Annotated in this window: 53 protein-coding genes (1 of these 53 running past the window's edge); 38 read left to right on the top strand and 15 right to left on the bottom strand. The window is 43.7% G+C overall.

All coding sequences use genetic code 11. The features are described from left to right. The 11 genes from moaA to ACED53_RS01255 form a co-directional block, all read left to right on the top strand. Nucleotides 1–931, top strand: partial view of a GTP 3',8-cyclase MoaA gene (moaA, locus tag ACED53_RS01305; protein ID WP_009848642.1) — the 3' portion only. The gene continues 59 nt to the left of window position 1, outside the view; 931 of the gene's 990 nt are visible here — the last part of the coding sequence; its start codon lies off the left edge, out of view; the stop codon is at nucleotides 929–931. A gap of 90 nt (nucleotides 932–1,021) precedes the next feature. Next, a complete protein-coding gene (gene moaB / locus ACED53_RS01300) occupies nucleotides 1,022–1,534 on the top strand; it encodes a molybdenum cofactor biosynthesis protein B (protein WP_017099954.1) in 513 nt (170 codons plus the stop codon). A gap of 12 nt (nucleotides 1,535–1,546) precedes the next feature. Beyond that, nucleotides 1,547–2,026 carry a cyclic pyranopterin monophosphate synthase MoaC gene (moaC, locus tag ACED53_RS01295; RefSeq protein ID WP_004734026.1) on the top strand — a complete coding sequence of 160 codons (480 nt, stop codon included), beginning with the start codon at nucleotides 1,547–1,549 and terminating at the stop codon, nucleotides 2,024–2,026. Further along, nucleotides 2,023–2,268 carry a molybdopterin synthase sulfur carrier subunit gene (gene moaD / locus ACED53_RS01290; protein WP_017085813.1) on the top strand — a complete coding sequence of 82 codons (246 nt, stop codon included), beginning with the start codon at nucleotides 2,023–2,025 and terminating at the stop codon, nucleotides 2,266–2,268. The genes moaC and moaD overlap by 4 nt, the downstream gene beginning before the upstream one ends. A gap of 2 nt (nucleotides 2,269–2,270) precedes the next feature. Then, complete coding sequence (gene moaE / locus ACED53_RS01285; RefSeq protein ID WP_017078101.1) at nucleotides 2,271–2,744, top strand: molybdopterin synthase catalytic subunit MoaE; 474 nt, start codon at nucleotides 2,271–2,273, stop codon at nucleotides 2,742–2,744. 663 nt (nucleotides 2,745–3,407) lie between these two features. Further along, nucleotides 3,408–5,039: an ABC transporter substrate-binding protein gene (locus tag ACED53_RS01280; protein WP_017101197.1), complete on the top strand. Its 1,632-nt coding sequence runs from the start codon at nucleotides 3,408–3,410 to the stop codon at nucleotides 5,037–5,039. A 116-nt stretch (nucleotides 5,040–5,155) separates the two neighbouring features. After that, nucleotides 5,156–6,076, top strand: coding sequence for an oligopeptide ABC transporter permease OppB (oppB, locus tag ACED53_RS01275; protein ID WP_004734022.1), 921 nt, complete (start codon nucleotides 5,156–5,158; stop codon nucleotides 6,074–6,076). A gap of 15 nt (nucleotides 6,077–6,091) precedes the next feature. Continuing rightward, nucleotides 6,092–6,994, top strand: coding sequence for an oligopeptide ABC transporter permease OppC (gene oppC / locus ACED53_RS01270; protein ID WP_004734021.1), 903 nt, complete (start codon nucleotides 6,092–6,094; stop codon nucleotides 6,992–6,994). 42 nt (nucleotides 6,995–7,036) lie between these two features. Continuing rightward, a complete protein-coding gene (locus ACED53_RS01265) occupies nucleotides 7,037–8,008 on the top strand; it encodes an ABC transporter ATP-binding protein (RefSeq protein ID WP_017078105.1) in 972 nt (323 codons plus the stop codon). After that, a complete protein-coding gene (gene oppF / locus ACED53_RS01260; RefSeq protein WP_029224063.1) occupies nucleotides 8,005–8,991 on the top strand; it encodes a murein tripeptide/oligopeptide ABC transporter ATP binding protein OppF in 987 nt (328 codons plus the stop codon). Before ACED53_RS01265 ends, oppF begins: the two co-directional genes overlap by 4 nt. 193 nt (nucleotides 8,992–9,184) lie before the next feature. Further along, nucleotides 9,185–10,123, top strand: coding sequence for a glutathione S-transferase family protein (locus tag ACED53_RS01255; protein ID WP_029225516.1), 939 nt, complete (start codon nucleotides 9,185–9,187; stop codon nucleotides 10,121–10,123). 93 nt (nucleotides 10,124–10,216) lie between these two features. On the opposite strand, the gene pta is transcribed toward ACED53_RS01255, so the two are convergent. Together pta and ACED53_RS01245 are read right to left on the bottom strand one after the other, a co-directional pair. Then, nucleotides 10,217–12,382: a phosphate acetyltransferase gene (gene pta / locus ACED53_RS01250; RefSeq protein WP_029225515.1), complete on the bottom strand. Its 2,166-nt coding sequence runs from the start codon at nucleotides 12,380–12,382 to the stop codon at nucleotides 10,217–10,219. Between the two features lie 146 nt (nucleotides 12,383–12,528). Further along, nucleotides 12,529–13,725 carry an acetate kinase gene (locus tag ACED53_RS01245; RefSeq protein WP_017101194.1) on the bottom strand — a complete coding sequence of 399 codons (1,197 nt, stop codon included), beginning with the start codon at nucleotides 13,723–13,725 and terminating at the stop codon, nucleotides 12,529–12,531. A gap of 341 nt (nucleotides 13,726–14,066) precedes the next feature. Here ACED53_RS01245 and yfbV point away from each other — a divergent pair, with 341 nt between their 5' ends. From yfbV to ACED53_RS01230, 3 genes are all read left to right on the top strand, one after another. Beyond that, on the top strand, nucleotides 14,067–14,519 hold the full coding sequence (gene yfbV / locus ACED53_RS01240; RefSeq protein ID WP_017099049.1) for a terminus macrodomain insulation protein YfbV: 453 nt from the start codon (nucleotides 14,067–14,069) through the stop codon (nucleotides 14,517–14,519). Nucleotides 14,520–14,828: 309 nt separating this feature from the next. After that, nucleotides 14,829–15,794 (top strand): ABC transporter substrate binding protein, encoded by a 966-nt coding sequence (locus ACED53_RS01235; RefSeq protein WP_017099048.1) that lies wholly within the window; start codon nucleotides 14,829–14,831, stop codon nucleotides 15,792–15,794. A 251-nt stretch (nucleotides 15,795–16,045) separates the two neighbouring features. Then, the gene (locus tag ACED53_RS01230) at nucleotides 16,046–17,512 is read left to right on the top strand and encodes a sensor domain-containing diguanylate cyclase (protein ID WP_017101193.1); all 1,467 of its coding nucleotides are present in this window, start codon (nucleotides 16,046–16,048) and stop codon (nucleotides 17,510–17,512) included. A 43-nt stretch (nucleotides 17,513–17,555) separates the two neighbouring features. On the opposite strand, the gene dusC is transcribed toward ACED53_RS01230, so the two are convergent. Together dusC and ACED53_RS01220 are read right to left on the bottom strand one after the other, a co-directional pair. Continuing rightward, nucleotides 17,556–18,512, bottom strand: coding sequence for a tRNA dihydrouridine(16) synthase DusC (dusC, locus tag ACED53_RS01225; protein WP_017099046.1), 957 nt, complete (start codon nucleotides 18,510–18,512; stop codon nucleotides 17,556–17,558). A gap of 70 nt (nucleotides 18,513–18,582) precedes the next feature. After that, nucleotides 18,583–19,125, bottom strand: a complete 543-nt coding sequence (locus ACED53_RS01220) for a prepilin-type N-terminal cleavage/methylation domain-containing protein (protein ID WP_009848626.1) — start codon at nucleotides 19,123–19,125, stop codon at nucleotides 18,583–18,585. Between the two features lie 219 nt (nucleotides 19,126–19,344). Here ACED53_RS01220 and ACED53_RS01215 point away from each other — a divergent pair, with 219 nt between their 5' ends. Beyond that, nucleotides 19,345–19,965: an SEC-C metal-binding domain-containing protein gene (locus tag ACED53_RS01215; RefSeq protein WP_017101192.1), complete on the top strand. Its 621-nt coding sequence runs from the start codon at nucleotides 19,345–19,347 to the stop codon at nucleotides 19,963–19,965. 73 nt (nucleotides 19,966–20,038) lie between these two features. On the opposite strand, the gene dsbB is transcribed toward ACED53_RS01215, so the two are convergent. Beyond that, the gene (dsbB, locus tag ACED53_RS01210; protein ID WP_017101191.1) at nucleotides 20,039–20,563 is read right to left on the bottom strand and encodes a disulfide bond formation protein DsbB; all 525 of its coding nucleotides are present in this window, start codon (nucleotides 20,561–20,563) and stop codon (nucleotides 20,039–20,041) included. A 131-nt stretch (nucleotides 20,564–20,694) separates the two neighbouring features. Continuing rightward, on the bottom strand, nucleotides 20,695–22,287 hold the full coding sequence (gene nhaB / locus ACED53_RS01205; RefSeq protein ID WP_017101190.1) for a Na(+)/H(+) antiporter NhaB: 1,593 nt from the start codon (nucleotides 22,285–22,287) through the stop codon (nucleotides 20,695–20,697). Between the two features lie 641 nt (nucleotides 22,288–22,928). Here nhaB and fadR point away from each other — a divergent pair. Beyond that, on the top strand, nucleotides 22,929–23,768 hold the full coding sequence (fadR, locus tag ACED53_RS01200; protein WP_009848622.1) for a fatty acid metabolism transcriptional regulator FadR: 840 nt from the start codon (nucleotides 22,929–22,931) through the stop codon (nucleotides 23,766–23,768). A gap of 141 nt (nucleotides 23,769–23,909) precedes the next feature. On the opposite strand, the gene ACED53_RS01195 is transcribed toward fadR, so the two are convergent. Further along, on the bottom strand, nucleotides 23,910–24,389 hold the full coding sequence (locus ACED53_RS01195; protein ID WP_017099465.1) for a DUF1456 family protein: 480 nt from the start codon (nucleotides 24,387–24,389) through the stop codon (nucleotides 23,910–23,912). A 220-nt stretch (nucleotides 24,390–24,609) separates the two neighbouring features. Continuing rightward, nucleotides 24,610–26,670 (bottom strand): methionine--tRNA ligase, encoded by a 2,061-nt coding sequence (gene metG, locus ACED53_RS01190; protein WP_017099464.1) that lies wholly within the window; start codon nucleotides 26,668–26,670, stop codon nucleotides 24,610–24,612. 158 nt (nucleotides 26,671–26,828) lie between these two features. On the opposite strand from metG, the gene apbC reads away from it, so the two are divergent. From apbC to ACED53_RS01175, 3 genes are all read left to right on the top strand, one after another. Then, nucleotides 26,829–27,905, top strand: a complete 1,077-nt coding sequence (gene apbC / locus ACED53_RS01185) for an iron-sulfur cluster carrier protein ApbC (protein ID WP_017099463.1) — start codon at nucleotides 26,829–26,831, stop codon at nucleotides 27,903–27,905. A gap of 256 nt (nucleotides 27,906–28,161) precedes the next feature. Continuing rightward, nucleotides 28,162–28,803, top strand: coding sequence for a uridine kinase (gene udk / locus ACED53_RS01180; RefSeq protein ID WP_004734002.1), 642 nt, complete (start codon nucleotides 28,162–28,164; stop codon nucleotides 28,801–28,803). Nucleotides 28,804–28,909: 106 nt separating this feature from the next. Beyond that, nucleotides 28,910–31,072: an AsmA family protein gene (locus tag ACED53_RS01175; RefSeq protein ID WP_017099462.1), complete on the top strand. Its 2,163-nt coding sequence runs from the start codon at nucleotides 28,910–28,912 to the stop codon at nucleotides 31,070–31,072. Nucleotides 31,073–31,299: 227 nt separating this feature from the next. Here the strand turns inward: ACED53_RS01175 and cobO are convergent, their stop codons facing one another. Then, nucleotides 31,300–31,905: a cob(I)yrinic acid a,c-diamide adenosyltransferase gene (gene cobO, locus ACED53_RS01170; RefSeq protein WP_029224060.1), complete on the bottom strand. Its 606-nt coding sequence runs from the start codon at nucleotides 31,903–31,905 to the stop codon at nucleotides 31,300–31,302. Nucleotides 31,906–31,989: 84 nt separating this feature from the next. On the opposite strand from cobO, the gene ACED53_RS01165 reads away from it, so the two are divergent. Continuing rightward, nucleotides 31,990–32,439, top strand: a complete 450-nt coding sequence (locus ACED53_RS01165; RefSeq protein ID WP_012603561.1) for a low molecular weight protein-tyrosine-phosphatase — start codon at nucleotides 31,990–31,992, stop codon at nucleotides 32,437–32,439. A 110-nt stretch (nucleotides 32,440–32,549) separates the two neighbouring features. On the opposite strand, the gene ACED53_RS01160 is transcribed toward ACED53_RS01165, so the two are convergent. Further along, entirely contained in the window at nucleotides 32,550–34,097 is a 1,548-nt protein-coding gene (locus tag ACED53_RS01160; RefSeq protein WP_009848614.1) for a SulP family inorganic anion transporter, read from the bottom strand. Between the two features lie 261 nt (nucleotides 34,098–34,358). Then, a complete protein-coding gene (rne, locus tag ACED53_RS01155) occupies nucleotides 34,359–37,463 on the bottom strand; it encodes a ribonuclease E (RefSeq protein ID WP_017099460.1) in 3,105 nt (1,034 codons plus the stop codon). Nucleotides 37,464–38,081: 618 nt separating this feature from the next. Here rne and rluC point away from each other — a divergent pair. Further along, the gene (rluC, locus tag ACED53_RS01150) at nucleotides 38,082–39,026 is read left to right on the top strand and encodes a 23S rRNA pseudouridine(955/2504/2580) synthase RluC (RefSeq protein ID WP_012603563.1); all 945 of its coding nucleotides are present in this window, start codon (nucleotides 38,082–38,084) and stop codon (nucleotides 39,024–39,026) included. Nucleotides 39,027–39,279: 253 nt separating this feature from the next. On the opposite strand, the gene ACED53_RS01145 is transcribed toward rluC, so the two are convergent. Then, complete coding sequence (locus ACED53_RS01145; RefSeq protein ID WP_017099037.1) at nucleotides 39,280–39,861, bottom strand: nucleoside triphosphate pyrophosphatase; 582 nt, start codon at nucleotides 39,859–39,861, stop codon at nucleotides 39,280–39,282. A 149-nt stretch (nucleotides 39,862–40,010) separates the two neighbouring features. Between ACED53_RS01145 and yceD the strand changes: the two genes are divergently transcribed. From yceD to ACED53_RS01070, 15 genes are all read left to right on the top strand, one after another. Next, nucleotides 40,011–40,538 carry a 23S rRNA accumulation protein YceD gene (gene yceD / locus ACED53_RS01140; RefSeq protein WP_004733994.1) on the top strand — a complete coding sequence of 176 codons (528 nt, stop codon included), beginning with the start codon at nucleotides 40,011–40,013 and terminating at the stop codon, nucleotides 40,536–40,538. Nucleotides 40,539–40,582: 44 nt separating this feature from the next. Beyond that, complete coding sequence (gene rpmF, locus ACED53_RS01135; RefSeq protein ID WP_004737376.1) at nucleotides 40,583–40,753, top strand: 50S ribosomal protein L32; 171 nt, start codon at nucleotides 40,583–40,585, stop codon at nucleotides 40,751–40,753. 9 nt (nucleotides 40,754–40,762) lie between these two features. Then, nucleotides 40,763–41,788, top strand: coding sequence for a phosphate acyltransferase PlsX (plsX, locus tag ACED53_RS01130; protein WP_012603565.1), 1,026 nt, complete (start codon nucleotides 40,763–40,765; stop codon nucleotides 41,786–41,788). A 5-nt stretch (nucleotides 41,789–41,793) separates the two neighbouring features. Further along, a complete protein-coding gene (locus ACED53_RS01125; RefSeq protein ID WP_010437276.1) occupies nucleotides 41,794–42,744 on the top strand; it encodes a beta-ketoacyl-ACP synthase III in 951 nt (316 codons plus the stop codon). Nucleotides 42,745–42,824: 80 nt separating this feature from the next. Continuing rightward, entirely contained in the window at nucleotides 42,825–43,748 is a 924-nt protein-coding gene (fabD, locus tag ACED53_RS01120) for an ACP S-malonyltransferase (RefSeq protein WP_012603567.1), read from the top strand. Nucleotides 43,749–43,773: 25 nt separating this feature from the next. After that, nucleotides 43,774–44,508 (top strand): 3-oxoacyl-ACP reductase FabG, encoded by a 735-nt coding sequence (gene fabG, locus ACED53_RS01115; RefSeq protein ID WP_029222897.1) that lies wholly within the window; start codon nucleotides 43,774–43,776, stop codon nucleotides 44,506–44,508. A 166-nt stretch (nucleotides 44,509–44,674) separates the two neighbouring features. Beyond that, complete coding sequence (gene acpP, locus ACED53_RS01110) at nucleotides 44,675–44,908, top strand: acyl carrier protein (protein WP_012603569.1); 234 nt, start codon at nucleotides 44,675–44,677, stop codon at nucleotides 44,906–44,908. A gap of 93 nt (nucleotides 44,909–45,001) precedes the next feature. Further along, a complete protein-coding gene (gene fabF, locus ACED53_RS01105; RefSeq protein WP_004736554.1) occupies nucleotides 45,002–46,246 on the top strand; it encodes a beta-ketoacyl-ACP synthase II in 1,245 nt (414 codons plus the stop codon). 103 nt (nucleotides 46,247–46,349) lie between these two features. After that, the gene (gene pabC, locus ACED53_RS01100; RefSeq protein WP_017099459.1) at nucleotides 46,350–47,228 is read left to right on the top strand and encodes an aminodeoxychorismate lyase; all 879 of its coding nucleotides are present in this window, start codon (nucleotides 46,350–46,352) and stop codon (nucleotides 47,226–47,228) included. After that, complete coding sequence (gene mltG, locus ACED53_RS01095; RefSeq protein WP_012603571.1) at nucleotides 47,225–48,241, top strand: endolytic transglycosylase MltG; 1,017 nt, start codon at nucleotides 47,225–47,227, stop codon at nucleotides 48,239–48,241. The genes pabC and mltG overlap by 4 nt, the downstream gene beginning before the upstream one ends. A gap of 10 nt (nucleotides 48,242–48,251) precedes the next feature. Further along, a complete protein-coding gene (gene tmk, locus ACED53_RS01090) occupies nucleotides 48,252–48,884 on the top strand; it encodes a dTMP kinase (RefSeq protein ID WP_017099458.1) in 633 nt (210 codons plus the stop codon). A gap of 6 nt (nucleotides 48,885–48,890) precedes the next feature. Further along, nucleotides 48,891–49,856 carry a DNA polymerase III subunit delta' gene (locus ACED53_RS01085; RefSeq protein ID WP_017099457.1) on the top strand — a complete coding sequence of 322 codons (966 nt, stop codon included), beginning with the start codon at nucleotides 48,891–48,893 and terminating at the stop codon, nucleotides 49,854–49,856. Then, entirely contained in the window at nucleotides 49,847–50,614 is a 768-nt protein-coding gene (locus tag ACED53_RS01080; RefSeq protein ID WP_017099456.1) for a TatD family hydrolase, read from the top strand. The genes ACED53_RS01085 and ACED53_RS01080 overlap by 10 nt, the downstream gene beginning before the upstream one ends. 444 nt (nucleotides 50,615–51,058) lie before the next feature. Beyond that, complete coding sequence (gene ptsG, locus ACED53_RS01075; RefSeq protein ID WP_009848984.1) at nucleotides 51,059–52,489, top strand: PTS glucose transporter subunit IIBC; 1,431 nt, start codon at nucleotides 51,059–51,061, stop codon at nucleotides 52,487–52,489. 391 nt (nucleotides 52,490–52,880) lie between these two features. Then, complete coding sequence (locus ACED53_RS01070; RefSeq protein ID WP_017100270.1) at nucleotides 52,881–53,285, top strand: hypothetical protein; 405 nt, start codon at nucleotides 52,881–52,883, stop codon at nucleotides 53,283–53,285. 58 nt (nucleotides 53,286–53,343) lie between these two features. Here the strand turns inward: ACED53_RS01070 and ACED53_RS01065 are convergent, their stop codons facing one another. The 3 genes from ACED53_RS01065 to ACED53_RS01055 all read right to left on the bottom strand — a co-directional run bounded on the left by ACED53_RS01065 (nucleotide 53,344) and on the right by ACED53_RS01055 (nucleotide 55,996). Beyond that, a complete protein-coding gene (locus ACED53_RS01065) occupies nucleotides 53,344–53,442 on the bottom strand; it encodes a methionine/alanine import family NSS transporter small subunit (protein WP_009848986.1) in 99 nt (32 codons plus the stop codon). Between the two features lie 2 nt (nucleotides 53,443–53,444). Continuing rightward, on the bottom strand, nucleotides 53,445–54,905 hold the full coding sequence (locus tag ACED53_RS01060; protein ID WP_009848987.1) for a sodium-dependent transporter: 1,461 nt from the start codon (nucleotides 54,903–54,905) through the stop codon (nucleotides 53,445–53,447). A 497-nt stretch (nucleotides 54,906–55,402) separates the two neighbouring features. Continuing rightward, nucleotides 55,403–55,996: a hypothetical protein gene (locus tag ACED53_RS01055; RefSeq protein ID WP_029223909.1), complete on the bottom strand. Its 594-nt coding sequence runs from the start codon at nucleotides 55,994–55,996 to the stop codon at nucleotides 55,403–55,405. 145 nt (nucleotides 55,997–56,141) lie between these two features. Between ACED53_RS01055 and ACED53_RS01050 the strand changes: the two genes are divergently transcribed. Further along, a complete protein-coding gene (locus ACED53_RS01050) occupies nucleotides 56,142–56,231 on the top strand; it encodes a YnhF family membrane protein (RefSeq protein ID WP_102248935.1) in 90 nt (29 codons plus the stop codon). Between the two features lie 41 nt (nucleotides 56,232–56,272). Next, nucleotides 56,273–57,475, top strand: coding sequence for a patatin family protein (locus tag ACED53_RS01045; RefSeq protein ID WP_017100269.1), 1,203 nt, complete (start codon nucleotides 56,273–56,275; stop codon nucleotides 57,473–57,475). The last annotated feature ends 196 nt before the right edge of the window (nucleotides 57,476–57,671 follow it).

Genomic DNA, 57,671 nt, shown 5'->3' with positions numbered 1-57,671 from the left:
TACAGACGTCTGTAACTTTAAATGTACTTACTGCTTGCCAGATGGTTATAAACCGTCAGGGCAAAAAAACTCGTCTTTTTTAAGTGTTCCTGAGATCAAACGCGTTGTTAAAGCGTTTGCAGATTGTGGTACCTCAAAGATCCGCATTACTGGCGGAGAGCCGAGTCTGCGTAAAGACTTTCCTGAAATCATACATACCGTTGCTTCTACTCCAGGCATCGAAAAAGTAGCCACCACAACCAATGGCTACCGCATGGAGAAACAAGTAGGGCAATGGCGTGATGCTGGTTTAACCCATATAAACGTGAGCGTGGATAGCTTAGATTCGCGAATGTTCCATCAGATCACTGGTGAGAATAAGTTTACAGAGGTTATGCGAGGCATTGATAAAGCGTTTGAGGTTGGCTTTGAACAAGTCAAAGTCAACGTCGTATTGATGAAAGACCTCAACAGTCAGGAATTACCAGCCTTCCTTAATTGGATCAAAGACAAACCTATTCAATTACGTTTTATCGAGCTGATGAAAACCGGCGAGATGGACGAGTTGTTCGATAAACACCACGTGTCTGGCGTTGCGATCCGCAACCAGCTTATTGCTAACGGTTGGCTGTTAAAAGTCAAAGCTGTTAACGATGGCCCCGCGCAAGTGTTTGTCCACCCAGACTACAAGGGTGAAATCGGTTTGATCATGCCTTACGAGAAAGACTTTTGTGAGAGTTGTAACCGACTGCGTGTTTCTGCGACTGGTAAACTTCACCTATGTCTGTTTGGCGACCACGGTGTTGAACTGAGAGATCTGATTCAAGAAGATCAACAAGAGCAAGAGCTCATTGATCGAATTCAGGCTCAGCTTCAAACCAAGTCCGTTAGCCACTTCTTACACGATGGCAACAGCGGCATGACTCCAAACTTGGCGTCAATCGGCGGTTAATCCGCTACATACTCTAAAGCATTTTATCGCTCAGCTTCTTTAAGCTGGGCGAATAAGTCTAATCATTAAAAAATTTATATAGGTGAACAAATGGGTCACGCAGAAAGCAAATTTCAAGCAGCAAACATCGCAGTACTAACCGTTTCAGATACTCGTACAGAAGAAAATGACACGTCAGGTGGTTACCTAGCTGAGCATGCTAAAGAAGCAGGCCACAACGTGGTTGATAAGCAAATCGTTATCGATGACATGTACAAGATCCGTGCGATCGTATCTAAGTGGATTGCTGACGAAAGCGTTCAAGCGATTATGATCACTGGCGGTACGGGTTTTACATCTCGTGACAGTACACCTGAAGCACTTAAACCAATATTCGACAAAGAAGTAGAAGGCTTTGGTGAGCTTTTCCGCCAAGTGTCTTACGAAGAGATTGGTACATCGACGATTCAATCTCGTGCGATTGCGGGTTTTGCTAACCACACAGTAATCTTTGCGATGCCAGGTTCTACAGGTGCTTGCCGCACAGGTTGGACTAAGATCATCAAGCAACAGATGGATGCGAGTCACCGTCCTTGTAACTTCATGCCACATCTTTCTGTATAAGGTGGATTGAGCATGAGCCAATTTACACATATTAACGCGTCTGGCGAAGCGAACATGGTCGATGTGTCGGCTAAAGCAGAGACAGTACGTGAGGCGAGAGCAGAGGCTTTCGTTCAAATGTCAGCAGAAACGCTAGAGCTGATTGTTTCTGGCAGCCACCATAAAGGTGATGTTTTCGCAACGGCACGTATTGCTGGTATCCAAGCAGCGAAGAAGACGTGGGACTTGATTCCACTGTGTCACCCTTTGCTACTGACTAAAGTAGAAGTACAACTTGAAGCCATTGAGTCTGAAAACAAGGTTCGTATCGAATCGGTATGTAAGCTTGCTGGTAAGACAGGCGTAGAAATGGAAGCGCTAACGGCTGCTTCTGTTGCTGCACTGACGATTTACGATATGTGTAAAGCTGTTCAGAAAGACATTGTTATCGAGAACGTACGTCTGCTAGAGAAGACAGGTGGTAAATCAGGTCACTTCAAGGTGGAATCATGATTACGGTACTTTTCTTTGCACAAACTCGTGAACTTGTCGGTGTTGATAGCCTAGAGGTCGATGCGCAATACAATACTATTGAAGCGATTCGTAGCCACCTTGTAACACAAGAAGGCAAATGGGATATCGCATTGGAAGAGGGCAAGCTGCTGGCAGCACTCAACCAATCAATTGTACCTTTGACGACTGAAGTGAAAGACGGCGACGAAGTGGCTTTCTTCCCACCAGTTACTGGAGGTTAACCATGAATGACTCTCGAGTTATTGATCCAAGAGTATTAGTGACTGCTGAAGACTTTTCTGTGGGTGACGAATACGATTATCTAGCTCAAGGTACGGCTGCGGGAGCGGTTGTGACGTTTGTAGGTAAAGTTCGCGACATGAACCTTGGCGACAACGTGATTGGTTTGTCTCTAGAACATTATCCGGGTATGACAGAGAAGTCTCTGAGTGAGATCTGTGACCAAGCTGAAGCGCGCTGGCCTATCCAGAAGATGCGAGTGATTCACCGCGTTGGTGACCTAGATATCGGTGACCAGATTGTTTACGTTGGTGTATCCAGTGCACATCGTGGCGCTGCCTTCGAAGCGTGTGAGTTTGTTATGGACTTTCTGAAAACCAAAGCGCCGTTTTGGAAAAAAGAACGTACTACTGAGGCGACTCGTTGGGTTGACTCTCGAGACTCCGACGCGAAAGCAGCGGAGCGTTGGGAGAAATAATCCACTCCCTAGCGTGTTTCGCTCTTAACGTGAAAGTGTATTTCAGGTTGGGACGTAGATAGTAAGAAAGCCGACGTTTGACGTCGGTTTTTTTGTGCGTGCTACAAAGTGATTTATAAATAAAAGGTTCTTTAATAAATGGTTAAGCAGTCAAGTTGCATATGAATTCAACGCGTGATTTAGTCTGTCTTGGTGCATTTCCAAATCTGTTTTGGTGCAGTGCTTTATGCTGTTTTGTATAAAGTGATAATCCTCACAAATAGTGCAGTCTATTTAGGGGATATGTGATGTGCAATTAGATTTCATGTGGCATTAATGTTAATTTGCTGACAGTGTTCTAGCATAAGATGCTAAATAAAAGTATCAATTCAGATACATCAACACTAAAGGCTGTTTTTTAATTAATTCCTATGTGTAATTAACTATTCATTAGGTTTTTATTAGAGATTTACACTGTGACCTTGAGTAATTCGGAGAATTATCCGATTTTTTGCGACTTGTTTATGGCAAATTACTTCAATGGTTGATAGTGTGTGCCTCAATCTTTGTAAGGTTTTAGATTTTTATGCTTAAATTTTTAGCTAAATAAATCTAAATCACTGCCGTTCAGTGAACTTAGCAAAGAAGTCATGGATGCAATACGTAAAACTTGGAGTTTATTAAATGTACAAGAATAAAATCACTCAGGCCCTTCTTCTAGGTGCTGGTTTGGCAGTGGCTGCCACTTCTACTCTTTCTATCGCTGCTGAAGTTCCAGCAGGCACAGAACTAGCAAAAGTTCAGGAACTTGTTCGCGGTAACGGTACTGAAGTTGCGACTATCGACCCACACAAATCTCAAGGTGTACCAGAATCTCACGTAATTCGTGATCTTCTAGAAGGTCTAGTGAACCAAGATGGCGAAGGTAATACAATCCCAGGTGTAGCCGAAAGCTGGGAAACGACGGACAACAAAACATTCACTTTCCACCTACGTAAAGATGCAAAATGGTCTAACGGCGATCCTGTAACAGCTGAAGATTTCGTTTACAGCTGGCAACGTGCAGTCGATCCTGCCACTGCTTCTCCATATGCTTGGTACATGGAATATACCAAGATGGTGAATGCGAAAGACATCGTAGCGGGTAAGAAAGATAAGAGTGAGCTAGGCGTTAAAGCTGTAGATGCAAACACGCTTGTTGTTGAACTAGATACAGCGGTACCATATTTCGTAATGATGATGGGCCACACAACAATGAAGCCGGTACATCAGGCGACTGTTGAAAAATTCGGTGACCAATGGACTAAGCCGGGTAACTTTGTAGGTAACGGTGCATTTGCTGTCGATAAATGGGTTGTTAATGAACGCCTAGTACTAAAGCGTAACGATCAATACTGGAACAATGATAAAACTGTTCTTAATAAAGTAACGTTCCTACCAATCGAAAACCAAGTTGCGGAAATGAACCGTTTCCTATCTGGTGAAATCGACTTTACAAATGAACTTCCAACTGAGCACTTCAAGCGCCTTAAGAAAGAGTATGCTGAAGATGTATCTGTAGCGGGTAACCTATGTACTTACTACTACATCTTTAACACTAAGAAAGCACCATTTGATGATGTTCGTGTACGTAAAGCAATTTCTTACGCAATTGACCGCAATATCGTAAGTGACGCAATCTTAGCGCAAGGTCAAAAACCAGCTTACTTCCTAACACCTGAAATTACAGCTGGCTTTAACCCTGAACTTCCTGCTTACGGCAAGATGTCTCAAAAAGAACGTAATGAAGAAGCTGCACGCCTTCTTGAAGAAGCGGGTTACGGCAAAGACAACCCACTAAACTTCAACCTACTTTACAACACGTCTGAAAACCATAAGAAGATTGCTGTAGCGTTGGGTTCTATGTGGAAGAAAACACTGGGTCTTAAAGTAACGCTTGAAAACCAAGAGTGGAAAACTTACCTATCTTCTAAAGATTCAGGTGATTTCGAAGTAGCACGTGCTGGTTGGTGTGGTGACTACAACGAAGCGTCGTCATTCCTAACGCTAATGAAGAGTAACAACACTACCGGTGGTGTTCACTACGATAGCGCTGAGTACGACCAAATCATTAATAAAGCACTTAACTCTACATCAGCAGAAGAGCGTGAAGCACTTTACCTAGAAGCTGAGGCGTTAATGGCTAAAGACATGCCTATCGCACCTATCTACCAATACGTGAAATCACGTCTACTAAATCCGCACGTTGGTGGCTTCCCTACTAACAACGCGGAAGATAAGATCTTCTCGAAAGACTTATACATCAAAGCTCAATAATAAGAGCTTAGATTCTAAAAAGTTAATATAACTGTAACGATACAGACACTACATGCGCAGGGCGCGCATGTAGCGTCTTTCTAATTTTAATTGTCACAGACTGAAAGAGTGAGTTTATGCTTAAATTCATTATGAAAAGGATATTTGAAGCGATTCCAACCATGTTGGTGTTGATCACTATATCTTTCTTTCTCATGCGTTTCGCACCGGGTAACCCGTTTTCAAGCGAGCGTCCATTACCGCCAGAAGTTATGGCTAACATCGAAGCTAAATATGGCTTAGATAAACCTGTATTTGAACAGTACACCACGTACTTGACCAACATCCTTCAGGGTGATTTTGGTCCATCTTTTAAATACCAAGATTACACAGTAAATGAGCTGATCGCGGTTGCGCTTCCAGTATCTGCGAAGGTAGGTTTTGTTGCCTTTATCTTCACATTATTGATGGGGGTAACGGTCGGAACCATTGCCGCCTTGAAGCACAACACCTGGATCGACTACACCATAATGTCGACCGCCATGCTCGGGGTGGTGATGCCATCCTTCGTGTTGGCTCCAGCGCTTATCTACCTATTCTCTCTACACTGGCATATATTTCCAGCAGGTGGTTGGCACGGTGGTACGTACATGTACATCGTCCTACCCGTTATCGCGATGTCTCTTTTATACGTAGCAACCTTTGCTCGTATCACTCGCGGTAGCATGATTGAAACCCTAAACAGTAACTTTATCCGTACAGCTCGAGCTAAAGGTCTAAGTTACCGTTATATCGTTCTTAAACATGCGCTTAAGCCAGCAATGCTACCTGTTGTTTCATACATGGGGCCTGCGTTTGTAGGTATCATTACAGGTTCAGTTGTTGTTGAAACCATCTTCGGCCTACCGGGTATTGGTAAGCTGTTTGTTAATGCCGCGTTTAACCGTGATTATTCGTTAGTAATGGGTGTAACCATTTTGATTGGTTTCCTATTCATCTTGTTCAACGCAATCGTTGATATTTTACTAGCGCTTATTGACCCGAAAATTCGCTACTAGCAGGGACGCATGGTTATGTTGAAGAAAAAAGAAAACTTAGAAGCGATCGAAAAATTCTCTGAGAGTTTGGAAATTGAAGGTCGTAGCTTGTGGCAGGATGCGCGTATTCGTTTTATGCGCAACAAAGCCGCAATGATCAGTCTGTTCATTCTAATTGTTATGGTGCTATCGGTAATCTTCTTACCTATGTTGGCACAGCATGCTTACGATGATACTGACTGGTACGCAATGCACGTAGGCCCAAATGCTGATCACTGGTTTGGTACCGACAGTTTAGGCCGTGACCTATACGTTCGTACGATGATTGGTGGCCGTATTTCTCTTATGGTTGGTGTGATGGGTGCATTCGTAGCGGTACTGATAGGTACGCTTTACGGTGCGGCTTCAGGCTTCATTGGCGGTCGCACTGACCGAGTGATGATGCGTATCCTAGAGATCCTATACGCAGTGCCATTCATGTTCCTAGTTATCGTACTGGTGACATTCTTTGGTCGTAATATCGTACTTATCTTCGTTGCTATCGGTGCGATTGCTTGGCTCGATATGGCGCGTATTGTACGTGGCCAAACGTTGAGTTTACGTAGTAAAGAGTTCATTGAGGCTGCGCACGTATGTGGTGTCAGTAAATGGAAAATCATTACACGTCATATCGTACCGAACGTATTGGGTATTGTTGCGGTTTACTCAACGCTCCTTATTCCAAGCATGATCCTTACTGAATCATTCTTATCTTTCCTTGGTCTTGGTGTTCAAGAGCCTATGACAAGTTGGGGCGCGCTGTTACAAGAAGGCTCGCAAACAATGGAAGTTGCTATTTGGCAACTGGCATTCCCAGCGGCATTCATGGTAGTTACGCTGTTCTGCTTTAACTACGTAGGTGATGGTCTGCGCGACGCGCTTGATCCAAAAGACAGATAAAGAAATAGCAATTAAAAGCTATAAAAGATTAAGGAAGCAATAATGAGCTTATTAGATGTCAAAGATCTGCGCGTCGAATTTACCACGCAAGATGGTATCGTAACCGCAGTAAACGACCTGAACTTCTCACTCAATCAAGGCGAAACGCTGGGTATTGTTGGTGAGTCGGGTTCGGGTAAATCTCAAACGGTATTTGCACTGATGGGACTGCTGGCTAAGAACGGCATCATCTCAGGCAGTGCAAAGTTTGAAGGTAATGAGATTCTCAATCTACCAGAGAAAGCACTGAACAAAGTCCGTGCTGAACAGATCGCGATGATCTTCCAAGATCCAATGACGTCACTGAATCCTTACATGAAAGTATGTGATCAGTTGATGGAAGTGCTTATGCTGCATAAAGGCATGGGCAAAGCGGAAGCGTTCGAAGAATCAGTACGTATGCTGGAAGCGGTTAAAATCCCTGAGGCACGTAAACGTATTACCATGTATCCACACGAATTTTCTGGCGGTATGCGTCAACGTGTGATGATTGCAATGGCTTTGCTATGTCGTCCAAAACTACTGATTGCTGATGAACCAACAACGGCGTTGGATGTAACCATTCAAGCGCAAATCATGGAATTGCTGAACGAGCTTAAAGATGAGTTCAATACAGCAATCATCATGATCACCCATGATTTGGGTGTCGTTGCCGGTTCTTGTGACAAAGTTCTAGTGATGTACGCTGGCCGTACCATGGAATACGGCACAGTAGATGAAATCTTCTACGAGCCTAGCCACCCTTATGCGGAAGGCCTGCTTAAAGCAATTCCTCGTTTGGATACCGAAGGTGAAATTCTGCCGACGATTCCAGGTAACCCACCTAACTTACTTCGCCTGCCAACAGGTTGTCCTTACCAAGATCGTTGTCATCGAGTAATGGACCGTTGTAAGCAAGAAGCACCGATTTTGCAGCCATTTGCAAAAGATCGTCAGCGTGCTTGTTTTTCTGATTGGGAGACTTGGACAAAATGAGTAAAGAATTACTATTAGATATTAAAAACCTTAAGGTTCACTTTAGCATTGCGGCTAAGTCTGCTTGGCCTTGGGCGAAACCATCAAACCTTAAAGCCGTTGATGGTGTGGATGTTCATCTTTACGAAGGTGAGACTCTGGGGGTAGTAGGGGAGTCTGGCTGTGGTAAATCAACATTTGCGCGCGCAATTATTGGTTTAGTGGAGGCAACTGAAGGCGAAGTTATGTGGTTAGGTCAAGACCTGACTAAGATGCAGGAAGTGAAGCGTCGTGAGACTCGTAAAGAGATTCAGATGATCTTCCAAGACCCACTAGCATCGCTTAACCCACGTATGTCAGTTGGAGACATCATTGCTGAACCTCTACAAACTTTCTATCCAGAGCTTTCTAAACAGGACGTGAAAGATCGAGTTAAAGAGATGATGGCAAAGGTTGGTTTACTACCAAACGTAATCAACCGTTACCCACATGAATTCTCTGGTGGCCAGTGTCAACGTATCGGTATCGCACGTGCACTTATCTTGAAGCCTAAGATGATCATCTGTGATGAGCCGGTTTCTGCTCTGGATGTCTCTATCCAAGCTCAAGTAGTAAACCTTCTTATGGAACTACAGAAAGAGTTAGGTTTGTCTTTGGTATTCATCGCGCACGATTTGTCGGTTGTGAAACACATCTCTGACCGTGTATTGGTGATGTACTTAGGTAATGCTGTTGAACTAGGTGAATCAGATGCCTTGTTCTCAGATCCTAAACACCCATATACCAAAGCATTGATGTCTGCAGTTCCAATTCCAGACCCTCGCTTAGAGCGCAGCAAAACGATTCAGATGTTGGAAGGTGATTTACCATCGCCAATCAACCCACCATCAGGTTGTGTGTTCCGTACTCGTTGCCCTGAAGCAACTGAGGCCTGCGCGCAAACCAAGCCAACCATTCAAGGCGATGACGTACACGCAGTATCTTGCTTGCACGTACAAGTCTAGAACCCGTTTGATACGGTTCAGCCTGTGACAGGCTTAAGCGCAACTTTTTATAGGTTGCGCTTTTTTTATGCTTACGTATTCGAGCACCTTCACCTTCATCAAATTATTTGAACAACTAAGCCAACTTCTTCTAGTTTTGAAAAAGTTGGCTTTTTTTATAATAGAGAAAAGTTTGGATGACAGAGGTTTGGATATGGGTAAGTTAGTTGAAGGTGTTTGGCATGACGTTTGGTATGACACCAAAGAAAGCGGTGGCAAGTTTGTTCGCGAAGATGCAGGCTTTCGTCACTGGATAGAGAACAAAGCCGGTGCACAATTTCAGCCGGAAAGCGGTCGTTATCACTTATACGTATCATTGGCTTGCCCCTGGGCGCACCGAACTTTAATCTTCCGTGAACTTAAAGATCTAACCGATCATATTGACGTGACGGTAGTCTGCCCTGACATGATGAGTGAAGGGTGGCAAATGGGGCTACCTGAACCTCTATTCGGCCATACTCGTATGCATCAAATTTACACTCAAGCCAAACCTGATTACTCAGGTCGAGTGACGGTTCCAGTATTATGGGACAAGAAAACCAATACCATCGTGAGTAACGAGTCCTCTGAAATTATCCGCATGTTCAACTCAGAATTTAATGAGTTAACAGGCAACACGGATGATTACTATCCGTGGGAATTGGCTAAGAAGGTTGATGAGTGGAACGAGTATATCTATCCAAGCATCAATAACGGCGTTTATCGTACTGGCTTTGCAACGACACAAGAAGCTTATGAAGAAGCGTATGACGCGTTATTTGAGGCGTTAGACAAAGTAGATGCACATCTTAGTGAACATCGTTATCTAGCGGGTAACGAGATTACAGAGGCAGATTGGCGCTTGTTTACCACTCTGGTTCGATTCGATGCGGTGTATGTTGGTCACTTTAAGTGTAACAAGCAGCGAATTTCAGACTACGTCCATATTCAGGGCTACTTAAAAGAGCTCTATCAGGTCGAAGGCATTAAAGAGACGACCGATTTTTATCACATCAAGCGCCACTATTATTACAGCCATACAGGTATAAACCCAACCCAAGTTGTGCCGAAAGGACCTGCGCTAGACTTAGAATCAGTCCATGGGCGAGGTTAGATTAATCTTAAGAGCATCAAGTAACCTTAAGCGTTAGATATAAAAAAACCCTAGATAAGAATCTAGGGTTTTTTGCTTTCTACAAAAGAAAAATTAGTTAATTACTTTTTCTTCAGCTTGAGCTGCTTGGTCTGCTTGGATAGCCGTTAGAGCCACTGTGTAAACGATGTCGTCTACTAGAGCGCCACGAGACAAGTCATTTACTGGCTTGCGCATACCTTGAAGCATTGGACCGATAGACACTAGATCTGCTGAACGCTGTACCGCTTTGTAAGTCGTGTTACCCGTGTTTAGGTCTGGGAATACGAATACTGTCGCTTTACCTGCAACTGGAGAGTTAGGCGCTTTAGAAGCGGCTACGTTTTCCATGATTGCTGCGTCGTACTGAAGAGGACCGTCGATCACTAGATCAGGACGTTTCGCTTGAGCAAGTTTGGTTGCTTCACGCACTTTATCTACGTCTGCACCTTTACCAGATTCACCAGTAGAGTAAGAGATCATAGCAACGCGTGGATCGATACCGAATGCCGCAGCAGAATCTGCAGATTGGATAGCGATTTCAGCAAGCTGTTCAGCTGTTGGATCTGGGTTGATCGCACAGTCACCGTATACAAGCACTTGATCAGGCAGAAGCATGAAGAAGATTGAAGATACGATAGAAGCATCAGGAGCAGTCTTGATGATCTGGAACGGAGGAACGATTGTGTTCGCCGTTGTGTGAACAGCACCAGAAACTAGGCCGTCAACTTCACCAGCTTCAAGCATCATAGTGCCTAGGAATACTGAATCTTCTAGCTTCTCACGAGCAACAACTTCAGTCATACCCTTAGCGCCACGAAGTTCTACTAGACGAGCTACGTAGTTTTCGCGAACTGAAGCAGAATCGATGATCTCAACGCCAGCGCCTAGCTCAACACCTTGCTGTGCAGCAACGCGACGGATTTCTTCAGGGTTACCAAGAAGTACACATGTTGCGATACCGCGTTCAGCACAGATAGATGCAGCTTTAACAGTACGTGGCTCATCACCTTCAGGAAGAACGATGCGCTTAGCCGCTTTACGAGCGAATTCTGTTAACTGGTAACGGAATGCTGGTGGGCTTAGACGGCGAATACCTTGAGTGCCTTCAGATAGAGAATCAATCCAAGGGCCATCAATGTGGCTTGCAACGTGATCGTTAACGAACTCGATACGCTCTTTATCGTCTGCAGGTACTTCTAGGTTGAAGCTCTGTAGGTTAAGAGACGTCTGCCAAGTATTACCTTGCGCCTTAAAGATCGGTAGACCTGAAGCGAATGCAGGTGCACAAAGGTTAGCAATACTTTCTGGAATGTCGTAACCGCCAGTCAGTAGGATTGCGCCAATCTCAACACCGTTTTTCGCAGCAAGAGCCGCAGCAACGATAACGTCAGGACGGTCTGCAGAAGTTACTAGCAGTGAACCTGGTTTGAAGTGCTCAATCATGTGCGGTAGAGAACGTGCACAGAAAGTGATGCTCTTAATACGACGAGTTGAGATTTCACCTTCGTTAACGATTTCAGCGTTAAGGTGCTTAGCCATATCAACCGCACGAGTTGCGATTAGGTCGATGCTCCATGGCACACAGCCAAGAACACGGATAGGGCTAGAGTTGAAGATTTGCATTACTTCAAGGTTCGCTTGCTGAGCGCTGTCTGCATCATCAAAGATTTCAGATAGGTCAGGGCGAGTACGACCAGCTTCATCAACAGGAGCGTTAAGCTTGTTGATGATTACGCCTTTGATATTCTTGTTCTTAGTACCGCCGAAGTTAGAACATGCTACTTCGATACGCTCTTTAAGTTGCGTAGGGTTGTCAGTACCAGGAGTCGCAACGAATACGATCTCTGCGCCAAGCGTTTTTGCGATTTCTGCGTTCACTTGGTTTGCAAACGGGTGCTTACGAGTAGGGACTAGGCCCTCGATTAGCGTTACTTCAGCGTCTTTGTTGATTTTGTTGTATTGCTCAACAACAGATTCAAGAAGCTCATCCGTTTTCTCGCTACCGATCAAAGCTTCAGCTTTTGTCATTGCGATTGGCTCACCAATCTTAATGTCGCTGTTCGCGCTGATGATAGTAGAGGTTAAATCTGGCTGGTTACCACCGCTACGAGGTTGAGCGATTGGCTTGTAGAAAGAAACACTTACGCCCTTACGCTCCATAGCGCGAAGAACACCCATGCTAACACTAGTAAGACCAACACCAGCGCTTGTAGGGATAAGCATAATAGTACGTGACATTGACGAACACCTTTGACTATTGGAAATAAAAAAGCTCAACCGCTATTCCCACCGATAAACATATTGGGGTAGGAATAGAAGTTGAGCCCCATTTTCTTGATATGAAAAACTGACTAGCTTCGAGTGAAGCTAGTCAGGAAAATCAATTAAAGACCTGCTAGTTTCGCAGTGTCTTCAGCAATTACTAGCTCTTCGTTAGTCGAGATAACCATTGCAGGGATACGGCTGTTAGCTGTAGTGATAGTACCTTCGCCGCCGAAACGAGCTTTAAGGTTAGCTTCACCGTCAACTTCGATGCCGAAGATGCCTAGGCGGTTAAGAACCATTTCACGGATTGGGCCAGAGTTCTCGCCGATGCCGCCAGTGAAAGTGATTGCGTCTAGACGACCTTCTAGAGTTGCAGTGTAACCAGCAACGTACTTAGCTAGACGGTGACAGAATACGTCCATTGCACGAGTAGCTTCTTCTTTCTCGCCGTAGTTGTCTTCAACGAAACGACAGTCAGAAGTTACTTGAGTTAGACCTTGTAGGCCAGACTCTTTAGTGAACATTGTGTTGATTTCATCAACGCTCATGCCAAGTTTGTCATGTAGGTGGAACATAACAGCAGGGTCAAGGTCGCCACAGCGAGTACCCATTACAAGACCTTCAAGAGGAGTAAGGCCCATAGAAGTATCTACAGATTGGCCATTCTTGACTGCACAAACAGATGCGCCGTTACCTAGGTGACAGTTAATGATGTTAACTTCTTCAATAGGTTTGTCTAGAAGCGTGGCACACTCACGAGTAATAAATAGGTGAGATGTACCATGTGCACCGTAACGACGAATACCGTGATCTGTGTATAGGTTGTATGGAAGCGCGTATAGGTAAGCTTCTTCTGGCATTGTCGTGTGGAAAGCAGTATCAAATACAGCAACGTTTTTTAGTGCTGGGAATGATTTTTGAGCTGCTTTAATACCGATAAGGTGCGCAGGGTTGTGAAGAGGAGCGAAAGTCGCTGCATCTTCGATACCTTTAATTACTTCATCAGTGATTAGTGCTGATGAAGTAAAGTTTTCACCACCATGCACAACACGGTGACCGATTGCTGCAAGGTTTTCAGAAAGTTCTGGCTTAGAAGCAAGAATAGTTTCTACCATGAAGGCTAGTGCTTCTTCGTGTGCTGCGCCATTACCTAGTTGAGCTTCGTGTTTACCATCAAGTTTCCACTTGATACGAGCTTCAGGAAGATGCAGACATTCTGCAAGACCTGTTAGATGCTCGTCACCAGATACTGCGTCAACTACAGCAAATTTAAGAGAAGAACTACCACAGTTTAAAACTAAAACTAGCTTAGACATTAATGACTACCTGTTTATTTTTCTGATCGAAATCAGTTAAGGATGAAAATTAATCTCAAGAATAGTCGAAGCACATAGGCTTGCGTACTAACCTTGGTCAAAAAAACGTTAATTTCCGTATAAAGTGAAAGCGCTCTTTATCAAAAAGAGGCTTGTGCATTCCTTGCAGAAGTCTTCTCAAAGTTGCTTAAATTGTAAATAAGGGCAACAATGAGATTGAGGCCTGCAAATAATAGCGATATTGTGCAAATATAACAAAAAAATTTGAAAGAATATTATTTTTCGTCAATTTTTTGTGTTTTTAGTTGATGATTTCAACTTTTTTTTAATGGGAGACTCATATGAGCAATAGAGTTGGTTTAGCTAGTAGTTTAAAAGATGGCCAAAAGTACATGGATCTCTGGCCCGTCCGAAAAGAGTTAAACGCGATCTTCCCAGAACAGCGCATTATTAAAGCGACCCGTTTTGGCGTGAAAGTGATGCCTGCGATTGCTGCTATTAGTGTTCTTACACAAATGGTCTTTAATAATTACCAAGCGATGCCACAAGCTGTGGTCATGGCTTTGTTTGCAATCAGCTTACCGCTTCAAGGCATGTGGTGGTTAGGTAATCGCTCAAACACACAACTTCCACCTGCGCTAGTCTCGTGGTATCGCGAACTTCATGAGAAGATCACTGAAACGGGTTTTGCGTTAGAGCCAATGAAGTCGCGCCCTCGTTATAAAGAATTGGCGATCATTTTAAATCGCGCATTTCGTCAGCTAGATAAATCCTCAATGGAACGTTGGTTCTAATGAGTTTCAACTCTCCTCTTGTCTGAGAGCAACTATTCTTCATTGATGGTTTGTTCTCAGGTTTGACTTTAATATTTTCACTTCGTTTTTATTCATCTCGCTCCCCCTCATTCCTTTTTTCTCTTACTACTCATGTAGTTTCTTACTTTTCAAATTCTGCCTTTCACTATTTCACGCATTTTTCGAGCCTTGTTGTGTTTTTGTTAAATATCACTTCAAGTCATCAATGGTTACAGGTAATAATATCAATAGTGATGTTGTTCTCTTTGAGCGAGCAATAATGAGCAGAGCTTGATTCAGGGAGCGATAATGAGTTCTGTAAAAAAGGTATTGGCAGCGGTCGTAAGTTGCCTGTTGTTGCTATGGACAAGCAATGTCATGGCGAACGTTGCCAAAGTTTCGGTTTCACAAGTTGTTGACCATCCAGATCTGAATGCAACACGTCTAGGACTTCTTGAAGGATTGAGAGCAAAAGGTTACGAACCGGGTAAAAATTTAGAGTTTTCTTATGAAATGGCTGGTGGCAATCCCGTTCAGGCAGCAAAAATAGCCAGAGAGTTAGTTAGTGAGAACCCTCATGTATTAGTTGGCATCGCGACACCGACCTCTCAAGCGTTGGTTTCAGCGACTCGAACGATCCCGATTGTGTTCACCGCGGTGACAGACCCTATCGGAGCAAGACTTGTTAAACAATTGGAGCAGCCGGGACGAAATGTCACGGGCCTTTCTGACTTATCACCTATTTCCCAACATGTATCTCTTATTAAAGAGCTACTCCCCAATGCAGTTTCAGTCGGTGTGGTTTATAACCCAGCAGAGGCAAATGCTGTTGCTTTAGTAGGGCTGTTAAAGCAGTCTACACGAGACTTTGGCTTTACTTTGCATACTGCTAAAGCGTTGACTATCGATGATGTAGAAGAAAAAACAGCATCCGTGGCTAAAAAATCTGATGTTATCTACGCGCTAACCGATAACACGGTGGCAAGTGGTATTGAAGGACTTATAAATGCAGCAAACCAAGCTGGCACACCCGTGGTTGCAGGAGCAACGTCTTATGTTGGCAAGGGAGCAATAGCTGGGTTAGGTCTAGATTACTATGACGTTGGGGTGCAGACCGCTGATTATGTGGCCGCTATTTTGGACGGACAAAAACCAGGGAAGTTGAGTGTTAAAACGGCTCAAAGCTCTCAGTTGGTAGTTAACCTAGATGCCGCTCGTATGCTTGGTTTGACGCTACCTAAGTCTGTGGTTGATCGTGCGATAGTCAGTCGTTAATAGGTATTTACATCAAAAAAATCATGTTTGATAAGTCACTTTGTTAACAGGGACTTAAACCATCATAATGAACAACATTAGTCGACTCTCACCATTAGCTGCGATCTATTTTATTCATTTTTAAGTAGTTATTTACCCGATAGGTGCATCGTTAATACCAACTTACATTATTTTACATCGAGAGGGCTGTCGATTAATGTCATAATATTAATGGAACTAATGAAAATAACTGAGCGCTAAGAGCACATTCTATGAAAGTAAATAGGCACTTTAGCCTTACCTTTGTCTTCGGCTTTCCCGCTGTGATCGCGACCATGTTACTTGGGCTGATAGGAAAAAATTATTTTGATGCGGTTGAAAAAGACATCAGCAGTGAGTTTCAGCGTATTGAAGAAGTGTTTAAACGAACGACCAAAATTGTTACCGCTCTAGATTACAGCTTCTCTAATTACTACAAATCAGGAAACCCTCTTTTCCTTGATCACAATAAGCAAGTGGTTGATGGTCTTTGCCGAATTTGGCCCATTGACGTATTACTTCTTGCTGACGGAAAAACCGCAGATATCCCCTCTGTCGATATCGACTATATGTTGGTTGGTCAAGAACCCCTTTGTAATGAAACCAGTGATAGCTATAAAAGTGCGTCAGAAAAAATTGCTCTCGCGCCAATTCTTTCATTTTTGTCCCAGCTTGATGAATATCACAACGGCGTACACTTTATTGATACTCGTGGGTATGTGATCTCTTCGCCAGAAGACTTTGCTAAAGAGCTAGGGAAAGAACTACTTTCGACCATAAAAAGCCGCCCGTATTGGCAAAGAACCGCCAACAATCCAGAACAATTGACTTTAACGGCTCCTGCGTATCGATTTGACTCTCTTGACCGTATGATAAGCATGACGATTCCGGTGTTTCATAAGGGGATACATCAAGGAATGCTTTCTGTTGAGATTGACGCCAGTAAATTGCTTGCGAGTTCGAATGAGCACTTAGCCGGTAGAATCGATATTATTGATACCACCTTGGTTAATCCGGTTGATAGCGCTACTTTCTATCGCGCGATACAACTGGAAGGAGTCACCTCTCATCACGCGATGTACTACGAATTAGATTTTGCCAAAGAGGTAGAGCACTTTTTTGTCTACGAGAAAGACAGTCTGATTGTCGCTATCATCGTATATCTATTCTCTGTAACGCTCTTTTTCTTCGTTAACTCCAATATTGAACGTGGTTACTTCAAAGAGCTAGCAGCTAAAGATCCGATGACCGGGCTGCTAAATCGCAGAGGATTGGAAGCTTTTTGGCGCAGTGTGGAGCATGACCAGTTATTCGCCTTGACTGTATTTGACATTGATAATTTCAAGTTGATTAATGATACCTTTGGGCATGACAAAGGGGATGATGTTATTCGCTACATGTCCCGCCAGATAAGTAATAGCATTCGAAGTAGTGATGTAGCAGCAAGGTTTGGTGGTGAAGAGTTTGTCGTTTATCTTAAAGGTGATGATCGTGAAACGTTAATGAGGACATTAGAGCGTGTTAAAAATGCTGTCTGTGCAAACTCAGCTAACATTGTACCTAATGGTTTTACTGTCTCTGGTGGTGTTTGTATTACTGAAGCTGAGCATAATAACCTAAGCTTTGAAGAGATATTCAAACACGCGGATGAAAAGTTGTACGTGGCTAAGACGACAGGTAAAGACCGCATCGTATTTTAACCACGCTATTGAACTTCTATGTTAGAGAAGAAGGGGAACTAACTCACACAGTTTGGCGATGTTCCTCTTGATAACGCTGAAGGCGCTCCACAATAGGTGGCGCTTTCTTGAAAGTGCGAATTTCTTTAAATAGTTCGTTCGCTTCAGGGTAGCCTTTACTTAGATAAACAAACCACTGCTTCACTCTATTGGGGTAGTACATGCCTTTGTCCCCTTTTATTTGAAACTCTGAATAGCGTAGCAAAAGTTCGATGACTTTATTCCACGGCATTTTTGGGTGGTTGTGCTTAACGACGTTGCCAAGATTTGGAATGTTGAAAGCGCCACGACAGACCATCAATGAATCGACGCCAGTGGCTTCTATGCAATCTTGACCATCTTGATAGTTCCAGATTTCCCCATTAGCAATCAAAGGTAGAGACGTTTTTTCTCTTATTTGATTGATGTAATCCCATTTAATTTCGCTGGCTTTATAGCCGCCAACTTTGGTTCTTGCATGCACAGTGAGTTCGTCTGCCTTTGCTTGTTCGATAGCGTCGACAATTTCAAAGCACTCTTCCGGGTGCTCCCAACCCAATCGAATTTTTGCAGATACGGGAATGTGTGCTGGCACCGCATCTCGACAAGACTTCACCACTTGATAGATGAGTTCTGGTTCTTTTAGCAGTGACGCACCGCCATTACTTTTGTTTACCGCTTTTGCAGGGCAACCAAAATTAAGATCAATGCCTTTAGCGCCTAAACTAGCAGCTTGAAAAGCATTCTCGGCCATCCAATTTGGGTGTTGTCCTAGAAGCTGGAGATGGATTGGAACACCAGCCATGGTTTGAGAGCCTTGATGCAATTCAGGGCAAATACGGTGAAAAACATGCGGAGGAAGAAGTTGATCAACTACGCGCACAAATTCCGTCACACAGAGATCGTAATCATTGATCTCTGTGAGAATTTCACGCATTAGATGGTCTAAAACGCCCTCCATAGGGCCAAGTATTACTCGCATTTGCTTTACCGAAACTGAATGGATCGAAAATTAAGACGCGTGATTGTACGGGCAAGTTAAAAGCTTGTCACTATGAGCTAGGTGAATCTGACGTAACAGTTATTTCACCGGTTAGAGGGAAGTAGTTGAGCCTTGGTAAATCTTCGCCTAGCGAGTAACCATCAGTGTAGTAGTAATAGCAGCTTGGATCTGATGTATACCAAGCAACGATCGGTTCTTCTGAAGGGAATACTGAGCTACCGTGATCTCTAACGGTGAGGTCAGTATTCATGAGCGCCCGCCAAAGCCTTGCGCAGTCACTCCCTCTAATTGCAGTCCCCGAATTAATCGGTAGTTGATCAACAGCGATTGGAAAACCAGTCGATGAAGGATAAACGCTGCCTTCACCATAATCGACATCTTGATTAAAATCAGGCTCTCCATCAACAAGCCACTGTGAGTGGTAAAGGTTAACCGCAGTTCGAAAAGAAGAAAAAGCACCTTGAGCTATAGCTTCATGGCTATCGCGTTGGTAATTTAGAAAGCGAGGAGCTGCGGTAACGGCAAGTATGCCTAAAATAACGACGACAGAGACCAGCTCTATCAAAGTAAAACCATTTTGGTGTTGTTTCATAATGTATTCTATATGTAACTAAATATTTCAGTGACTCTTTTTACACTTCAAACTTAAATTTTCAAAATGAAATAAGTTTAGTTTGCTGAATTGAACTAAAGATAATGTTTGCGTGGCTACTGGTAGGTGTAATTAATCATAGAGCTATACGAATAATTACTAATTGTTAGCCTTGTGGGTATAATGGAGACAACAGAATTGACCGACTAGTGAAGTAATATGAAGTATCAATTATTGAGTCTTCCTGACTCAATTAACGACGTAACAGCCCAGTTTGTAGAAGGTGCTATATTTGCATCTAACCTTGCAACTAAACCTCTTGACCCAGAGGCTTGGTTACCTATAGCTATTCCTGAAACTGGTCAGGACTTTGTTCCTCAAGTCACCGAGCAAATTAATCGCCAACATAACCTCATTCAGCGAAGTGAATATTTGCTTACAGAAGTGCTTGATGCAGATAACTTTGCTGAACAGCTAGCCGATTTTTCTGAAGGTTTTATGATGGTCTGGCCGACGATTGAAGAACAGTGGCAGGAAACGTCAATCGCAGATGGCACATTACGCATGCTACAAGCAATGTTAACAACATTCATGCTGGCGATTGATGAAGAACAGACAATCGAGCAAATGAAAGCGGCTGGATTAGAAACCCCGCCAACTTTGAATGATCTCGTCGGGCAAGTCGATTTGATGGTGACAGAAGTTGCGCTAGCAGCGGATGAAGCGATGCTCGGAAATAAATCTCAAAGTGTGAATCCGTTTAAGGGCATCGGCCGAAATGATGTTTGCCCGTGTGAAAGTGGTAAAAAGTTTAAACAGTGCTGTGGTAAAAAAGCTTAATTGCATTGTTTATAGATAATAAAAAGTCGACGTAATGTCGACTTTTTCGTTTCTTAACATGATGAGCTAATTGTTAGTCATTCTTTGATTTAACGAATTGAGAGATCACTACAAAACTGAAAGCAACCAAGTTACCCGCGAAGATAATCACTAGCCATTGAGGCATTGAAAGTTCTAAGAACTGCCATACTACCTTGCTGCAGTCGCCGTAGGCCTCAAACATCCACGGAGCCCATTGGTTTAGAGGTGCCCAGGTAGGGAAGGTCACGAACAGGTCACAGGTAGCGAAAGGAGACGGGTTAAACTGGTAGTCAACGTGCTCTAAAGCAAGCATCAACCCTTTATACGCACCTAACCCCCAACCAAGTAGACCTAGCCAACGTGATATCGGATTATGCGGGGCAATAGCACCAATCATTGCTGCGATGCCGATAGCGAGCATAGCAACGCGCTCGTAGATACACATTACACAAGGGCCAAGCATCATCACGTGCTGAAAGAAAAGAGCACATGCTTCAAAAAAGACAATAAAAGCCAGCAGTAAAAGCCAAGATAAACGTCCCTTAGAGAAGTCTTTGAGCATTGCAAAAAAGTTCACGAATTTAATCCTGTCAATAAAATAAAAAAGCCCTGATTACTCAGAGCTTTTTATCTTGGATAAGTTTCCTAATCAACTAATATTTTTGATTAGTTAGATGTACCTATTGTGTTTAGCGATAGAAATCCGGGTTAGTGGCCACCGGAGATAACTGGAGCTACCACTTCACCCGTACGGTGAATGATCCAACCTGCATCATAGAACCATGCTGTCATCGGTTCTACGAAGAACACAATACCGGCAAGGCCAACAAGTGCTAATGCGAGAGTATATGGCAAAGCCATGATGACCATGCGGCCGTAAGACAGTCGAATTAACGGAGCAAGTGCTGACGTTAATAGGAATAGGAATGCAGCTTGGCCGTTTGGCGTAGCAACAGAAGGTAGGTTGGTACCTGTGTTGATAGCAACAGCAAGCAGATCAAATTGGTCGCGAGTGATGACGCCTTCAACCAGAGCTGTTTTAACTTCGTTGATGTAAACCGTACCGACGAATACGTTGTCTGAAACCATCGACAAGATACCATTGGCTACGTAGAAGAGTGCGAGCTGTGCGCCTTTATCTTCAACGTGAAGTACAGCATCGATTACTGGCTTAAATAGAGCCTGGTCGATGATTACAGCAACAACCGCAAAAAAGACGGCAAGAAGTGCGGTAAATGGCAGTGCTTCTTCAAAAGCTTTACCCATCGAGTGCTCTTCAATTACACCTGTAAACGCTGTAGCTAAGATGATCACTGAAAGGCCAATCAAACCGACTTCAGCGACGTGAAGCGCAAGGCCAACAATAAGCCAAACTGCGATTGCACTCTGAACCCATAGTTTAGCTACATCTTGTTTTGTACGATTTGCGCGTTCTTTGTTGTCAAATTCAACTAAGATTTGGCGAACGTTATTTGGCAGCTCTGCACCGTAGCCAAACACTTTGAATTTCTCGACAAGTGCACAAGTTAAAATACCACAGAAGAAAACAGGCAGTGTAACTGGCAGCATGCGGATAATAAATTCACCGAACTCCCAACCCGCTTGCTTAGCAATTACTAAGTTTTGTGGTTCACCTACCATGGTCATTACACCACCCAGAGCAGTACCAACACCGGCGTGCATAAGTAGTGAACGTAAGAATGCGCGGTAGTTTTCAAGGTCATCACGTGTTAGCTCAGAGATCTCTTCATCATGAGTATGATCGTGCGCAGACGTTGTGCCCTTACCTGATGCAACCTTGTGGTAGATAGAGTAGAAGCCCACTGCAACGCTAATGACTACGGCGATTACTGTCAGCGCATCTAGGAAGGCAGACAAGAATGCTGCGGCGACACAGAAAGCGACAGAGAGTAGAATTTTGGATTGGATACCGAGCAGGATCTTCGTAAAAATGAACAGAAGTAGTTCTTTCATGAAGTAGATGCCAGCAACCATGAATACGAGTAAGAGTAATACTGGTAGGTTTGCTTGTAGCTCATGATAAACCATTTCTGGTTTAGTCATGCCAATGGCGACGGCTTGAATTGCCAATAAGCCACCGGGTTGGAGAGGGTAGCACTTTAGAGCCATAGCTAGAGTGAAAATAAACTCAACCACTAATAGCCACCCCGCAACAAATGGGTCAACTAGGAAAAAAACAAACGGGTTGATGATTAAAAAGGAAATGATGGCAAGTTTATACCAATCAGGAGCTTTACCAAGGAAGTTTTTGATAAAAGCGTTTCCGAGAGACATCGGCATGTTAATACTCTTTTATGTTGATTATGAATAGACAAGCAATACAACATTTTGAGAATCGAGCTGTAGATTTAGTTAAAACCTATAACTAACAGTGACTTAGAAAAACTACATTCCATGTAATGTTCTGTGGTCTTGCCAAGTCACTCCCTTAGAAACTCAAGCACTGCTTATTTTTGAGCGCAACTCTACTCTTAGATAACATTTAGTCAACAGGAAAACCCCTGTAGCACTAAAAATACCTCTTTTTTGTTGAGAAACGCGATCAAAGTAGCGCAAGCATACCACTTAAAATGTGATAAAAACCGACTAGAATCAATATTTCAGCGAAATGATTAAAATTTACAGAATAACGACGGCTTATATATGATTATTACAACTTAATATTGCAAATTAATAGATTTAAAAATATGACCAATCTCATTGATTTTAAAAAGAATTTGTTGTGTTAATGGTTTGTTTAAATGATGATTTGTAGTCGCTTGCTATCCAAACCTTGAGTGCAAACGTGTGCTGAACTTTAGAGTTTTAACTCTACTTGGGTTTTGAGTGAGTAAAATTTTTTGGGGGTATTTCCGCAGGGTGTTAACTAGTGGTATGATGAGTAAATTAGAACAAAATAATTAAATTGGATTGAAGTGTAGATGGTCATTAAGGCAAAGAGCCCGGCAGGATTTGCAGAAAAGTATATCATTGAAAGTATTTGGAATGGCCGTTTCGCTCCAGGTTCTATCTTGCCCGCAGAGCGTGAGCTTTCTGAGCTGATTGGTGTTACACGTACTACGCTTCGTGAAGTACTTCAGCGTCTTGCTCGTGATGGTTGGTTGACAATCCAACACGGTAAGCCAACTAAAGTTAATCAGTTTATGGAAACGTCAGGTCTTCATATCCTTGATACATTAATGACGTTGGACGTTGATAACGCAAGTAAAATGGTAGAAGACCTGCTTGCTGCTCGTACTAACATCAGCCCTATCTTTATGCGTTATGCATTCAAAGCAAATAAAGAGGCTTCAGAGCGTACGATTACTAACGTAATTGAATCTTGTGAATCTTTACTTGCGGCACCTACTTGGGATGAATTCTTAGAATCGTCGCCATATGCTGACAAGATCAAACAATCGGTGAAAGAAGACGTAGAAAAAGATGAAGCGAAGCGTCAAACGATCTTAATTGCTAAAACTTTTAACTTCTACGATTACATGCTTTTCCAACGTTTAGCATTCCATTCAGGTAACCAAATTTATGGCCTGATCTTCAATGGTGTTCGTAAGTTGTACGACCGTGTTGGCAGCTACTACTTCTCTAACCCAGAAGCTCGTCGTTTAGCCATGGAGTTCTACAAAAACTTGTTTGTTATTTGTGAAAGCGGTGAGCGTGAGAATTTACCACTTGTGATTCGTAACTACGGTATCGCAAGCGCACAGATTTGGAACGAGATGAAGACAACGTTACCGACAAACTTTACTGAAGACGACAGCTAAGTCTTTTCATAAAAGTATTGTTCGGTTGTTTTACTTATTGAGTAAACGACGTAAAGAAACGAAAAAGCGGCGAGATAATCAAATTATCTCGCCGCTTTTTATTTATTGATAGTTGGTGAAAACGTATCAATAGGCAGTAACTTACCCTGCAAACTCTTCTGAGTCTGGACGGTTAGTAAATTGCACGCCATTTAGAAAATCGCAAAGTAGTTGGTCTTCACATACTTTGTAGTTCTTGTTCTCTGGCTTACGGAAGTAGGCACCAATCTCGTACTTACTTAGGCTGATGCCTACCACTTCTAATATATCTAATACATCTTCTGCTTTCATGTTCAACGCAATACGCAGCTTCATGAAAATCATGTTGTTAGTCAGAGCAACTTCAGGTTTAGGTTGAACACCTTCTTTTTTGCCACGCTTAATATTGATAAAACCATTTAGGAATACCGCTAACTCTTTATCGTTCATCTTAGAGCATGACTTGTCGTTGTCGTCTTTTAGCCAATTAATCACTTGGTCATGAGCAACGGTCACATCAGCTTGCTCGATAGCTTTAATGATCTGTGCATTTTTAAGGTTTAGCGCGTGTTGAATACGACGCAAGATTTCGTTGTTAGTCACTGGGGATTCCTAAAAAGGGTTTGAAGAGTAAAAGGTGTTGGTTAGCCCGTTATTGTCGGCAAACAAATTTCTACTCTACATAGCATAGTTGACGGCGACTCTAACAGAGAACGCTTATTTTCGGTAGATATAAAAAATCCCCAATGCTTATCAACTCATTCAAGTTAAAAGTGCATTAGGGATTTCGCTATGAGTGCTTGTTATCTGACTGAAGCCAGAGCTACATTACACGCATGCCAGGTTGAGCACCTTCGTGTGGTTCAAGGATCCACAAGTCACTGCCACCAGGACCAGCAGCTAAGATCATGCCTTCAGACATACCAAACTTCATCTTACGAGGTTTTAGGTTGGCTACCATTACAGTTAGCTTGCCTTCTAGCTCTTCAGGTTTGTATGCTGACTTGATACCAGAGAATACTTGGCGAGTTTCACCACCGATGTCCAGTTGGAACTTCAGTAGCTTGTTCGCTTTTGGTACTTCTTCACATGAGATAATACGAGCAATACGCATATCGACTGCTGCAAAGGCATCGAATTCAATCTCGTCTGCGATTGGCTCTTTGTCTAGCTCAGTTTGGCTTGCTTGCTCTTTTTCAGCTTCTGCTTTTTCTTTCGCAGCGGCTTCTGCGGCTGCATCTTCTTTAGAAGACTCGATCATTGCTTCTACTTTCTTCGGATCAATACGGCTAAACAACGCCTTGAACTTAGTGATTTCGTGATCAGTTAGCGGAGTAGCAATCGCTTCCCACGTAAGCTCTTCGTTTAGGAAAGCCTCAGTGCGAGCCGCAAGCTCTGGCATAACGGGTTTAAGGTAAGCCATTAGCACGCGGAATAGGTTAATACCGACAGAAGAAACTTCTTGAAGCTCTTTCTCTTTACCTTCTTCTTTTGCAAGAACCCAAGGTGCTTTTTCGTCGATGTACTGGTTAGCTTTATCAGCTAGTGCAGTAATTTCACGGATAGCGCGGCTGAACTCACGAGTTTCGTATAGCTGACCGATACGCTCAGCAGCAGCAACGAATTCGTTGTATAGCTCAGGTTCTGCAAATTCAGCAGCAAGTTTGCCTTCAAAACGCTTCGTGATGAAGCCAGCGTTACGAGACGCTAGGTTAACAATCTTGTTTACTACATCCGCGTTTACACGTTGAGTGAAGTCTTCAAGGTTAAGGTCAAGGTCATCGATACGGCTGTTTAGCTTAGCAGCGTAGTAGTAGCGTAGACACTCAGGGTCTAGGTGATTTAAGTACGTACTTGCTTTGATGAATGTGCCTTTCGACTTAGACATTTTCGCACCGTTCACCGTTACGTAGCCGTGTACGAATACGTTGTTTGGCTTACGGAAACCAGCGCCTTCAAGCATTGCAGGCCAGAATAGGCTGTGGAAGTAAACGATGTCTTTACCGATGAAGTGGTAAAGCTCAGTTGTGCTGTCTTTCTTCCAGTATTCGTCAAAGTTGAGATCGTCGCGCTTATCACATAGGTTCTTGAAAGAAGCCATGTAGCCAACAGGAGCGTCTAGCCAAACGTAGAAAAATTTGTTTTTCTCGCCTGGGATTTCGAAACCGAAGTAAGGTGCATCACGTGAGATATCCCACTGTTGCAGGCCAGACTCGAACCATTCCTGCATTTTGTTTGCAGTTTCATTCTGTAGAGAGCCAGAACGAGTCCACTCTTTTAGCATGCTTTCGAACTGAGGCAGATCGAAGAAGAAGTGCTCAGAATCTTTCATTACTGGAGTTGCGCCAGAAACCGCTGATTTAGGGCTAATTAGCTCAGTTGGGCTGTATGTCTCACCACAGTTATCACAGTTATCACCATACTGGTCTTCTGACTTACACTTAGGGCAAGTACCTTTTACGAAGCGGTCTGGTAGGAACATCTCTTTCTCAGGATCGAAAAGCTGAGAAATAGTACGGCTAGAAATGAAGCCGTTCTTTTTAAGTTCTAGATAGATGTGAGAAGCCAGTTCACGGTTCTCTTCACTATGTGTGCTGTGGTAGTTATCAAAGCTGATATCAAAGCCAGCGAAGTCTTTTTGGTGCTCTTCACTAACAGCAGCGATCATCTCTTCTGGCGTGATACCCATCTGTTGAGCTTTAAGCATAATTGGCGTGCCGTGAGCATCGTCAGCACAGATGAAGTTTACAGTGTTGCCACGTAGACGCTGGTATCGAACCCAGATATCAGCTTGGATATGCTCAAGCATATGACCAAGGTGAATAGAGCCGTTAGCGTACGGAAGCGCACAAGTTACCAAAAGTTGTCTTGGATCAGTTGCCATACTTAATAATTCGCTTTTTTGATAGGTATAAATTTTGAGAGGTAATACTACTTTATAACGTGTGATACGCCAAGTTATCAGACAAAGGATTCCCCTAGTTTTTTAGGGGTTCAGTCTTCATCTCGTGGGTGATAGCATAAATAAAAAAAGGAGCCCCAATGCGTAACTTTACTTCTAAGCAAGATTTCTGTTCATGGCTGAATGAGTTCGAGTCACCAATTCTCATCCCAGAGTGGGCGCTACACCAAAATATTGTATCGGTTGATCCGCGTGGATCATTCATTATTACTTTACCCTTTGCTGCTAATCAGCTCGCAATTGAACTGGAACAGTGGGTCCACTCCCAGATTGAACAGCAACTTGTTAGTGCTTTTCAGTTTGAAGTACAAGTGAAGCCGTCTGCGCTAGAAACAACAGTCGCGACACCTTTGAAGGGCGTTAAGAACATTATCGCCGTGACGTCGGCAAAGGGTGGGGTGGGTAAATCGACTACTTCTGTAAACCTTGCGCTTGCGTTATCTAAGTCAGGTTCAAAAGTGGGCTTGTTGGATGCGGATATCTACGGTCCATCTGTGCCTATGATGCTTGGTCAGCTAGACGCAAAACCAGAAGTACAGAATAACAAATGGATGATGCCAATCGAAGCGCACGGCATTTTTACGCATTCTATCGGTTACCTTGTATCAAAAGATGATGCAGCTATCTGGCGTGGTCCAATGGCGGCGAAAGCATTAGGTCAGCTTGTTAACGAAACCGTATGGCCAGAGTTGGATTACCTTGTTATCGACATGCCACCGGGCACGGGTGATATTCAGTTAACGCTTTCGCAGCAGATCCCAGTGACGGGCGCGGTTGTGGTGACCACCCCTCAAGATTTGGCATTAGCCGATGCGCGTAAAGGTGTGGCGATGTTTGATAAAGTGAGCGTGCCAGTGGCAGGCTTAGTGGAAAACATGAGCTACCATATCTGTAGCCACTGTGGCGAGAAAGAGCATATCTTTGGCGCTGGTGGCGCGGAAGCCATGTCAGAAGAGTTTTACCTCGATATCTTAGCGCAAATCCCGCTGCACATTGATGTACGTGAAGATATTGATGCAGGTTGCCCAACCGTTATACGTCGTCCAGATAGTGAACACACGCGTCATTACTTAGAGCTTGCTGAGAATGTGGCTGCGAAGATGTTCTGGACGGGAAAAGCGAGACCAGAGGCGATTAACTTCTCGATGGTTGAATAGCAATGGCTGATCACAAAGGTGTGTAAATCATGTTTGGGTGAGATAAACAACGGTTGGATTAAGTGGATAGCCATAGGGCTTGTGCACATAGTTGTATTTAAGTTATTTGAAAGCAAACGATTGTTTTAAGTAAATGTATTGAGATCATCAATTTGACTGCAATTAGCTAACATCGCGACTAGAATCTATATGCTTTAGCCCCTATAATCAGGCGGTTTATCTCTTCCCACCACCAAACCATATCGGGTGCAAATTAATGTCTGATAATAATCAATGTGTCATCGTAGGTATCGCTGGCGCTTCAGCTTCAGGAAAAAGCCTGATCGCGAGTACGATTTATAATGAGCTGCGCGAAAAAGTAGGCGACCATCAAATTGGTGTTATCACGGAAGATTGCTATTACAGCGACCAAAGTCACTTGAGTATGGAAGAGCGAGTTAAAACTAACTACGACCACCCAAATGCACTAGATCATGACCTTTTATGCGAACATCTACAGCAGCTAATGAGTGGCAATGCCGTGGAAGTTCCTGAATACAGCTACACAGAGCACACACGCACTTCTGAAACGACTACACTTACTCCTAAGAAAGTGATCATTTTAGAAGGTATTCTGCTTCTGACAGACCCGCGTCTTCGTAAACTAATGCACGCAAGCGTATTTATGGATACACCGTTGGACATCTGTCTACTACGTCGTGTTAAGCGTGATGTAGAAGAGCGTGGTCGAACAATGGATACGGTACTTAAACAATACCAAGAAACAGTACGCCCAATGTTCATGCAGTTTATCGAGCCTTCAAAACAACATGCAGACATCATCGTTCCTCGTGGTGGTAAAAACCGTATTGCGATTGATGTTCTAAAAGCGCATATTGCGAAGTTGTTGAAGTCTTAATCGAATAAAATTTTGCCTAAGTGACTCACTTAGCTTTATTTTTTACCGAATCAGTGGCACTTTTATAGTGCCACTTTCTTTTGGAATCTAAGCAAGGAATATGCGGATGAAGAAACTACTCATTTTCATAGCTGTACCACTGTTTGTTGTCGTTGCAGCAACTCTGGCACTAGTGCTGTTAGTGAATCCCAACCAATTTAAGCCATTAATTGTCGAACAAGCCCAAAAACACACAGGCCTAGAGCTCGTGATCGAGGGTGATATCAGTTGGCAATTCTTCCCATCTATTGGCTTCGAACTTGGTCAAACTGAATTACGTAACCCTGAAGGGTTCACTCAACCAAACCTGTTTAAGGTTGATACGGTTGGCGTTGATGTTTCGGTTACTCCGCTATTTAGCAATCAACTAGAGATCGGCAATATCACTCTAGATGGTGCAGAATTTTATTTAGAAACGCTTAAAGATGGTCGCAAGAACATCGATGCGCTCACACAAGTGTCTGCTCCTAAGGAGTCTGAACCTGCAGCGGATACAAGTTCTGAAGCAACACCGGCGCCTCAAGAGCAAACTTCTACAGACACATCTGGCTGGACGATCAATCTTGCAGGTGTAACTGTCTCAAACGCATTGTTTGAGATGGACGACAAGCAAGCAGGTTCATTCACTAAGCTATACGATGTGTCTTTGAGTCTTTCTGAGTTTGCCGTTGATACATGGACGACCGCGACGTTTGCGGCTTCTGGTGAAAACAACCAACAGAAGTTCTCTGCAAATGGCAGTGCTGAATTCAAATTAGCGGAAGGCTTTGCAAGCTACGCATTACGAAATATTGACCTTAATGCGAAGTTCAATGATCCAGCAACGTCGATCGAGTCAGCGAAGATTGGCTTAAATACGTTTGAGTTCGATAAGGTTAACCAATTGACTTATGCGGTGATTGGTAATGCTGCTGGTCTTGACCTTGATCTTAAAGGTGGCGGTGACTTAACTGTCGATAGCGCGATCTCAAAAGTTACACTAAACAAGTTAACATTAGACTCAACATTCAAAGGTGAAACGCTTCCTCAATCACCAATGAAAGTGGATATGCTGTCTGACTTAAGCTTTGATCTAACTAAGAGTCACTTGAGCTTTGTGCTAGAGAAGCTGCAAGCTAACGCTATCGCACTAGACGGTAAAGCGGACATCACTTTATCTGAAATACCAAAGGTTCGTTTTTCTCTTCATAGCCCGAACATCGATTTAGATGAGTTTTTAGGCCTAGGTAATACATCAGAAACAGCGAGTGCTGCGCCTTCTGATTCTGCTGGTGGCTCAACTTCAAATACTACAGCTTCTTCGACGTCAAGTTCAGATAACTCGGCTCCTGCGAAAGAAGTAGAACCTGATCTGTCAGCTCTGAAAACGCTCGATGTGAAAGGTCATATCACAATCGATAAGTTCAAGGCGAACAACGCAAAAATGCAGAACGTGAAAACTGCGTTCTTAGTTAACCGTGGTATCGCAGATCTGACATCGTTTACCTCGAATCTTTACCAAGGCTCTATCTCGGCAACAGCACGATTAGATGCACGCAAGACGCCTGCGACTTACACGGCTAAGAAAAAGATTAAAGGCGTAAAAGTACAACCGTTACTGGTTGACGTAGCGAACAACGATACGCTGGAAGGTACCGGTAATATCGATGTTAACGTTAAAGGTAAGAGCTTGACGCCAACAGGAATCAAGAAGAACTTGGTAGGTACTATTGCGATTGACTTTGAAGATGGTGCGGTTAATGGCATCAACATCGCGCAACTGATTAGAGAAAACTACGCTAAGATCAAAGGCGAAAAAGTCGAAAGCAAAGATGAGTCTCAAAAGACAGATTTTAGTGCAATGAAAGCAACACTCAAGGTTGATAAAGGTTGGGTTTCAACGAACGACTTATCGGCACAGTCGCCTCTTTTACGCGTGACAGGTCAAGGTAAAGCAAACTTCATCAATGAAACGGTCGACTTCCTGGTTCGCACGTCAATTGTTGGTTCGCTTGAAGGCCAGGGTGGTAAGAGCATTGATGATCTCAAAGATGTGACGATTCCAATTAAGGTAACCGGCCAGTGGGCTGACCCGAAATTTGGGCTTGTTTTTGATGATGTGTTGAAACAGAAAGCTGAAAAAGAGATTGATCGCGGTATTAAGAAACTTGAAGAAAAATACGGTGACAAGATCAAAGATGAGAAAACTAGAGATGCAGTCAATGGTTTACTCAAAGGCTTGTTTAACTAATCGCCATTTTAAATAAATAGCATATAAATAGCGCCATTCCTTATTACGAGGAATGGCGCTTTTGTTTGGCTGCCGATAATACCCAAGAGAGATTCCCTATGAAGCTCGCCCCTCGCATTAGGGAATGACGATAGGTATTAGTGCCTTGTTCAAGGGCGTGACAGTCTAGTGGTCGTCATCCTCGAGAGGGAAGAATGACCGAGTCGGGGATCTCTGGTTGAATGCAATTACCAGTCAACGCCTTGCAGAGCTTTAACACCAGATTCAAAAGCGTGTTTAACGTTACGAACTTCAGACACGGTATCGGCCATGTCCGTTAAAGTTCGATGCGCTCCACGGCCTGTGATGATCACTGATTGCATTTTAGGGCGGTTATTCAGAGCTTCTACCACTTCATCCAATTCAATGTAGCCATAGCTCACCATGTACGTCAGCTCATCAAACAGAATTACATCAATCGACTCATCAGCTAGCATGCGTTGGCACTCTTTCCATACGCGCTGTGCGGCTTCAATATCTTTCGCCTTATTTTGAGTTTCCCAAGTAAAGCCTGTACCCATCACTTGGAACTCTACATCGAGTTTTTGAAGAACGTTCTTTTCACCGTTATCCCAGGTTCCCTTTACAAACTGAGCAACGGCACATTTCTTACCGTGACCGACTGCACGTGTAATCGTACCGAAACCTGATGTCGATTTCCCTTTCCCGTTGCCAGTAATAACCAATAACAGTCCTTTCACTTCTTGCGCTGCTGCAACACGTGCATCGACTTGCTCTTTTACTTTCTGTTGTCTTGCTTTGTGGCGTTGTTCTTTGTTGTCTTCGGTCGACATAACAAATCCTTTTAAGTTGTGATTACGCCTATCATAGCCTAACTTAACGATAGCAAAAACCATCGGAAGAACAGGTGATTACGGATGAAAAAGATACTCGTGGTTTGTATGGGGAATATTTGTCGTTCGCCAACAGGTGAAGCGGTGCTGAGAAAGAAAGCTCAGCAGATGGATATTAATGTAACGGTCGACTCCGCTGGGACGATTGGCTTTCATCAAGGCAATGCGCCAGACTCACGTTCAAAATCAGCAGGAGAGAAGCGCGGCTACAGCTTTAAAGGGATTACCTCTCGTAAAGTGGTAGATAATGACTTCGAAGAGTTTGACCTGATACTTGCGGCAGACAAGGAGAATTTAGATGACTTAGTGAGCCAGTGTCCAGTTCACCTCCAATACAAGCTCGCGTTATTTTTGAGTTTTGGAGAGTCACAATATCAAGAAATTCCCGATCCTTATTATGGTGAGGGGAATGGCTTTGAATTAGTGTTGGATTTAATCGAAGAGTCGAGCGAAGCGATACTGCGTTCAATATAGTGTAGAGGCTGTGTTCTTGGAGGGTGATAAAGTATCAAGGTTCATCGATATAAAAAAGGCCGACATTGAATGTCGGCCTTTCTAAATCTAGCTTTAAGCTATGACTAAGCTTACTTAGACATTACTTTGTAGATTGGGTCTTCTGCAACGTTCGCTTCAACTAAGCTACCCGCTTTGTGCAGCATAGCAACACAGTCTTGGCTTAGGTGGCGAAGGTGAAGTGTTTTACCTAGTGCCGCGTAACGGTCAGCAATCGTGTCGATCGCTTCAATAGCAGAGTGGTCAGTAACGCGTGAGTTTGCGAAATCAACGATAACATCTTGTGGATCGTTGTATGAGTCAAACAACTCAAGGAAGTTAGCGGTTGAACCAAAGAAGATTGGACCGTTAACTTTGTACTCTTTAGAGCCTTCAGCGTTAACCGATGTGTCTGCGTAGATGTGCTTAGCATGTTGCCATGCAAACATTAGTGCAGAAGCAACAACACCCACACCAACTGCTACCGCAAGGTCTGTTAGTACTGTAACTACAGTTACAAGAACGATAACGAAGAAGTCTTGCTTAGGAACGCGACGTGCCAACTTGAAGGTTGCCCATTCAAACGTACCGATAACAACCATGAACATTACGCCCACAAGTGCTGCTAGAGGAATCATTTCAATCAGTGCAGAGCCGAACAGGATGAACATCAGTAGTGCAACTGCCGCTACGATACCTGAAAGACGACCACGACCACCTGAGTTTACGTTGATCATCGATTGACCGATCATCGCACAACCACCCATCGCGCCAAATACTGAACACGTCACGTTCGCCATACCTTGACCAACACATTCACGGTTAGATTGACCACGAGTGTTTGTCATTTCGTCTAGTACGGTTAGCGTTAGTAGTGATTCGATTAGACCAATCGCAGCAAGAATCACTGCGTAAGGCAGGATGATGTATAGCGTTTCTAGGCTAAACGGTACTGCTGGAATAGAGAATGTTGGTAGAGAGCCCGCTAGTGTTGCAGCTTCGTCACCAGACATAGTGCGTAGGAAATCAACAACAGTGCGAGTTTCAAGATCAAGGCCTACAACCAAAGCTGTTACTGTAACAATAGCAACCAATGAAGATGGTACTGCTGTTGTTAGCTTAGGTAGGAAGTGGATGATAGCCATTGTAAGGGCTACTAGACCTAGCATTAGTGTCATTTGACCGCTTGGTAACCAAGTTAAGGCACCTGTTACGTCTGGCGCTTTAAATTGTCCAAGCTGCGCTAAGAAGATAACGATCGCTAAACCGTTCACGAAACCAATCATTACTGGGTGTGGAACGATACGGATAAATTTACCTAGCTTGAATACACCCGCTGCAATTTGAAGAAGGCCGGCTAGCATAACTGCCGCAAAGAGGTATTGAACGCCATGGGTTGCTACTAGGCTAACCATTACAACAGCCATTGCGCCAGTTGCACCAGAAATCATACCTGGACGACCGCCGAAGACAGAAGTGATTAAACCTACGATGAATGCTGCGTAAAGACCAACCATTGGGTCAACGCCTGCAACAAAGGCGAATGCTACGGCTTCAGGTACCAGAGCTAAGGCTACGGTAAGACCTGAAAGCACATCATTTTTTACAGAGTGCTTTGAAAATTGTGGGAATTCGAACATGTTTGCTCAGCTATGCTTAAAATGGGTTTACCGACACGAATGTATTGCGTAGCCAAACAGTGATGAAAAAGAGCGGCAATAGCTAAGTGTCGAAAATATAAGTGCGCGAATGCTACCCAAAAATGTGATTAAGTTCAAGGTTGAACCCTATTTTGAGTAATATATCTATTATAACTAATCGGAACTGTGGATATAAAAAAAGGGCGACTTATGAATAAGTCGCCCTTAGATAGTTCTCTGCAGATTACTCTGCGAAGCTCATTAGTATTGAGGTTTAGTCATGCCTGCGCCGGCTTTATTTGACGCTGCTTGGCTACCTGCACCTTTCGATACAAAACGCTCAGTACGGAATGGAGCCGCAACAACTTGAATCTCTTTGATCTCTTGAGGACCAGGAGCTTTAGTCATTGGTGAACCTGCTTGTTTTTTAGCAACAGCGGCCTTTGGTGCCGCTTTAGGAGCTTCTGCTTTTACCACAGGAGCTTCTTCTACTTTTACACTTTCAGCTTTAGGTGCTTCAGCTTCAACAACTGGTGTTGCTTCTACTTGCACAGCTTCTGCTACAACAGGCGATTCAACTTTCGCAGTTTCAGCAATCACTGGAGTTTCAACTTTCTCAGTTTCAACTACCGCAGGAGCTTCAGTTACCTGAGTTTCAACGACAGTTCCAGCTTCTTCACGGCGGATAATGACTTTACCCATCGCAAGTTCAGGACATGCAAAGCCGCCAGCAATAGCTGTGTTACTTTGTGGTGCCGTCTCTTGAGCTACGTTTTGCTCCTGTACAGCAACTTGAGTTTCAACTGCTACTTGAACTTCAGCCACTTCAGGTTTTGCCTGATTATGGTGAGGTTTTGGAATGAAGCGAGGCATCACTTTACCCATAGCCATCTCTGGAGAAGCTACACCACCTTTACGTAGGCGGAATGGGTTAGGACGACGATCACGACCGCGACGACGACGTTGACCACTTGCACGTAGGTGACGTGGAGAACGACGGTTGCGACGTTGCTTCGGCTCTTCCTGTTCTGTTTGTTCATCAGCGTTTGCTTGAGTTGCTTCTACTTGTTCCGCAACTTTTTGCTCTTGAGCTACTGATTGTTCTTTCGCAATAGACTGTTCTTTAGCAACAGCAGACTCATTTGACGAGTTTTCTGAAGCTTCAGCTTGTTGGTCTTTAATACGAACTTGTTTGTTCAGTTTACGACGCTGACGACGCTCTTTAATCTTAGCTGCTTTCGCTTCTGGCTTAGCCTTAGGCGCTTCTAGTTTATCAGCTTGAGCTTCTGCCGCTAGCTGTAGACCTTCTTCTGCTAATTTAGATGGTGCTAGCTCTTCGCGTTGCTTCTGCTCATCACGTGACTTATTGCGACGGTCTTGCTTAGGCTTACGAGGCTGGCGATTTTGCTGTGGAGCAGTTTCTTTCTGCTCTTCAGGTTTCTCATCACGAACTGGTTTACGACGGCGTTTGTTGTCACGGTTTTCGTTACGATTGTCACCACGCTCACCACGTTGGTTACGACGACGGTTATCGTTACGATCACGGCGTTGACGGTTGCCGTTGTTGCGATTGTTCTTAGGTTTCTCTTCTTGCTTCTCTTCTTCTTTTTTCTCTTCTTGAGTTGAAGAGCCAAATAAGAAGCTACCGATAGCTTTGAAGAAACGACCAACTAAACCTGGTTCTTGAGTCGCTGCTGATTCAGCTTTTTTCTCTTCTACAGCTTTAGGTGCTGGAGCTGGAGTCGGTGCTGATTGAGCAGGAGCTGCGAAGCCTTTAAGAGCTGGCTCTTCGATCTTCTTAGGACGAATAGTCTGTTCTGCAGGCTCTTTGCTTTCTGCTTCTTTTAGAGCTTCTAGCTTGGTAGGCAGCAAGTAAGACAGTAGGTCGAACTCTTCACCTTCACGAACACGGATAACCTCAAAGTGCGGTGTTTCCATGTCAGAGTTAGGAACTACAGTGATCTTAACTTCTTGGTTCTTCTCGATGTGGTTTACTGAGCGACGTTTTTCGTTCAATAGGTAAGAAGCGATAGGAACAGGGACTACAGCAAGAACTTGCGCAGTGTTGTCTTTTAGAGCTTCTTCTTCGATCAGACGTAGAACAGATAGTGCTAGAGATTCGTTATCACGAACAACACCAGTACCTGTACAACGAGGACAAATGTGGTGGCTTGCTTCTGCTAGTGATGGACTCAAACGTTGACGAGACATCTCTAGAAGACCAAAGCGAGAAATACGACCAATCTGAACACGTGCGCGATCTAAACGAACGGCATCACGTAGACGGCTTTCTACTTCGCGTTGGTGGCGAACCGGAGTCATATCGATAAAGTCGATAACAACAAGACCACCTAGGTCACGTAGACGTAATTGACGTGCAATTTCATCGGCTGCTTCTAGGTTAGTGTTAAGTGCTGTTTCTTCGATATCGCCGCCCTTTGTTGCACGAGCAGAGTTGATATCGATAGAAGTCAGAGCTTCTGTTGGGTCGATTACGATAGAACCACCAGATGGAAGACGAACTTCACGTTGGAAAGCAGATTCGATCTGGCTTTCAATCTGGTAATGGCTGAATAGTGGTACTTCACCATCGTATTTCTTAACGCGATTCATGAAATCTGGGCGTATTAATTGAATGTGCGCTTGTGCACGTTCAAAAATAGTATTGCTGTCGATTAGAATCTCGCCAATATCACGACGTAGATAGTCACGAATCGCACGAACGATAACGTTACTTTCTTGGTGAATAAGGAAAGGAGCTGCATTTGAATCAGAAGCTTGCTTGATAGCGCCCCAGTGATTCAATAGAACGTTCAAGTCCCACTCTAGCTCTTCTGCACTTTTGCCTACACCCGCTGTACGCACAATTAAGCCCATACCTTGAGGAAGCTCAAGAGTGCTTAATGCTGCTTTCAGTTGAGTGCGTTCATCACCTTCGATACGACGAGAAATACCGCCAGCGCGAGGGTTATTTGGCATAAGAACTAAGTAACTACCCGCCAAAGAGATGAAAGTTGTCAGTGCAGCGCCTTTGCTACCACGTTCTTCTTTCTCAACTTGTACGATTACTTCTTGTCCTTCTCTTAGCACTTCTTTAATGCTAGGACGGCCTTGGTATGTATAACCTTCAGGGAAGTATTCGCGGGCAATTTCTTTAAGAGGGAGGAAACCGTGACGTTCTGCGCCGTAATCAACAAATGCCGCTTCTAGGCTTGGTTCAATACGGGTAATACGTCCTTTGTAGATATTCGCTTTCTTTGATTCGTGACCTGGACTTTCGATATCTAGATCGAACAGTCGCTGGCCATCAACCAAAGCGACACGCAACTCTTCTTTTTGAGTTGCGTTAATTAACATTCTTTTCATTTAGAAATTCTCATTGTCTTTTCTTATTTTCATCATTGGTCTTATCGCTTTAGTTCGTTTCTCATGGTGCCAGATCCCATGGCTTTATCGGTGCAGCCTCCCGGCTGGAGAGGGATGCTCTGGGGCACGTCAGTCATCATAGGGAGTTAGCCTATGATCCGCGATGTGGCGGTGAATACTCAACATGAGTGTACGTGAGTAGAGCGATAAGGAACTCAGTTGACCGTGTCTTACGCCGATTGCAGCACTGTCTAATCTGAGTCATCTACTCATTTACTTGCTTATGAATGGTTAGCTGTTTAAATATTAGTCAATCCATTGATAGCAGCTGTGAACTATAGCAGTGGTCGGTAAACACAGCAATCTGCTTTGTCGTAATGCGGTAAAAAAAACAGTTTTTGTTTGGGTTTTGATAGCTCTAACTCACTGTCTATAAATAATTTATCAATTGATATTTTAATTTGCAGGAAGCTTGCTGCTTTTTTGTTCGAAGAATCAAAGAAATATAGAACTTCAATGCCCTTTTAGGGATAGAGTCGCAGGGATTTTAGATAAATAAGTTCAGAATAGGGTTAAGAAAATCTCAATTATCAAAAGTGACAGTGATACAATAACCCAATGAGCGAAATTAGAACCCAAGTCCAATTTGTCGACATTGACGAAGATATGGCTGGTCAGCGTATTGATAACTTCTTACGCAACCAATTAAAAAACATCCCGAAAAGCATGATTTACCGAATCGTGCGTAAAGGCGAAGTCCGCGTTAACAAGAAACGTATCAAGGCTGAGTACAAACTAAAAGCTGGCGACTTAGTACGTATCCCTCCCGTTACTATTGAAGAGAAAACGGAAGAGAATGTACCGAGCACGAAACTCAATAAGGTTTCGGAATTGGAACAGTGCATCATCTATGAAGATGATCACATGCTGATTCTCAATAAACCATCAGGTACTGCGGTTCATGGTGGCAGCGGCTTGAAGTTTGGCGCGATTGAAGCATTGCGTGCTCTTCGCCCTGATGCTCGTTTTCTTGAGTTAGTGCACCGTATTGATAGAGATACGTCTGGCATTTTGCTTGTTGCTAAGAAGCGCTCGGCGCTAAGACACCTTCAAGCACAGTTCCGTGAAAAAACGGTTCAAAAATACTATTTCGCTTTAGTGATGGGCGAATGGAAGAACAGCTGTAAAGTCGTCAACGCACCTTTGTTAAAAAATGAAGTGAATAGCATTGTTCGAGTGAACCCGAATGGTAAAGCTTCTGAAACCCGCTTTAAGGTTTTAGAGAAATTCCAAGAGGCGACGTTGATTCAAGCTAGCCCAATTACAGGCCGTACACACCAAATCCGTGTGCACGCTCAGTATACTGGTCATCCAATAGCTTGGGATGATCGTTACGGTGATCGTCGTTTCGATGCTTATACGGGTAAAGTAGGACTGAATCGTCTGTTCTTACATGCAGCCAACATCAAGTTTATCCACCCGGGTAGCGAAGAGAAGATGGATATCTCGGCGCCAATGGAAAGAAGGCTAGAGAAAGCCTTAACTGGTTTACGTAAGCTTTAAGAAGACACGAGATTTTTCGTGAATTGAGTATCAGATGCATCAAATGGAAAAGGTTGACGAATATCGTCAACCTTTTTTTGTTTTCATATGTTGCAGAAGCTCCCCAACTCGCTCGTTCCTCGCTCTTGAGGATGATGACTTTTTAAGGTCACGTTCTATATCATTAGCGGATTAGATAAAATTACGCGTTCCGTCATTCCCTAGACTGACGAAGGAAGGAGTAGGGAATCTCCAACAGAGTCGTAAGTATTGCTTACAACACGTTCATTCCTTGTGCCTCAAGCATATCGACTAAATCGATCAGAGGTAAGCCGATCAGCGTGTTTGGGTCTTTACCTTCCATCTGTTTAAACAATGCAATACCTAACCCTTCGCACATAAAACTGCCCGCGCAGTAATAAGGCTGCTCTTTCTCAACATAAGAAATGATCTGTTGCTCAGTTAAATCGCGGAAATGCACAACAAAGGTGTCGAGACGCGTGTCAGCTTTATTGGTCTCGCTGTTCCATACCGTTATCCCAGTATAGAAAGTGATGCTCTTACCACTTTGACGAGACAATTGCTCAATCGCTTTCTCACGAGTATGAGGTTTGCCAATGATTTCTTCGTCAATCACACATACTTGATCGGAACCAATCACTAGGCTTGGTTGTTCGACAGCACAAGACTTGGCTTTGGTTTCAGCAAGACGCATTACCAATTGTTGAGGAGTCTCTTCTGGAAGTGGCGTTTCATCGCAGTCAGGCTTCGCTGTGACAAAGTCTAACTGTAGTTTTTTGAGGATCTCTTGCCTAAATGGAGATGTAGAAGCTAAAACTAGTTGGTAATTTCTCATTTTAATTTACAATTCGTGTAAGCATTTAGTTCAGGATAACGTAACTTAGCCTGCTATTCATAATGCTCTGAACAGGAAAGGTAGGAAAGTACATTTTTTTTGCCATTTCCTTTGACTAAACACGATTTGGAAGATAAGATTCGCGCCCTATGCAAAAGGAAAAAATACCGCGTACAGTTGATCCGGCAAGAACGGCTCAAAAACGACTCGATATGGATGGTATCATTCAAGTCAGTCTTTTAAAGCGTTTAACCGAAACAACTGAAGGCGTAAAACGTGACGCGCAAGTCTCAATGTCATTTGGGCTTGATGAACAACGATTAGTCGTTATCTCTGGTAAAGCTAACGTCGAAGTCGATTTAGAGTGTCAACGTTGTAATGAGGTTTTCGCACATGAGTGCGATGTCCAATTTACTTATACTCCTGTTTACAGCGAGAAAAGTGAAGAGGAAGCACCGGAAGAGTACGATTTGGTAGATCTGAACGAGTACGGTGAGTTAGACCTGATTCAATTAGTTGAAGACGAGTTCATCCTTGGATTGCCACAAATAGCAATGCACGACGATGCGAAATGTAGCGTTAACTCAAATAACTTGGTGTTTGGTGAACTTCCTGAAGAAATTGAGGAAGATAAAAAGCCGAATCCATTTGATGTTTTAAAAAACTTAAAGAAGTAACTTATTAGTAAGTATCTTTAAGAATTTACATAGGAGTAGGGTCAATGGCCGTACAAAAGAGCAAGAAATCACGTTCAATGCGTGGCATGCGTCGTTCACACGATGCGCTAACTACAGCTGCACTTTCTGTAGACGCAACTTCAGGTGAAACTCACCTACGTCACAACGTGACTGCCGAAGGTTTCTACCGCGGCAAAAAGGTTATCAACAAGTAAGGTTGACCTTTGCAAAATCTAACCGTTGCGCTTGATGCAATGGGCGGGGACTTCGGTCCTCGTGTTACAGTGCCTGCCGCCGTGCAGGCACTGTCGTATTTCCCAGAGCTAAAAGTCATTCTAATAGGTGATCGAAACGCGATCACATCTCAATTATCTTCATTAGGTCGAATGCCTGATTCTCGTTTGAGTATCCAGCATTGTGATCGAGTCATTTCCAATTCTGAAAAACCTTCACTGGCCCTACGCAACAGTCAGGGTAGCTCTATGCGTGCTGCTATCGATCTGGTTGCCGAGTCACAAGCTGATGCTTGTGTGAGTGGTGGCAACACCGGCGCACTGATGGCGTTATCTCGTTTCCGACTCAAACTCCTTCCTGGTATTGATAGGCCTGCATTGGTTTCAGCTTTGCCTACCGCTTCTGGCAACCGTACATGGATGCTTGATTTAGGAGCGAACGTTTCTAGTGACGCGGATTCACTGTTTCAGTTTGCCGTAATGGGCAGTGCATTAGCAGAACAACATTTAGGTCGCGTGCCTCGTGTCGCTATCTTGAATATCGGCGCTGAAGAAATCAAAGGCAATGACCTTGTAAAACGATGCGCTGAAATGTTGTCGAATACTCAGTCTGTGAACTTCATAGGCTATATTGAAGGTAATCAATTACTTCAAGATGCTGCTGATGTCGTCGTATGTGATGGATTTGTGGGCAATGTCTGCTTAAAAACGTGTGAAGGTACGGCTCAGCTCTTTATTGATAAGCTAAAAACGCGCATGATGGCTTCAACAATAAAGGGTTGGATCGCCAGAATGTTGTTTTCTGAGCTATTTACTGAATTAAAAACCTTGAACCCCGACCAGTATAACGGCGCAAGTTTGTTAGGATTGCGCGGCATTGTCATTAAAAGCCATGGAAGTGCTGATGTGTCTGCAGTCGTCAACGCGATTGGTGAGGCAGTACACGAGGTCAAACGACAAGTCCCCAGTCGCATTAGCGATCGTTTGGAAGCGGTTTTACTCGAGAGGCATTATTAGTCTTCATGTATAGCAAAATTTTAGGTACTGGCAGCTACTTGCCATCTCAGGTGCGTACTAACGCAGACTTAGAGAAAATGGTAGAGACTAGCGATGAGTGGATCGTTGCTAGAACAGGTATTAAAGAGCGTCGTATTTCAGCGGAAAACGAAACTGTTGCGGATATGGCGTTTTACGCTGCTGAGAATGCCATTGAAATGGCAGGTATCGACAAAGAAGATATTGATTTAATCATCGTTGCGACAACCAGCAGTAGCCACACATTTCCGTCTTCGGCATGTCAGGTACAAGGCAAGCTTGGTATCAAAGGCTGCCCTGCGTTTGATTTAGCTGCGGCGTGTTCTGGCTTTGTCTACGCACTGTCTGTTGCTGATCAACACATCAAGACTGGCATGTGTAAGAACGTTTTGGTAATCGGTGCGGATGCACTGTCAAAAACCTGTGATCCGACTGACCGCTCTACTATCATCTTATTTGGTGATGCTGCAGGTGCGGTGGTTGTTGGCGCAAGCGAAGAGCCAGGTATTTTGTCTACTCACATTTACTCTGACGGTAAATATGGTGAGCTTCTAAGCCTCGAAGTTCCAGAGCGTGGCGGTGATGCGGACAAATGGTTGCACATGGCGGGCAACGAAGTATTTAAAGTGGCGGTAACTCAGCTTTCTAAGCTAGTGAAAGACACATTAGCTGCGAACAATATGGATAAGTCAGAGCTTGATTGGTTAGTTCCACATCAAGCGAACTACCGTATTATTTCGGCAACCGCTAAAAAGCTGACGATGTCGCTTGATCAAGTTGTGATTACTCTTGATAAGCACGGCAATACGTCGGCAGCTACCGTACCAACGGCCCTTGATGAGGCTGTTCGCGACGGGCGAATTAAACGTGGCCAAACGCTTCTACTTGAAGCATTTGGCGGCGGCTTCACTTGGGGTTCTGCGTTAGTTAAATTCTAACCCCAAGCGATAATCAACAAACAAGGCACATAACTTATGTGCCTTATTCAATTTTTTACTTTGCTTAAAGGAAAATTACTATGAGCAAATTTGCTATCGTATTCCCAGGCCAAGGCTCTCAAGCTATCGGTATGCTTGCTGACCTAGGCGAACAGTATGATGTTGTTAAAAAGACATTTGCTGAAGCTTCAGAAGCACTTGGTTACGATCTATGGGCATTGGTTCAAGATGGTCCAGTAGAAAATCTAAATGAAACTTTCCGTACTCAACCGGCTCTACTAACAGCGTCTGTTGCAATCTGGCGTGTATGGCAAGAGCTTGGTCTAGAGCAACCTGCAAACCTAGCCGGCCACAGCCTAGGCGAATACTCTGCACTAGTGTGTGCGGGTGTTATCGACTTTAAAGAAGCGATCAAGCTAGTTGAACTACGTGGTCAACTGATGCAAGAAGCGGTTCCTGCGGGCGTTGGTGCAATGTACGCAATCATCGGTCTAGATGATGAGGCGATTGCTAAAGCGTGTGAAGAAGCGGCACAAGACGAAGTTGTGTCTCCAGTTAACTTCAATTCACCTGGCCAAGTTGTTATCGCGGGTAACAAAGCAGCAGTAGAGCGCGCTGGTGCACTATGTAAAGAAGCGGGCGCTAAACGTGCACTTCCTTTACCAGTATCTGTGCCGTCTCACTGTGCCCTTATGAAGCCTGCAGCAGACAAGCTAGCGGTTGCTCTAGAAGCTCTAGAGTTCAACACGCCGGCACTGCCTGTTATCAATAACGTTGATGTTATTGCTGAAACAGACCCGGCAAAAATCAAAAGCGCACTTGTTCGCCAGCTGTACAGCCCAGTTCGTTGGACTGAAGGCGTACAAGCTATGAATGAGCAAGGCGTAGAGAAGCTACTAGAATTAGGCCCAGGTAAAGTTCTTACCGGTCTAACAAAACGAATCGTAAAAACTATGACAGCTGCTGCAGTTAATGACACTGCATCACTAGAAGCTGCTAAGTAAATAAACACTTAATAGAGAAGTTATGATGAATTTAGAAGGCAAAGTTGCACTAGTTACAGGCGCAAGCCGTGGTATCGGTCGTGCAATCGCTGAACTTTTAGTTGAGCGTGGTGCTAAAGTTATCGGTACTGCTACGTCTGAAGGCGGCGCTGCTGCAATCAGTGAGTACCTAGGTGAGAACGGTAAAGGTCTTGCTCTTAATGTAACGGATGTTGACTCAATTGCAGCTACACTGAAAACCATCAACGATGAATTCGGTGCGATTGACATTCTAGTTAACAACGCAGGTATCACTCGTGATAACCTACTTATGCGTATGAAAGACGATGAGTGGAATGACATCATCGATACTAACCTAACGCCTATCTTCCGCATGTCTAAAGCTGTATTGCGTGGCATGATGAAGAAGCGTCAAGGACGTATCGTAAACGTTGGTTCTGTAGTTGGTACTATGGGTAACGCTGGTCAAGCTAACTACGCAGCTGCAAAAGCAGGCGTAATTGGTTTTACTAAATCAATGGCTCGTGAAGTTGCGTCTCGTGGTATTACAGTGAACACTGTAGCACCTGGTTTCATCGAAACTGACATGACTAAAGCGCTAAATGATGACCAACGTGCAGTAACTTTGGCGAATGTACCAGCAGGTCGACTAGGTGACCCTCGCGAAATCGCTGAAGCTGTGGTATTTTTGGCGTCACCTGCGGCAGCTTATATCACAGGTGAAACACTTCACGTCAATGGCGGTATGTACATGGTGTAAATTATGTGCAACATTTGTGCATGATTTAAGTCAAGATCATACGTAATTTCGGTTAAAATCGTGAAAATTGTGGTTTGACCAGAAAAGTTGACCTTGCAACTTTCAATAGATTGAATAAACTACGGAAAACATCGCATAAAGCGAACTCTGTAAAGGAAAAGAAAAAATGAGCAACCTCGAAGAACGCGTAAAGAAAATCATTGTTGAACAGCTAGGTGTAGACGAAGCTGAAGTTAAAAACGAAGCTTCTTTCGTTGATGACCTAGGTGCAGATTCTCTAGACACAGTTGAGCTAGTAATGGCTCTAGAAGAAGAATTCGACACTGAGATTCCAGATGACGAAGCTGAGAAAATTACTACTGTTCAAGCTGCTATCGATTACGTAACTAGCGCTCAGTAATAATCTCTCCCAGGCGGTCACCTCGACCGCCTGTGTTTTATCTAACTCATCTATCCTCATCTTAAATCACCTCAATCCCCGGAGTGTAATATCGTGTCCAAGCGTCGTGTAGTTGTCACTGGCATGGGTATGTTGTCGCCGGTAGGCAACACTGTAGAATCTTCTTGGAAAGCCCTGCTAGCTGGTCAAAGTGGTATCGTTAATATCGATCATTTTGACGCAACCAATTTCTCAACTCGTTTTGCAGGTCTAGTTAAAGACTTTAACTGCGAAGAGTATATGACTAAAAAAGATGCTCGTAAGATGGACTTGTTCATCCAGTACGGCGTCGCAGCAGGTATTCAAGCTTTAGATGATTCAGCCCTAACTATTACTGAAGAAAACGCTCCTCGTGTAGGCGTTGCTATCGGTTCTGGTATTGGTGGTCTTGGTTTGATCGAAGCCGGTCACAAGGCTCTAACTGAAAAAGGCCCTCGTAAAATCAGCCCGTTCTTCGTACCGTCGACGATCGTGAATATGATTGCGGGTCACATGTCTATCATGCGTGGCCTACGCGGTCCAAACATCGCGATCTCTACAGCATGTACGACTGGCCTACATAACATTGGCCACGCGGCTCGTATGATTGCATACGGCGATGCTGACGCAATGCTAGCGGGTGGTGCTGAAAAAGCATCGACACCACTAGGTATGGGCGGTTTTGGTGCGGCTAAAGCACTGTCTACTCGCAACGATGAGCCTCAAAAAGCTTCTCGTCCATGGGACAAAGGCCGTGACGGCTTCGTTCTTGGTGACGGTGCAGGCATGATGGTTCTTGAAGAGTATGAACATGCTAAAGCTCGTGGCGCTAAGATTTACTGTGAGCTAGTTGGCTTCGGTATGTCGGGTGACGCTTACCACATGACATCTCCAAGTGAAGATGGTTCTGGTGGCGCACTAGCAATGGAAGCGGCTATGCGTGATGCTGGCATTACTGGTGAACAAATCGGTTATGTTAACGCACACGGTACTTCGACTCCTGCAGGTGACGTAGCGGAAGTGAAGGGCATCAAGCGTGCTCTTGGCGAAGCAGGCAGCAAGCAAGTCTTGGTTTCTTCTACGAAATCAATGACTGGCCACCTTCTAGGTGCTGCGGGTTCTGCTGAAGCGATCATCACTGCGATGTCTCTAATTGATCAAATTGTTCCACCAACAATCAATTTAGATGATCCTGAAGAAGGCTTAGATATTGACTTAGTACCTCACACTGCGCGTAAAGTTAGCGGTATGGAATATGCTGCATGTAACTCATTCGGTTTCGGTGGTACTAACGGCTGTTTGATCTTCAAAAAGATTTAATCATCTTATATAAGAGTCAAACATCGTAGATAGTCATAATTAGAACTGTTTTTAAACGGCTCGATGCTTTAGCATTGAGCCGTTTCTTTTTATGGGGAAAAACATGTTTTGGGTTGATGGAGAAAGTCAGCAAACTGTCGATATCTTAGATCGCTCGTTTCAGTATGGAGACGGCTGTTTTACTACCATGCTTGTTCAAGATGGCCAGATTCAATATTTTCACGATCATCAGCGTCGTGTTGATGATTGTCTTAAAGCGTTACGCATTTCCGAACTTGATTGGAATACGGTTAACCTTTGGCTCGATAATGCACTTGAACATATCCAACACAATGCGCTTCCTGGTACAAAGAGCCTTAATGGTTCAACGAATCTTCAAGATAAAAACAAGCCTCATAATGAAAAAGCAGGGCTCAAGCTGCACGTTAGCCGTGGGGCTGGCGGTCGTGGCTACAGTGCCAAGAATATCGCCAAGCCAACGATAACCATCAGTACATTTGATTACCCAAATCATTATTCCGCGTGGCAAGATTCCGGTGTAGACCTCGGTATCTGCCAACAAGCACTGGGTTTGAGCCCATTATTGGCCGGTCATAAGCACAATAATCGCCTTGAGCAAATCTTGATGAAAGATGAAATGGATCAGGCCGGTGAAGTGGATGGCGTGGTTCTGGATATATCAGGTAACGTGATTGAAACCACCATGGCTAATCTGTTTTGGCGAAAAGGGCAGACGATTCACACTCCTCAACTGACGCAAAGTGGCGTTGCAGGGGTTATGCGTAAGCAAGTGTTAACCGCGCTGAATCAAGCTGAATTTTCCGTTACTATTAGTGACTACTGCTTATCTCAACTCATGCAAGCTGATGAGGTTTTCATGACCAACTCCATTTTAGGGGTTGCCCCAGTTACCCGTATTAGTGATACCCAATTCAACATTGGAACCGTTACTCGTAGCCTTCAAGGACAACTAAACTCGTGATCAAAAAGTTATTTATTTTTATTATCTTGTGCCTAATCGCAGCCGCGGCTGCTGGTTTTTATGTTTACAACCAAGCGCAAGATAACCTGAAACAAGTTATTCAATTAGAAAAACCACAAGTCGTGACTGTTGCTTCAGGTAGCAGCTTTAACCGCGTTCTAGCCCAGTTGATTAACGAGGGGCTTTTCGAGGCTTCTCCTTATGAGAAATTAATCCGTAAGTTACATCCTGAGCTTGTAGACGTAAAAGCGGGTACATTCCTGCTTGAACCGGGTTTAACCTTAGAGCAGGCGCTACAAGTGCTTGTAGAAGGGAAGGAGCACCAATTTACCATTACCTTTGTAGAAGGCAGTCGTTTTGACGAGTGGCTTGTTCAGCTAAAAGACAACGAATTCATTCAGCAGACGTTGAATGATGTCTCTGAAAAAGAGATCGCACAAAAGCTTGGTATTGAAAATGAAAAGCTAGAAGGCCTTTTCTTAGCGGAAACATACCACTACACCTATGGCACAACGGATTTAGATTTGTTGAAACGTGCCCACCGAGATCTAATGAACGTGGTCAATGATGAGTGGGAAAATAGAGCCGATAAACTGCCTCTTAAATCGCCTTATGAAGCTTTAATTCTTGCGTCTATCATCGAGAAAGAGACTGCTGTCGCTTCTGAGCGTGAGCGTGTGTCTTCTGTATTCGTTAACCGCTTGAACAAGCGTATGCGTTTGCAAACTGACCCAACGGTTATCTACGGCATGGGCGATAGCTACAAAGGCAATATTCGTAAGAAAGATCTACGCACACCAACGCCGTACAACACCTATACAATGAGCGGTTTGCCGCCAACACCGATCGCGATGGCGGGTAAAGCGTCTATCAACGCGGCTCTGAATCCAGAGAAGAGCAACTACCTTTATTTTGTTGCGAGTGGAACCGGCGGTCACGTATTTTCAAAGAGTTTGACTGAGCATAACCGTGCAGTACGAGCTTACTTAAAGCAATTAAGAAAAAACAAATAAAGAAAGAATTATGAATCAGTCGAAATTTATCGTGGTTGAAGGCCTTGAAGGTGCTGGCAAAAGTACAGCAATCAATGCCATCGTTGAGACATTGAAAACAGCTGGTGTCGCTGACATCGTTAATACTCGTGAACCCGGTGGTACCGTGCTTGCCGAGAAGATGCGCTCGTTGGTCAAAGAAGAACACGAGGGCGAGAAGCTTCAAGACATGACTGAGTTGCTGCTGATGTACGCAGCGCGTGTTCAATTAGTAGAAAACGTCATCAAGCCTGCACTAGACAGTGGTAAATGGGTGTTGGGTGATCGCCATGATATGTCTTCTCAAGCATACCAAGGTGGTGGTCGTCAGATCGCTCGTAGCACTATGGAATCACTGAAAGCAACCACGCTAGGCGGCTTTAAGCCAGATTTAACACTATATTTGGACCTAGACCCTAGAGTCGGGCTTGAACGCGCTAGAGGTCGTGGTGAGCTTGATAGAATTGAAAAGATGGACATCTCATTTTTCGATCGCACGCGTGAGCGTTACTTAGAAATTGCAGGGCAAGACGATTCTGTACTCGTGATTAATGCACAGCAAGAGATTGAGCAAGTGGCTGCTGATATTAAAGTTGCGCTAGGTGCTTGGCTCGATAAACAGTAGGTAGTCATGGCTGAAGTTTATTCTTGGCTCACACCTGTATGGAGTGAGTGGAAAAAAAGTCTCGATGCAGAACGTTTTCCTAACTCTGTGATCGTTAATGCGCCTGAAGGGCTGGGCGTGGAAGCGCTGGTTAGTCAGCTCACGTCGGCACTGATGTGTGTTAACTACGAAAGTGAAGCATGCGGCTTTTGTCACAGCTGTGAATTAATGAAGTCGGGGAGTCACCCTGATTTCCATGTAATCGAACCTGAGAAAGAAGGTAAATCGATTACCGTTGACCAAGTGCGTGCGAGTAACCGCTGGGCTCAACAGTCGTCACAGTTGGGTGGCTTGCGTGTCATTTTGCTTAGTCCGGCTGAAGCGATGAATGAATCGGCGTCTAATGCGCTGTTGAAAACACTGGAAGAACCTGCGAGTAATTGTATTTTCATCCTTTCAACGCGCAACAGTAATCGCTTAATGCCAACTATTCTTAGCCGTTGCCAGCAATTTAATGTGGTGTGTCCACAATTGGATGCAGGATCGGCATGGTTAAATGGAGAAGTTGGTAAAACGGTTCCTCAGTACATACTGACATTGAACGACAACGCCCCCCTGAAAGCGAAAGCAATGTTTGATCAAGGTGGCGTCGAAGCTTCAACAAAAGCGCTCGATGGCTTTGTGAATGTGATAAAAGGCACTCAACCCGACATGCTGAAGTTCTCTACAGAGCTTAGCAAAGACCCTTTGATTCAACTTAGCTGGCTTTGGCATTTATTGTCAGATGTACAAAAGCTGCATTTTGGTTTAGCTAATCAGGCTATCATTCCGAGTGCGAAAGCACTGTGTGAGGTGATGTCTTATCAAAGTGCTTATGCAGCGTCGAATAAACTGCTGATATTGATTGAGCAGTTAAAGCAACACCCTGGGCTCAATACGGAGCTACTCATAATGAATTGGCTGATAGCCACTTGCGAGGAAACATGTTCGTAGATTCCCATTGTCATTTAGACAAACTGGATTACCAAGATTTACACACCAGCGTAGAAGACGTGGTTAATAAAGCGAAAGCAGCCAACGTTGACCAACTGCTTTCTGTCGGTGTGACGTTGGATTCGTTTGAAAACATGCTTGAGATGATCTCGCCGTTTGATAACGTTAAGGCTTCGTGTGGCGTTCACCCTCTCGACGTAGAGAGCGACTTCTGTTTAGAAAGAATGCGTGAGTACGCGAGCAACCCGAAAGTGGTAGCTATTGGTGAAACTGGCCTAGATTATCATTACCAACCAGAGACTGCAGAGCTACAACAGCTCAGGTTCAAGCAGCACGTTGAGTTGGCTGTTGAGCTTAATAAACCTTTGATCATCCACACGCGTAACGCGCGTGAAGATACGTTAGCTATTTTACGCGATGGCGGAGCAGAGAAGTGTGGTGGTGTGATTCACTGCTTTACTGAAGATCAAGCGTTCGCTGAAGCAGCAATGGAATTAGGTTTCTATATCTCGATTTCAGGTATTGTGACCTTTAAACAAGCCACAGAACTTAAAGACGTTGTGAAAAACCTACCTCTAGATAGGTTGCTGATCGAAACGGATTCGCCATATTTGGCGCCAATTCCATATCGTGGTAAAGAGAATCAGCCTGCATATGTAGTCGAAGTTGCGGCTTATATCGCCCAGTTAAAAGGGGTATCAATGAAAGAGGTTGCTGAACAAACGACCAAAAATTACCAAAAACTTTTTTTGCGATAGAAATCTAACTAAACAAACAAAAGGGAGCGAAAGCTCCCTTTTTGTGTTTTTGATCACCAAAAATGCGTTTTTTTTTAATGTTTACGGAATATGTTGAACTTGAGAGCGTGAATTACAACATTTGTAATTTTGTTACTAAAAATAACATTACCCTCTATTTTATTTACTCAGTAAAATAATAGGGATGGATTATAATTTATTTATTTTTCAGCTAGTTAGTGGCTTGTAAAGCATTGCATTTCTATATTTGACATGTGATCCAAGACGTGTTTTGAAACTAAATTTCGTAAGTGACTAGAAAGTTAGTTCCCCATCAATATATATTTAGCGGCAGAAAATATAATGCAATACATGGTTACATTTTCACTGGGTGCTAACATATAGGCTACGGGGGTGTGCCGTTAGGACCCATATAATTATTTTATCTTTATCAGGAGCATAAACATGTTTAAGAACCTTTTTGCTAGCCTGCAGAAAGTTGGTAAGTCTCTGATGCTACCAGTATCAGTTTTACCAGTTGCGGGTATTTTGCTAGGTGTCGGTGCAGCAGACCTTCCTTTCATTCCAGAAATCGTTTCAAACTTAATGGAACAAGCGGGTGGTTCAGTATTCGGTCAAATGGCACTACTGTTCGCAGTAGGCGTAGCACTTGGCTTTACTAATAACGACGGTGTAGCTGGTCTAGCTGCTATCGTTGGTTACGGCATCATGACTGCTACACTAGGCGTAATGGCTGGTGTAATGGGCGTTGATAAAATCGACACTGGTGTACTAGGTGGTATCCTAGTCGGTGGTGTTGCTGCTTGGGCATTCAACCGTTTCTTCCGTATTCAACTACCAGAGTACCTTGGCTTCTTCGCTGGTAAGCGTGCTGTGCCAATCATCACAGGTTTCTCTGCGATTGGTCTAGCAATCCTACTATCTGTAGTATGGCCACCAGTTGGCGGCGCTATCTCTGCGTTCTCTGATTGGGCTGCTCACCAAAACCCACAAGTGGCGTTTGGTATCTACGGTATCGTTGAGCGTTCTCTGATTCCATTTGGTCTTCACCACGTTTGGAACGTACCTTTCTTCTTCGAAGCTGGTACTTGTGTAAACGCTGCTGGCGAAACTCAAAACGGTGTTCTTACTTGTTACCTAGTTGCTGATGACGCATCTCGTGCAGCGGGCAATGGCTTCGGTCAGCTAGCTGGTGGTTACATGTTCAAGATGTTCGGTCTACCTGCTGCTGCAATCGCGATTGCACATTCAGCTAAACCTGAAAACCGCGCTAAAGTAATGGGCATCATGGCTTCTGCTGCGTTGACTTCATTCCTAACGGGTATCACTGAACCAATCGAATTCTCATTCCTATTCGTTGCTCCTGTACTGTACGCAATCCACGCTCTATTAGCTGGTTCAGCATACGTTCTTGCGAACACTCTAGGTTTTGTACACGGTACATCTTTCTCACACGGTCTAATCGACTTCCTAGTTCTATCTGGCAACGCGTCTAAGATGGGTCTAATGGTTGTATGTGGTGTTGCTTACGCTGCAATTTACTACATCGTATTCCGCACTGTGATTAAAGCACTTGACCTTAAAACTCCGGGGCGTGAAGACGAATCTGAAGAAGAAGTAGTTGCTACAGGTTCTGAACTTGCTGGTGAGCTAGTTGCTGCATTCGGTGGTAAAGCGAACATCACTGGTCTTGACGCTTGTATTACTCGTCTACGTGTTGCAGTAGCTGATACCGCTCTTGTTGACCAAGACAAACTGAAGAAACTAGGCGCTGCAGGTGTTGTTGTAGTTGCTGGTGGCGTACAAGCTATCTTCGGTACTAAGTCTGACAACCTTAAGACAGACATGGATGAGTGGATCCGTAACAACGGTTAATTCGCTGATTCAATAAATTGAAAGGAGGCCTTACGGCCTCCTTTTTTGTTTTCTGCAATATGCAAAATATCCTCACGTTTAATACCAATCGTAGTAAATAACTGGTCATCCTAGCTTGTTAAAAACCTCGATAACTTCGTTAGAATTTTTGATTGTAGAATAGCTACTTATCAAAAAATTATGCCTTGTTCTCAAGATTTTTTCCTGCGCTATTCCTGAACACTTACTTACTGTGATTGGTATAAGCTCTTCTTACTCAACTAGTTCTACTCAACTCTATGTGTTGAAGGCCGATACCGAACCTTGAGCGCCAGTTCGCTTTTACCTAGCGATGACACCTCTCTTTGTGAACCCAGTACACTACCATTTTTAAAAACAGTCTGAGAATATTATGAAACATCGTTATTTGGTCGGCCTTATGTGCTGCAGCGGAGCCGCGTTTGTGCATGCTTCTGAAGCACCAGATTTGGAAGTTGGATTAGCCATTGACCAAGACCTGAGTGTCGTTGTCGAATTTGATCAGAAATACCGTGCCACGATTGGCAACGACGGTGCTGCATTTGACTATATTTTGAAGCGTGGTCAGTTTGAGACTGAAGCTCCGTTGAGTTGGTATGTCGGTGCAGGTGCTTGGGCTGAGTGGAATGATGATTTTGGCTTACGTTTGCCTTTAGGTGTTAAAGTGAACTTCTACGAAGGTTGGAATGCGTACGCGCAAGTTCACCCTGAGCTCGACATGTATAAAGGTGTTGAATTACAAGTGGGTGGTGCACTGGGTATCACCTACAAATTCTAGGTGATGAGACAAAAAATGCCAGCTTAGTAGCTGGCATTTTTGAATGGTTTAAATAAGGTTATTTCTGTTTGTCCATTGCACGCTTTATGCAAATTGCAGCACCACCCCAAGTGATACCAAGACCAAGAACCATCATAATAATCGCACTCGTTGTCATGATTATGCTTCCTTCTTACTTGTCATATTTATGATAATGCCAATCGCTAGTAATCCTGCGATCATTGCCCAACCAAGAGTCAGGTCGTAGCCACCGTAACCGTCTGTAAACAATGCGCTTAGTTTTGTTGCAAGAATGATTGCAAGCATAACTGGAGTGACGAAGCGTAAACATACGTTAAACCATACGCCAATAGAGAAATCTGAAATCTCATTGACGTACGCACGTACATCGCTAACTTTGTTTAGTAACCATGCCATTAGAAGGATTTCAATGAATCCGCCTACCATGATGCCGACGTTGTTAGCGAAGTGATCGACTAGGTCTAGTAGAAGTAGGCCGCCGTTAGTTGCAAATGCCATAGACACCACAACACCAACGCCAATAACAATACTTGCTGCTTTTTTACGGCTCCAGTTCAGCTTGTCCATAATTGCAGATGTTACTGCTTCCATTATTGAGATATGAGAGCTTAAACCAGCCACAACAAGTGCAAAGAAGAATAGTGGACCCAGAATATACGGTGCTGGAAGTAAATTAATCGCAGCAGGTAGCGTAACAAACGCAAGGCCAACGCCTGCTGATACAACTTCAGTTAATGGTTTACCTTGTTCTTGAGCCATGTAGCCAAGAACAGAGAAAATCATAATACCCGCAAGAATTGAGAAACCACAGTTGATAAGAACCGTCATGAACGCGTTGTTCGTGATATCTGATTTTTCAGGCAGGTAGCTTGAGTAAGCCAGCATGATCGCAAAACCGATACTTAGCGTGAAGAAGATTTGTCCATAAGCAGCAGCCCATACTTTTACGTCCCAGATCTTGCTGAAATCAGGTTCGAACATGTAGTTCACACCATCTAGAGCACCAGGAAGGAAAACCATGCGTCCGATAAGCAAAATCACCATTATGAACAACACTGGCATCATTACTTTAGAAGCACGTTCGATACCAGCTTTAACACCACCCACGATAGCTGCATAAGTGATTGCCCAAGCGAGTAACATTGCGCCAGCGATGCCCCATTGGATGCTACCTAGGTTCGTCGGTGAGTTATCACCTAGAGCTAGATATTCACTGAAGAAGAATGCGTTAGTGTCTGTTCCCCAGCTTTGATTGAATGACATACCGAAGTATGAAATTGCCCAACCGATAACGGCAACATAGTAGACCGCGATGACAGCCGCTACACCCACTTGGAACCAGCCAAGCCACTCAAATTTTGAGTTGATGCGCGCTAAGGTTGCAGGTGCAGAGCCACGATATTTTTGACCCATACTGAACTCTAGGATCATAAATGGGATACCAGCCGTAAGCATGGCAAATAGATATGGAATGAAAAAAGCACCGCCGCCATTTTCATAAGCCATATATGGAAAACGCCAAATGTTTCCTAAACCAATAGCAGATCCTACTGCGGCAAGGATAAATCCTGCTCGGGATCCCCACTGTTCTCGCTTCATATTTAACTCCTTTACAACTTCCCTGAGGTATGAAGCTTCTCGTCACGCTGTGCTTGGTAAGGAGATGATAGTTAAAACAGGCAAACGGTTTGACTGTTTACTTTATCTTCCGTGATTAAGCAAAAGTTTAGATTATTATGTTGTTAGCGATTGGAGGACTCAGCGGATAATTCTTAATTGTTTGATGTGTGTTTGCATAACCTGAAATATTCAGCTGATGCGTGCTAATGAGCCTACCTAGTTAGAATGGTTAAAGCAATAGATTAGGTATGTTTAATAACTGTGGTCTTATGGTCTTTAAGATGTTAAATGATGGTTATTTTAGAGGTATGAATTGGTTTGGGGTTTTCTGATTGGTTTATGTGTCTAATTTTTTCTGTTTTATTAGGTTATATGACTTTATTTAAAAGTAGAGCGTATGACTGAAATTCATACACTCTATAGTTGAACTGACCAACTATTCGGAGGTTCTATTGGTATGAGATGGTCATCGATACTTAGAAAGTAAAACTCAGTCCGACATTGGCTTGGAATTGGTTCATCCAGTCGGTATCAAAGCGGATGATGCACTCTTGCCCGTTACTTGGGATGTTACAAACACCGGAGGTGTCGTTATCGACAACGGTACCTAACCAACGTAGTTGTGTGTTTAACGCTAATCGGTCACTAAATTTGTACTCTAAACCACCAAAGATAGAGGTTGAGAACCCATACTTATCTTTTGCCCAGTCTACATCGACGTAAGAAGCACCAAGGCCTAACCCCAAATAACCAGACAACACAGAAGAAGCTGGGTAGTAAATGCTACTTTGAAAGTGCAGGTATTGGATGGAGGAGCTTAGGTTGAGCGTTTCTAATTCAGAGCTTTGATTAGAATAGAAAAAGCCGATGCGTCCTTTTTCAAATGGCGTTTCAATCGCAAAGGTGTAGTTTTCAGACCCTTTCATATCATAGGTTTTACCGTCCTGGTCTTCGACACTGCCACCGCCTGTATAGCCCACCATCGGAGTAATGATGATCTCCGGCGAGGCATGTACGCTCGAAACGGAGATAAGCGTAATCAGTGCCATTATATTTGCTTTGTTATTCATGAGTATATCCTTATCCATACACTTACTAATTGTGATGGTTACATCAATATTGTGCGACTAATTTCGACGATTCTTGAAGATACTTCACACACCTGATAGTACTTAAATAGAGACTCGACAAATTAATAATAAGACAGAGGTGTCTATGGACCATAATCTGAAAAATGCCCTACAAATAACGGTTGTCATCTACGCAATCATTCTCTCATTTGGCTTTATTGCAATTGGTAGTTAATACCATCTATTGCGAGGCTGGGTTTTTATACTCAGGGAATAATGAATAGTGGGATTATAACCAATATTGATACAGCAATAGACTTAGATTATTACGCTAAGTTTATTGCTGGAAAAACAGCACTGGTCGCCCAAGGTGGCGGACAGAGAAGTATTTTTACTTCTGGAGTGCTGGATGCCTTTCTTCTTTCAAATTTTGATCCCTTCGACGAGTTTTTTGGTACCTCTGCAGGTGCTCTTAATTTGTGTGCTTATCTGTGCCGCGATAAAGGCCTTGGCCGTTCTTTCCTTCTCGACCTCACAACATCACCTGAATTCTTCAATCTCTTTTCTTATATACGACACAGAAAGAACCTTGGATTAGAATGGGCCTTAGAACAAATCATGGCTTACCCATATAAGCTTGATTTGGATTTAGGACGACAAACGCTAGGCGATCGCCATTTCTATGCAGCCGTCACGGATTCTAAAGACTTACGAGATCACTACTTTCCAGTATTGGGTGAAGATTGGTACAAAGTGATGATTGCAACCTGTGCGATTCCTCGCTTATACAATGATGAAATCTTTATTGGCGACAATGCTTATGTGGATGGTGGTGTATCAGCTTGCATCCCAGTTCAAGAAGCGTGGCGTAGACAAGCCCGTTCCATTGTTGTGATCCGAACTGAGCCTACGCTAGAGGAAGAGGTCGAGGTTCAAGCTAACAGTACGCGATTAAAAACACCCAAACCGATATCAGCCGAAGAACTGGAATGGTTCCGCGAATCTTTTGACAGTGTTCAAGGTCATTGGCAACAAAAAGTGGAGCAGTGGAAAACCGATTGGAGCTCGTTCTTTCAACAACAAATTCTCAGCTCAAAAGAACAGAAGCGCGACAGATCACATTTGGATTTACTGAATGGTGGTCGATGGTTATTCGGGGCGGATGACATCTATAGATTAAGTCATTTAATTGGTGATAAGTTTGATTCCGGCTTAGCAGATATGCTGATGGTGCATTACCAAACTTACTCATTGACTCAGGATTTTTTGAACTCCCCACCAGACGATGCTTTTGTAGTGCAAATTGCCCCGAGTAAGCCGCTGAAATCCAATTCATTAATGAGTAATAAAGAAGATTTACTGCACGATTATGAATTGGGTTTAGAAGCCGGTTACCGATTTGTTGAAACTTATACCTCTACGAAAAATGCCCGCAGTTCACACATGCCACAGTTGGCAACCATTGCTGCTGAGAAGTAATGCTTGAGGTTGATTAATAATATTTGAAGTTGATGAGTTAGCATGCTGTGAGCTGAACGTGCTGTTTAAACTGATCGTTAGTGAGTCGTGTTCTGAAATGAAAAGGGTTATTGAACTTGGTTCGATAACCCTTTTTTGTCATGTGTCCCGTCCTGAAATGTGTTTACACATTGAGGACGAATTATGACTACTTCAA

It is taken from the genome of Vibrio sp. 1F169, from assembly GCF_041439605.1.
Lineage (GTDB): Bacteria > Pseudomonadota > Gammaproteobacteria > Enterobacterales > Vibrionaceae > Vibrio > Vibrio tasmaniensis_A.
Note: the sequence above shows the minus strand (reverse complement) of the source record. Positions and strands in the feature narration are given on the sequence as shown.

Excerpts from the sequence above, each read along its gene's own strand:
- moaB (WP_017099954.1), top strand. The coding sequence starts at position 1,022 with ATGGGTCACGCAGAAAGCAAATTTCAAGCAGCAAACATCGCAGTACTA.
- moaC (WP_004734026.1), top strand. The coding sequence starts at position 1,547 with ATGAGCCAATTTACACATATTAACGCGTCTGGCGAAGCGAACATGGTC.
- moaD (WP_017085813.1), top strand. The coding sequence starts at position 2,023 with ATGATTACGGTACTTTTCTTTGCACAAACTCGTGAACTTGTCGGTGTT.
- moaE (WP_017078101.1), top strand. The coding sequence starts at position 2,271 with ATGAATGACTCTCGAGTTATTGATCCAAGAGTATTAGTGACTGCTGAA.
- ACED53_RS01280 (WP_017101197.1), top strand. The coding sequence starts at position 3,408 with ATGTACAAGAATAAAATCACTCAGGCCCTTCTTCTAGGTGCTGGTTTG.
- oppB (WP_004734022.1), top strand. The coding sequence starts at position 5,156 with ATGCTTAAATTCATTATGAAAAGGATATTTGAAGCGATTCCAACCATG.
- oppC (WP_004734021.1), top strand. The coding sequence starts at position 6,092 with ATGTTGAAGAAAAAAGAAAACTTAGAAGCGATCGAAAAATTCTCTGAG.
- ACED53_RS01265 (WP_017078105.1), top strand. The coding sequence starts at position 7,037 with ATGAGCTTATTAGATGTCAAAGATCTGCGCGTCGAATTTACCACGCAA.
- oppF (WP_029224063.1), top strand. The coding sequence starts at position 8,005 with ATGAGTAAAGAATTACTATTAGATATTAAAAACCTTAAGGTTCACTTT.
- ACED53_RS01255 (WP_029225516.1), top strand. The coding sequence starts at position 9,185 with ATGGGTAAGTTAGTTGAAGGTGTTTGGCATGACGTTTGGTATGACACC.
- pta (WP_029225515.1), bottom strand. The coding sequence starts at position 12,382 with ATGTCACGTACTATTATGCTTATCCCTACAAGCGCTGGTGTTGGTCTT.
- ACED53_RS01245 (WP_017101194.1), bottom strand. The coding sequence starts at position 13,725 with ATGTCTAAGCTAGTTTTAGTTTTAAACTGTGGTAGTTCTTCTCTTAAA.
- yfbV (WP_017099049.1), top strand. The coding sequence starts at position 14,067 with ATGAGCAATAGAGTTGGTTTAGCTAGTAGTTTAAAAGATGGCCAAAAG.
- ACED53_RS01235 (WP_017099048.1), top strand. The coding sequence starts at position 14,829 with ATGAGTTCTGTAAAAAAGGTATTGGCAGCGGTCGTAAGTTGCCTGTTG.
- ACED53_RS01230 (WP_017101193.1), top strand. The coding sequence starts at position 16,046 with ATGAAAGTAAATAGGCACTTTAGCCTTACCTTTGTCTTCGGCTTTCCC.
- dusC (WP_017099046.1), bottom strand. The coding sequence starts at position 18,512 with ATGCGAGTAATACTTGGCCCTATGGAGGGCGTTTTAGACCATCTAATG.
- ACED53_RS01220 (WP_009848626.1), bottom strand. The coding sequence starts at position 19,125 with ATGAAACAACACCAAAATGGTTTTACTTTGATAGAGCTGGTCTCTGTC.
- ACED53_RS01215 (WP_017101192.1), top strand. The coding sequence starts at position 19,345 with ATGAAGTATCAATTATTGAGTCTTCCTGACTCAATTAACGACGTAACA.
- nhaB (WP_017101190.1), bottom strand. The coding sequence starts at position 22,287 with ATGCCGATGTCTCTCGGAAACGCTTTTATCAAAAACTTCCTTGGTAAA.
- fadR (WP_009848622.1), top strand. The coding sequence starts at position 22,929 with ATGGTCATTAAGGCAAAGAGCCCGGCAGGATTTGCAGAAAAGTATATC.
- metG (WP_017099464.1), bottom strand. The coding sequence starts at position 26,670 with ATGGCAACTGATCCAAGACAACTTTTGGTAACTTGTGCGCTTCCGTAC.
- apbC (WP_017099463.1), top strand. The coding sequence starts at position 26,829 with ATGCGTAACTTTACTTCTAAGCAAGATTTCTGTTCATGGCTGAATGAG.
- udk (WP_004734002.1), top strand. The coding sequence starts at position 28,162 with ATGTCTGATAATAATCAATGTGTCATCGTAGGTATCGCTGGCGCTTCA.
- ACED53_RS01175 (WP_017099462.1), top strand. The coding sequence starts at position 28,910 with ATGAAGAAACTACTCATTTTCATAGCTGTACCACTGTTTGTTGTCGTT.
- cobO (WP_029224060.1), bottom strand. The coding sequence starts at position 31,905 with ATGTCGACCGAAGACAACAAAGAACAACGCCACAAAGCAAGACAACAG.
- ACED53_RS01165 (WP_012603561.1), top strand. The coding sequence starts at position 31,990 with ATGAAAAAGATACTCGTGGTTTGTATGGGGAATATTTGTCGTTCGCCA.
- ACED53_RS01160 (WP_009848614.1), bottom strand. The coding sequence starts at position 34,097 with ATGTTCGAATTCCCACAATTTTCAAAGCACTCTGTAAAAAATGATGTG.
- rne (WP_017099460.1), bottom strand. The coding sequence starts at position 37,463 with ATGAAAAGAATGTTAATTAACGCAACTCAAAAAGAAGAGTTGCGTGTC.
- rluC (WP_012603563.1), top strand. The coding sequence starts at position 38,082 with ATGAGCGAAATTAGAACCCAAGTCCAATTTGTCGACATTGACGAAGAT.
- ACED53_RS01145 (WP_017099037.1), bottom strand. The coding sequence starts at position 39,861 with ATGAGAAATTACCAACTAGTTTTAGCTTCTACATCTCCATTTAGGCAA.
- yceD (WP_004733994.1), top strand. The coding sequence starts at position 40,011 with ATGCAAAAGGAAAAAATACCGCGTACAGTTGATCCGGCAAGAACGGCT.
- rpmF (WP_004737376.1), top strand. The coding sequence starts at position 40,583 with ATGGCCGTACAAAAGAGCAAGAAATCACGTTCAATGCGTGGCATGCGT.
- ACED53_RS01125 (WP_010437276.1), top strand. The coding sequence starts at position 41,794 with ATGTATAGCAAAATTTTAGGTACTGGCAGCTACTTGCCATCTCAGGTG.
- fabD (WP_012603567.1), top strand. The coding sequence starts at position 42,825 with ATGAGCAAATTTGCTATCGTATTCCCAGGCCAAGGCTCTCAAGCTATC.
- fabG (WP_029222897.1), top strand. The coding sequence starts at position 43,774 with ATGAATTTAGAAGGCAAAGTTGCACTAGTTACAGGCGCAAGCCGTGGT.
- acpP (WP_012603569.1), top strand. The coding sequence starts at position 44,675 with ATGAGCAACCTCGAAGAACGCGTAAAGAAAATCATTGTTGAACAGCTA.
- pabC (WP_017099459.1), top strand. The coding sequence starts at position 46,350 with ATGTTTTGGGTTGATGGAGAAAGTCAGCAAACTGTCGATATCTTAGAT.
- tmk (WP_017099458.1), top strand. The coding sequence starts at position 48,252 with ATGAATCAGTCGAAATTTATCGTGGTTGAAGGCCTTGAAGGTGCTGGC.
- ACED53_RS01085 (WP_017099457.1), top strand. The coding sequence starts at position 48,891 with ATGGCTGAAGTTTATTCTTGGCTCACACCTGTATGGAGTGAGTGGAAA.
- ACED53_RS01080 (WP_017099456.1), top strand. The coding sequence starts at position 49,847 with ATGTTCGTAGATTCCCATTGTCATTTAGACAAACTGGATTACCAAGAT.
- ptsG (WP_009848984.1), top strand. The coding sequence starts at position 51,059 with ATGTTTAAGAACCTTTTTGCTAGCCTGCAGAAAGTTGGTAAGTCTCTG.
- ACED53_RS01070 (WP_017100270.1), top strand. The coding sequence starts at position 52,881 with ATGAAACATCGTTATTTGGTCGGCCTTATGTGCTGCAGCGGAGCCGCG.
- ACED53_RS01065 (WP_009848986.1), bottom strand. The coding sequence starts at position 53,442 with ATGACAACGAGTGCGATTATTATGATGGTTCTTGGTCTTGGTATCACT.
- ACED53_RS01060 (WP_009848987.1), bottom strand. The coding sequence starts at position 54,905 with ATGAAGCGAGAACAGTGGGGATCCCGAGCAGGATTTATCCTTGCCGCA.
- ACED53_RS01055 (WP_029223909.1), bottom strand. The coding sequence starts at position 55,996 with ATGAATAACAAAGCAAATATAATGGCACTGATTACGCTTATCTCCGTT.
- ACED53_RS01050 (WP_102248935.1), top strand. The coding sequence starts at position 56,142 with ATGGACCATAATCTGAAAAATGCCCTACAAATAACGGTTGTCATCTAC.
- ACED53_RS01045 (WP_017100269.1), top strand. The coding sequence starts at position 56,273 with ATGAATAGTGGGATTATAACCAATATTGATACAGCAATAGACTTAGAT.